Origin of the sequence: Duganella flavida, from assembly GCF_009857445.1 — a bacterium.
GTDB lineage: Bacteria > Pseudomonadota > Gammaproteobacteria > Burkholderiales > Burkholderiaceae_D > Rugamonas > Rugamonas flavida.
The window spans coordinates 170,919-226,315 of record NZ_WWCN01000007.1; the positions used below are offsets into that span (position 1 = coordinate 170,919).

Sequence of the window (55,397 nt, forward strand, 5' to 3'; positions counted from 1 at the left end):
TGGCGCGAGATGCCCCAGTCACGCAGGCGGAAGGTGATCTTCTTCTCGCCCAGGCCTTTGGCAGCCATGTCGGCGGCAACGGCATCCACGGCTTCTGCGTAACGCAGGCCATCGTACTTGCCGGAGTTGGTGACGATCGAAACTTCCTTGTCGCCGTACCACTCTTGCCATGCCTCGGTCGAGAATTCCTGACCTTCAGCTTTGATGACTTGTTTGATCGACAGATTGTATTTTTTGGCGAAGGCGAAATCGCGTTCGTCGTGCGCAGGCACGCCCATCACCGCGCCGTCGCCGTAGGTCATCAGCACGTAATTACCGACCCAGACTTCGACTTGATCGCCGGTGATTGGATGGGTGACGAACAGGCCGGTCGGCATGCCCTTCTTCTCCATCGTTGCCATGTCGGCTTCGATCACCGAGCCCAGTTTGCATTCAGCGTTGAACGCGGCCAATTCCGGATTGGTTTGCGCGGCCAGCACGGCCAGCGGGTGTTCTGCAGCGACGGCGCAGAAGGTCACGCCCATCACGGTGTCCGGGCGGGTGGTGAAGACGTACATTTTGCCGTCGGTGATCAGATTGCCGTCGGCATCCTTGATCTCGTGCGGGAAGGCGAAGCGCACGCCGGTCGATTTGCCGATCCAGTTCGATTGCATGATGCGCACGCGCTCAGGCCAGCCTGGCAGCTTGTCGTCGACATAGCCCAGCAGCTCATCGGCGTAGTCGGTGATGCGCGCGTAGTACATCGGGATTTCGCGCTTCTCGATCACCGCGCCCGAGCGCCAGCCCTTGCCGTCGATAACCTGCTCATTGGCCAGCACGGTCTGATCGATCGGATCCCAGTTCACGGTGCCGGTCTTTTTGTAGATGATGCCTTTTTCCAGCATCTTCAGGAACATCCACTGGTTCCACTTGTAGTATTCCGGCTTGCACGCGGTCATTTCCCGCGACCAGTCGATGGCCAGGCCCATCAGCTCCATCTGCGAGCGCATGTGGGCGATGTTGGAGTAGGTCCACTGTGCTGGCGGCACGTTGTTGGCCATTGCCGCGTTTTCCGCAGGCATGCCGAACGCATCCCAGCCCATCGGCATCAGGACGTTGTAGCCGTTCATGCGCAGGTAGCGGTACATCACGTCATTGATCGTATAGTTGCGCACGTGGCCCATGTGCAGCTTGCCCGATGGGTAAGGCAACATGGAGCAAGCGTAGTATTTACCTTTCGGGAAGCGCGGATCGTGTTCGACGGCTTTGTAGGCGTCGATCGCCTTCCAGTGGGATTGAGCGGCTTTTTCTACGTCGGCGGGACTATATTTATCTTGCATGATGGTGTACGGCCAATTAGTGAATATGAACCGGACATTATACCTTGAGCTACGCCAGTACGGCGCGGCTGGCAGTGTCAACCTGTATAGGAGCGTATCTGATGTTTTATCGGGAGTATCCCCCTCACCCGGCTTTGGCGGCGCATGTGGAATGCGTTTGGGCGGCGCGTGCGCCGGGGTTTGCGCATGCGCATCGGGTGTTACCGGATAATTGTGTGGATATTCTTTGGCAGGATGCAGGTCAGCCGGGGTTTGCGGTCGGCATGATGAGTTCGGCCATCCTGGTTGCCAGCGAGCAGTCGGTGCGGACGCTGGCTGTGCGTTTCAAGCCGGGCATGGCGAGACTGTTTCTCGCCACGCCGCTGCATGCGATTACCGATCAGCGGGCAGATATCGACTTGCTGTGGGGCCGCAGCGATGCCGACCGGCTGGCCGATGCGCTATGGGAAGGCGATGCCTCCGAGCGCCAGCGGCTGGCAATCATCGAGCGGGAGTTGCTGCGGCGGCTACGAGCCGCCATTGCCGCCGCGACGCCACGCGGCGCGGCACTCGTGCAGCAGGCGCTGCGTGCGCTGGAGGGCAGCGGCGGCGCGCTGCGCGTCGAGGAATTGGCGGCGCAACTGAGCGTCTCGCGCCAGCATCTGGCGGCGCAGTTTCGCCAGCATGTCGGGCTTTCACCCAAGATGTTTGCGCGGATTTGCCGCTTCCGTGCGGCCACGGCAGCCATCCGAACCACGCCCACGCCGGAGTGGGCGCAGCTTGCGCTCGACTGCGGCTACTTCGATCAATCCCACCTGATCCACGATTTTCAAGCGCTGACGGCCACCACGCCCGAGCGATTCCATTTTTCCAATCACCGCGTTGCCTGATGTGCCATGATGGTGTTTTGACTATCTGGAGACACACATGATCAAGGGATTGCGCACGGTAGCCTACCCAGTGGCTGATCTGGCCGCGGCCAAGGAGTGGTACAGCAAGGTATTCGATACCGCGCCCTACTTCGACCAGCCATTCTATGTCGGCTTCAATATTGGCGGCTTTGAACTGGGCCTGATCCCGGACGGCACGCCCGGCACCACCGGCAGCGCGGTTTACTGGGGCGTCGATGATATCGAAGCGGAAGTCGCCCGCATCCTCGCTTTGGGCGCTACGGTGCACCACCCAATTCAAGACGTCGGCGAAGGCATCCGCACGGTGGAACTGGCCGATCCTTTCGGCAACACGCTGTGCCTGATCCTCAACCCGCACTTTGATTTGAAAGCGGTGCGCTAGTGATTGTGGGACAATACTGCCTCAGTAAATAACGAGGTAGTCCCCATGTCGTCCAACCGCCGTAACGCCAATCTCATCAAAACGCCCGAGCAGATGGTTCAAGCCCGTGTCGCCGCCCAACTGGCGGCCGATGTGCTGACCATGATCGCTCCCCACGTCAAACCGGGCGTGACGACGGCCTACCTCGACCAGCTGTGCAACGACTACATCGTCAATGTGCAGCAGGCAATCCCGGCCAACGTCGGCTATGGCGGCTTCCCGGCCACCGTGTGCAGCTCGGTCAACCATGTGGTGTGCCACGGCATTCCATCCGCCGAACAGGTGCTGAAGAACGGTGACATCATCAACATCGACGTGGCCGTTATCAAGGATGGCTGGCATGGCGACACCAGCCGCATGTACTACGTCGGCGAGCCAAGCAAGCCGACACGCAAACTGGTTGAAACGACTTACGCCGCCATGTGGGCCGGCATTCGCGCAGTGAAGCCGAAAGCCACCCTCGGTGACGTCGGTTTCGCGATCCAGACCGTGGCCGAGAAGGCCGGTTACAGCGTGGTGCTCGATTACTGCGGCCATGGCATCGGCATGGTCTACCACGAAGATCCGCAGGTGACGCACTACGGCCGTCCGGGCCAGGGCTTGGTACTGAAGCCGGGCATGCTGTTCACCATCGAACCGATGATCAACGCCGGCAAAGCCGCCACCAAAGAATTGAGCGACGGCTGGACCGTCGAGACGCGCGACAAATCCTTGTCGGCACAGTGGGAACACATGGTGCACGTGACCGAAACCGGCTTCGAAGTATTGACGCTGGCGCCGGGTGAAACCGGCGCCAAGGCCAGCATCCCGAACGCGCTGCCGGCCGGCGTCGAGCCGCCAGCCGCGCCTAGCGCAGCGTAAGTTTCAGGGCCGGCTTCTCACCGTAGTCTTCGTAGCGCTCGTTGAGGCCGGCCACGCAGTAAGTAATCTCTTCCAGAATATCAGGCACGGCGGCCTTCATGGCCTCCGTGTCCTTGATGACGATCTCCAGCAGCTCATTCGGCTTGAGCGAGAATTTGCTCATGCTGTCTTCATCGCGCAGATAGCTCAGGCAATCTACCCAGGCATCCATGGTATTGCCGTAAGAATCAGGAAAACCCATTGCGGCTTTGCACTCGGCGTGGAAGCTGTCGAAATCCTTGATTGCTGCGCCGTTCAATTCTGCGGTAGCCATTATTTTTTCTCCTTGGGGTCGGTGACGAAGCCCAATTTTGTTAGTCCATTACTCTGCGCTGCGGCCATCACCTGGGCCACCACTTCGTAGCGGGTGTCCTTGTCGGCGCGCAGTTGCAGTTCCGGTTGCGGGTCCAGCTTGGCCGCGTCAATCAAACGCGATTCCAATGCCTCCCGCTCCACCGGGTCGTTATTCCAGAAGATCTTGCCCTTGCCGTCAATCGACAGCGTGACCGTCGCTGCGGGCGCTGTTTGCGCGGCGGGCGCTTGCGCCTTCGGCAATTCCAGCTGCACCGAGCCGGTGAACATCGGCGCGGCCAGGATGAAAATCACCAGCAGCACCAGCATCACATCCACCATCGGCGTGACATTGATGTCGGCCATCGGGCCGGGATTGCGATGATGGTTGAAAGCGCCGAAAGCCATGATTTACTTCTTGGTCAGGTAGGCGTGCAGGTCGTGGGCAAATGCATCCAGTTCGGCCAGCGTCAGGCGATTGACGCGGTTAAATCCGTTATACGCCAATACGGCAGGAATCGCTACCGTCAGGCCTATGGCGGTCATCACCAGCGCCTCGCCCACCGGGCCGGCCACTTTGTCGATCTGCACCGTGCCATGCGAGGACACATTGGCCAGCGCATGGTAAATGCCCCACACCGTGCCCAGCAGGCCAACGAACGGCGCGGTGGCGCCAATCGAGGCAAGCAGCGTCAGGCCGCTTTCAAGCCGGTTGGTAGAGGTTTGAATCGCCGCGCGCAGTACGCGCGTGGCTTGCGCCGAACGGTCCATTTCGCCGCCCAGCGATGGCCGCGCCGAGGCAGCCAGCTGTGACGCGCCTTGCTGCGCCAACGGCAGGAAGATTTTTTCAGCGTCGGCCAGCGCCAGCGCATTCACGCCATCCTGCATGCTGGGAGCATCCCAGAACGCCTGCACTGCCGGCGCGCTGCGGCGGATGCGCCACGACGAATAGGCCTTGGCCAGGATGAAGAACCAACTTGCCAGCGACATCGCCAGCAGCACAAACGCTACCGCGTGGCTGATGGCGTCACCCTGCTCCCAGAAGCGGGCCAGAGTGAATTGGCTGGCGGCCGGGTTCATTTGTCTTTCAAGCCCAGCACGTCGTACATGTCGAACAGGCCGGTCGGCTTGTCGGCCAGGTAGCGGCAGGCGCGGATGGCGCCGTGCGCGTAGGTCACGCGGCTGCTGGATTTATGGCTGATCTCGATGCGCTCGCCAATGCCGGCAAACAGCACGGTGTGGTCGCCGACGATGTCGCCGCCACGAATGGTGGCAAAGCCGATCGACGATGGATCGCGCTCGCCGGTCACACCTTCGCGTGCGAACACGCCGTGTTCTTTCAGGTCGCGGCCCAGCGCATCGGCAATCACCTCGCCCATTTTCAGCGCGGTGCCCGATGGTGCATCGACCTTGAAGCGGTGGTGGGCTTCGACGATTTCGATATCGTAGCCAGTCGACAGCGCCTTGGCGGCTTGCTCCAGCAGCTTCATGGTCACGTTGACGCCGACCGAGAAGTTGGGCGAGAACACGATGGCGGTTTTCTTGGCTGCTTCAGCGATAGCGGCTTTGCCCGCATCGTCAAAACCGGTGGTGCCGATTACCAGCTTGATGCCGTGCTCAGCGCAGTACTTCAAGTGTTCGAGGGTCGCTTCAGGGCGGGTGAAGTCGATCAGGTACTCGGCAGCGGCCAGGCCCTTGCCGAACTCCGATTCCACTGCCACGCCAGCCGGCTTGCCGAGGAAGGCGGCAGCGTCGGCCTGCTCCGAACCAGCGCGGTCCAGCGCGCCCGACAAACGGGCATCGTCGGCGTTCTGTACGGCTTCGATCAGGATGCGGCCCATGCGGCCACCGGCGCCGGCGATGGCGATGTTCATTTGGGTCATGCTGTCAAATCCTTGTTATTTCTTGTCAGTGCTGATCGACGTGCCCACCGGGTTGTTGGCCGCCGGGTTGTCGGCGCCAGCTGGCAGCGGCGCGGTAGGCGCCGGCTTGGACAGGATGGCCTCAGTCTCGGCTTCCTTCTTCAGGTTCGGCGTAGGACCGGCGATACGGGCGATGTATTCTTTTTCGGTCGGCAGGTTGCCGCCTTCCCAGCGCGCCACCTTGCCGTCCTTGTCGAAGAACACGATCACGCGGCTGGTGGTGATTTCGCCGTTGCCCTTGGCCAGGCGGAAAGCGTAATCCCAGCGGCTACCGTGGAACGGGTCGGTCAGCAGCGCGGTGCCGAAGATGAAGCGGACCTGGTCCTGCGTCATGCCGACCTTCAACTGCGACAACATTTCCTCAGAGACAAAGTTGCCCTGTTGAATGTCTGGACGATATGGCGAGAAGAACCACATGAAGCGCTGCAGCTGGGTGATGGTGGTGGTTTGCGCGCCCTTGCTGGCGTCCAGCGTTGGTGCACTATCTTTCACATCCGTCGATCGCTCGCCCAGCGTGGTTTTGGTCGCGCAGCCGCCCAGCGCCAGCGCCACGCCTACGGCGGCGGCAACAGGAGTAAAACGGTGCAACAAAGACTGCGAAAAAGCCTGGGTGACGCGCATAAATGTCCTCAATCTGGTCGAGCGGATGTGCCGAAAAACGCTATATCATAAAGCACTGCGCACGGGACGGGGCAAATCTTTGTAACCGGATTAGTCGGAGTACGGTAAACTAGCGGCTAGCTATCGCCAACTATACAAAGAGTCTCCACATGGGTCACAATCCTACCGATCTGAAGGCCAGCGGCCTGAAAGCCACGCTGCCACGCATCAAAATCCTGGATATTTTCCAGAACAGTGAAGTGCGTCACCTGACCGCCGAGGATGTCTACAAGATCCTGTTGGCTGAGAATATGGATGTGGGCCTGGCCACCGTCTACCGCGTGCTGACCCAGTTCGAGCAAGCTGGCCTGCTGAACCGCAATCACTTCGAAACTGGCAAAGCCATCTTCGAGCTGAACGCCGGCTCCCACCACGATCACCTGGTGTGCGTGGACTGCGGCCGCGTGGAAGAGTTTTACGACGAGGCGATTGAAGAGCGCCAGCACGCCATCGCCGAAGAGCGCGGCTTCAAGATTGCCGAGCACGCACTGGCGATCTACGGCAATTGCACCAAGACCGCCTGCCCGCACCGCCCGTAAAAAGCCCCACTGGGGCTTTTAACTCTGACTCAAGGCGTTTGAGAGCAACTTCGCGGTGATATCGACGATCGGTATCACCCGCTCATACGCCATCCGCGTCGGGCCGATCACGCCCAAGGTGCCGACGATCTTGCCGTTGGCCGTGTACGGCGCCGTCACCACACTCATCTCATCCATCGGCACCAGGCTCGATTCGCCGCCGATGTAGATCTGCACCCCACTGGCCTTGGACGACACGTCCAGCAGCTGCATCAGGCCGGTCTTCTGCTCGAACATATCAAACATCTGGCGCAGCGACGTCATGTTGGACGACAGGTCGCTCACTGACAGCAGGTTGCGCTCGCCCGCGATCACCATATCGTCCGAGTTATCAGCCATCGCTTCGCTACCCGCCTCCACCGCCGCCTGCATCAGGCGGCCCATGTCGTCGCGCAGCTGGCGCACCTCGTGCTGCAGGCGCGTATGCACTTCGTCGAAGGCCAGCCCGCCGTAATTCTGGTTGATGTAGTTGGCCGACTGCACCAGCTGTACCGGCGTGTAGTCCACCTCGGTCAGCAGCAGGCGGTTCTGCACATCGCCGTTCGGCGCCACGATCACCAGCAGGATGCGCTTCTCGCCGAGACGCAGGAACTCGATCTGCTGGAATACCGACTCGCGGCGCGGGCTCAGCACCACGCCGGCAAACTGCGACAGCGAGGACAGCATTTGCGCCGCATTGGAAATCATCTTTTGCGGCTGCGGCGCTTGCAGGCGCAGCTGCGCGCCGACGGCCTGCTCGTCCAGATGCTGCACCGTCAGCAGGGTATCGACAAAGATGCGGTAGCCGCGCGGCGTCGGCACCCGGCCGGCCGAGGTGTGCGGGCTGGCCACGTAGCCCAGCTCTTCCAGATCGGCCATGATGTTGCGGATGGTGGCCGGCGACAGGTCCAGCCCGGAAATCTTGGACAGCGCACGCGAGCCCACCGGCTGGCCGTCCGCAATGTAGCGTTCGACCAGGGCCTTGAGCAGTGTTTGTGCGCGAGTATCGAGTTGCATGCTAAATATCGGTGTAGGTGTTGCGCCTATTATGCACGGCTATCCTGCATCTGCCCACGTATCCAGGCGAGTAGTTCCTCAAAAGTGACGCAAATGGCATCCGGCGTCACACCGGCTTCCAGATGGGCGGTGCTGCCGTGGCGGTTGATCCAGACTGCGCGCAGGCCAGCCGCTTGCGCGCCCTGCACGTCCAGCCGCAGGTCGTCGCCCACATAGACCGCGTCTTGCGGCGCCACGCCCATCGCGGCGCAGGCGGCGTGAAAAATGCCCGGATCCGGTTTGGCGCGGCCATGCTGCGAGGACGACAGCGCATACTCAAAGTGGTGGTCCATGCCGATCACTTCAAGGTCGGCGTTGCCGTTGGTGATCACGCCCAGCCGCAGCATGCCCTGCAACAGCGGCAGCACCGGCAGCACGTCGGCATATGGCACCACCAGGTTGCGCTGCACGGCAAAGTGCTGCATCGCGCCCTCGATGTGGACCGGGTCCTCGCCCAGCTCGGCAAACACCTCGCCTAGCGCCTCGCGCCGCAGGCGGTACAAGTCGGAGATCAGCTCCGGCCGCCGTTCCAGCAGCGCCATACGGCGCACCCGCAGCTCGGCCACGCTGAACGCCTGCGTCACCCTGGGTGCGTGGACGGCCAGCCAGGCGTGCCAGCTTTCCTCGGCGGCGACGATCACCGGGCCGATCGGCCACAAGGTGTCATCGAGGTCAAACAGCAGGGCGAGAGGGCGGCGAGTGGTCATGATGATGGGTCACAAATAAAACATATTGTAAGGGCATGGTAAATTATATGGATGCTATCCATCCTGAAACGTACCCTTCCCGTCGCGCTGCTGGCCGGCTGCGCTGCCACCAACCCACCGCCACCGCCAGACTTCACCTCCTACGTGGTGCTGGGCGAATACGGCGCCGCCGTGGCGCGCGTGCTGATCGACGCCCCGGCCTGCCCTGAAATCACCATCAACCAGCACAGCCAGGCCATGACGCTGCGCGCGCCAGCCGCCACCATCGCCCTGCGCAGCACGCCGTCCGCGCCGGCCGACTCCAAGCCGGCCGAGTTCCCGCTGCTGACCTGCGAGACCACGCTGCCGGCTGGCGCCACCAGCGCCACCGTGCTGGGCCGCGCCCTGCCGCTGCCGAAAGCCGAGCCGCGACGCATCGTGGTGCTGGGCGACACCGGCTGCCGCCTGCAAAAGAGCAGCAACAGCTACCAGGCCTGCAACGACAGCGCGCAATACCCGTTTGCCGCCGTGGCCGCCCAAGCCGCCGCCTGGAAGCCGGACCTGGTGATCCACGTCGGCGACTACCACTACCGCGAAAACGCCTGCCCCGAAGGCAACGCTGGTTGCGCCGGCAGTCCATGGGGCTACGGCTGGGATGCGTGGGACGATGATTTCTTCGCACCGGGCGCGCGATTGCTGGACGCCGCGCCGTGGATCATGGCGCGCGGCAATCACGAAAACTGCCTGCGCGGCGGCCAGGGCTACTGGCGCTTCCTCGATCCGCGTCCGCTGCTCAAAGGCCGCGACTGCAACGCCGCCGCCGATGATGATGTCGGCAATTACAGCGATCCCTACGCCATCCCGATCGGCCAGTCCACCCAGCTGCTGGTGCTGGACACCGCCAACACCACCTGGAAAGGCCTGAAGCCGGGCGATACTGGCTACGCCAAATACCGCGACCTGTACCGCAAGCTGGAGGCGCTGGCACAGCAAGCGCCGCGCAATATCGGCATCGACCACCACCCGCTGCTGGGCATGGGCGCCGACCGCAAGGCCGATGGCAGCATCGTGCTGCTGCCGGGCGACGCCGGCCTGCAAGCGAGTTTCGGTTCGGTCAACCCGCAGCTGTTCCCGGCATCGATACAAGCCATGCTGTCGGGCCACGTCCACCTGTGGCAGCAGGCCAGCTTCAGCAGCGCCCATCCGAGCCAGTTTATCGCCGGCTTTGCCGGCACGTCGGAAGACATCGTACCGCTGCCGGAGCAGCTGCCGGCGGGGGTGACGCCGGCGCCGGGCGCCGTGGTCGAGCACTTCAGCTCATGGGTAGACGGCTTCGGCTTTATGACCTTGGAACGCCGCAGCGCCGACCAGTGGGACGTGGAAGTACATGATTTACAAGGAAAAATCCGCAACCGCTGCCAGCTGGATGGACGCCATTCGGTATGCGAGGTGGCGCAGGTGAAATAAGCCGGCGACACACGCTGTTACATCCATTTGCAAGGCCGCTATTACCAAATGCACTAAAATACCGCGCACGAGTGTAATATGCTGCCTCCCGTGCGTGCTGCCGGGCCCTATTCGTTTTGGAGAGAGAGTTTCTATGAAAAGTTCGTATCTGCGTGCGGGCCTAGCCCTGCTGTGTGGTGTCATTCTGAGCGCCTGCGGCGGCAACAACGGCAGCCTGGCGCTGTCTGGCTCGATTGTTTTCAAACCAAACACCGTGACCAAGTCCGGCTTGGTGCTGATCAATAACAGCAACGGCGAAAAGCTCACCCCGGAAGCCACCGCCTCCACCTTTGTCTTCACCAAGCTGCTGGCCACCGACGAGAAGTTCAACGTCACCGTCGCCACCGACCCCATCGGCGCCCATTGCACCATTACCAACGGCGAAGGCGCGGCCAGCGTCTATACGGTCTACAGCCTGGTCGTCACCTGTACCGTCAATCCGCGGGTACTGGGCGGCACCGTCAAAAACCTGAAAGGCGCCGGCCTGGTACTGGCCAACGGCTCCGACTTGGTGGCGATACAGCCATCGGCCTCGGCCGGTGCAGACGTCAGCTTCGTCTTCCCGACTCAGGTGGCGGACGGCGCGCCATACGGCGGCACCGTGCTGACCCAGCCTAGCGGCCAGACCTGCGCCTTCGATTCCGCGCTGAACCCGGGCACCATGCCGGCCACGGACCAGAAGAGCCTGATCGTTAACTGCGTCAACAACTAAGCCGCAGCCGTACTCAACTTTGGAGAAATACATGAAATTTTCGTTCGTAAGCGCCGCTGTGGCGCTGGCCGCTGTGGCCGCACTGGCAGGTTGCGGCGGCAAGGCCGAGTTCACGGTACAAGGCAACCTCACCGACTCGTCCGGCAATCTGCTGCCCCTGGCCAATAGCGGCCTGGTGCTGGCCAACGGCAGCGACACGGTCACCGTGCCAGCCGGCGCCACCAGCTTTGCCTTCCCTAAGCAGATCCCCTACGGCACCGACTACAACATCACCATCAAGAACCCACCGGACCACATGAACTGTGCTGTGAGCGGTGCTTCGGGCTCGGCTGGCCACAACGTCGCCATCCGCGCGGCAGTTATCTGCGCCCAGAACGAGTACACGCTGGGCGGCCAGTTCACCGGCCTGACGGCAGCTGCCGACGGCACCGCCCGCACCGTAACCCTGCTGAACGGTTCGACCAGCACGGCGCTGATCAGCAGCGCGGCGGCCACCAACGGCGCTGGCGACTTCACCTTCTCCGCCACCGTCAAGGACGGCACCGCCTACGGCGTGACCGTGCTCGATCCGAACAATGGCCTGAGCTGCTCGATTGCCAACGGCACCGGCGTCATGCACGCAACCGCCGTCACCAACCTGCTGGTGACCTGCGTACCGAAATAAGGGAGGCTGGAGGAGATATTCAATATCGAAATAATTGATATTGGGAAAATAAAGTGGATTAATATGCTGTAACGCAGCATACTGCACTTGTCTCCTCCACTTCTTGCAAAGGAAATGGATTTAGCCCGCTAGCTTAGCGGGCTTTTTTTTTACTTCAACAGATTCGTCAGGGCGACGTACTGGGCCAGGCCGACGGCTTCCGGACGGTCGGTCGGGTTGATGCCGGCGGCAATAATCTGCTCTTCGGTGAACATGCCGGCCAGGCAGTTGCGGATTACCTTGCGGCGCTGGGAGAAGGCTTTCAGCACCACGGCTTCCAGCTTTTCGCCGTCGCATTCCAACGGCTTGGCGACCGGGATCATGCGGATGATGGCTGAATCCACGCGCGGCGGCGGATCGAAGGCTTCCGGCGGCACCACAAACAGCAGCGACATGTCATAGCGCCACTGCAGCATCACCGACAGGCGGCCGTAGACCTTGCTGCCCGGCTCGGCCACCATGCGCTCCACCACCTCTTTTTGCAGCATGAAGTGCTGATCCTGCACCAGCGGCGCAAAGGTCGCCAGGTGGAACAGCAGCGGGCTGGAGATGTTGTACGGCAGGTTGCCGACGATGCGCAGCTTCTGGCCTTCCGCCACCGGAATGGTGCTGAAGTCAAATTTCAGGGCGTCGCCCGAATGCACCGTCAGCTTGTTCGGCGGGTAGGCTTTCTCCAGCCGCGCCACCAGGTCGCGATCCAGTTCGACCACGTGCATGTGCTTGAGCGTGCGCAGCAGCTGGTCGGTCATGGCCGCCAAACCGGGGCCGATTTCAACCATGCTGTCGCCCGGCGCCGGATCGATGGATTCGGTAATGCTGCTCAGTACATTCTGGTCATGCAGGAAGTTTTGGCCGAAGCGTTTGCGGGCTACGTGTTGTTTCATTTTTTATTGTCCAAAGAATTATTTGCCATCGCCAGCGCGGCGCTAATGGCCTGTTCCATGCTGCCGCTGTCGGCCTTGCTGAGACCTGGGCCTCGCGCGGCCAGGTCCAGCGCCGTGCCGTGATCGACCGAGGTGCGGATCAGCGGCAGGCCCAGCGTGATGTTGACGCCATTTCCAAACGTCGCGTATTTCAGTACCGGCAGGCCCTGATCGTGATACATCGCCAACACGCAGTCGGCGTCTTGCAGGTACTTGGGCTGGAACAGCGTATCGGCCGGATACGGGCCGGCAGCAGCTATGCCGCGCGCCTGTGCCGCCTGAATCGCCGGCGTGATGATGTCGATTTCCTCGCGGCCCAGGTAGCCGCCCTCGCCCGCGTGCGGGTTCAGGCCGCACACCAGAATACGTGGCGCAGCGATGCCGAATTTGTTGCGCAGGTCAGCGTCGATGATGTCGAGGATTTGCGCCAGGCCGTCCTGCGTCAGCGCGGCCGAGACGTCCTTCAACGGCAGATGCGTCGTCGCCAGCGCCACGCGCAGCTGCTCGCCGCCCAAGGCTTGTGGTCCGGCGAGCATCATCACCACTTGCGGCGTGCCGGTCTTTTCAGCGTAGTACTCGGTGTGGCCGGAGAACTTCACGCCGGCGTCGTTGATGGTGCTCTTTTGCAGCGGTGCCGTGACCACGGCCTCGAACCAGCCAGCCTGTATGCCCTCGATGGACGCATCCAGCGTGGCCAGCACAGCGCGGCCGTTTTCCTTGTCCAGCTTGCCCGGCACCACATGCGCGTCCAGCGGCACGTCGATCACCGTGATGCGGTCCGGTCCGAAATGCGGCAAGCCGCCATTGCGCACTGCCATCAGCGACAGCGCGGATAATTTAATGTCGGGATCGATATCGCCGGCCGTCATGGCCAGGAACGCAGCGTCGCCCAGCAGCACACAATTGACTTCGTGCCTGCGGGCCCACGCCGCGCGGATGGAGATTTCTGGACCAATGCCGGCTGGTTCACCAACCGTGACGGCAATGGCGGGGCGCACTCCCGGGCGCCGTTTGGATGAAGTGGCGCTCACTCGTGCTCCCCTTTCTTCTTACTTGCTGGCGGCGTTGGCAGCCTTGTCATCGTCGTTGCGGTACTCGACGTAGGCACGGTCGCGCACTTCACGCTGCCAGCTCTCGGTGGCTTCTTCCAGCTTGCGGTCGCGCAGTGCCTGGCGCGCGTTATTGCGCTCGCGCTCTTTCGAGACGTCGTCGCTCTTACGCTCCAGCACCTGGATCAGGTGCAGGCCGAAGCTGGTTTCAACCGGCTCGCTAACCTCGCCGATTTTCAGGTTGTTCATTGCCGCTTCAAATTCCGGCATGGTGTCGCCCGGGTACAGCCAGCCCAGATCGCCGCCTTTGGACGCCGAACCGTCGTTCGACACCAGGCGCGCTAGGTCTTCAAACTTGGCGGCGTTGTTGTCGAGGCGTTCCTTCAGTTCCATCAGCTTGCGCTTGGCGTCGGCCGCGCTCATGGCCGGCGTGACCTTGATCAGGATGTGGCGGGCGTGGGTCTGCTGCACGGCGGCCACGGCTTGCGCCTCGGCCAGGCTGCGGCGATCCACCGCCTTCAGGATGTGGAAGGCGCCGGTGCTCTTGATGATAGGCGTGACCTGGCCGGCTTTCAGCTTGACCAGCGCTTCAGCGAACACCGGTGGCAGGCGCTCAGGCTGGCGCCAGCCGACCGCGCCGCCTTGCAGTGCGTCGCTGGCGTCCGAGTAGGTGGCGGCCATCTTGGCGAAGTCGGCGCCGGTGCGCAGCTGGCGCATCACTTCTTCGGCGCGCGCACGGCGCTGGGCGATTACTTCCGCCGTGGCGTTGTCTGGAATGCGGACCATGATCTGCGCGATATTGATTTCGTACTGCTCGGCGGCAGCGGCTTTTTCAGCGGCCACAAAGCTGTCTACCTCGGCGTCGGAAATCTGGATCTTGGCGTCGACTTCATGCTCGCGCAGGCGCTGCATGATGATCTCTTCGCGGATGTCTTCGCGGAAGGCAGCGTACGGCGTGCCATCTTTTTCCATCTGGTCGCGCAGCTGCTGCACGTTCAGTTTTTGCGCTTCGGCGATCCGCTGGATGGCGCGGTCAAGCTGCAGGTCGTCCACGCGCACGCCCATTTCCTTGGCCATTTGCAGCTGCGAGCGTTCGACAATCATGCGCTCCAGCAGCTGGCGGCGCAGGTCGGCCGGATCCGGCATCTGCACGTTCTGCGCCTTCATGCGCACGGTCACGGTCTTGATGCGGTTGGACAGTTCGCGCTGGGTGATCACGTCGTCATTGACCACCACCACGATGGAGTCGATCGCCACATTGCCCGATTCACCCGGCGGGATGAAGCCGGCATTCGCGTCCTTCTTCGGCGCTGGCTTGGCGTCCGCTGCCGGTGCGGCCGCGGCAGGGGCGGCAGCTGGCGCCGGCACGGCGGCCGGCTCAGGCTTTTTCTTCGAGGAGAACAGGCTACAACCGCTGAGCGCGGCCGTGCACAACAAGACTGCGAGGAGTTTCATCTGGTACTTACTGGCATTACGCATGTTAAGAACGCTCAAGAGGTGTAAGAAAAAATCAAACCGAAGTGTACATGGAGTTAGCGGCCATAACCGTCATTCAGGCGCTGGTAGCCCGGAATACTGCTCTTCATCGCTTCCAGCGGGCTGCCCACGCCCAGGTGCGACAGGCCGTTCAGCTCCAACTGGAAGAAGATCTGGGTCGAGGCTTTGGTCGAGGTGGTCACGAAACGCTGGGCGCCGGTGCGGAACACCCAGCAGTCGGCGTTGTATTCGAGGCCCATCAGGCTCTCAAGAATCTTTTTGTCCTGCACCGAGTAGCTGACCCGGCCCACGCCATACCAGCGCTGGAAGATCGGCCACTGGCTCGACAGCTCGATATTCTTGAAGCTGCCGCGCAGGTAGCGGTAGCCCAAGTTCAGCACCTTCTTCGAACCGGGAATCCACTGCGCGGTATAGCTTTCCGAGACGATGCGGCTCTGGCTTGGGTTGTACTGCACGGCGCTGTCGAAGGTCCAGGTTTCCGAAATGCGGCCGGTCGCGGCCAGCAGGATGTCGGAGTGGGCGTCGACTACCGGCGTCGACGAATCGAGCTGCACCTTCTGGTCGCGGAAGTAGAAACGCTGGCCGAACGCCAGACGCAGCGCCTCGGCGCCGTTGGCGTCCAGGAAGCGCGAGGTCAGCGCGGCGGTCAACTGGTTGGCGTCGCCAATACGGTCCGAACCAACGAAGCGGTTTTCGCTGAAGATCTGGCTGAAGTTAAAGGTGGCGGCGTCGGTGTCGAAGGTCGGGAACTTGCTCTGGTCGCGGTACGGCGTGTTCACGTAGAACAGGCGTGGCTCCAGCGTCTGGGTCATGTCCTTGCCGCCGAGTTTGACGTCGCGCTCAAACACCAGGCCCGAGTCCAGCGAGAAGGTCGGCACCGAGCGCGACAGATTATCGGACTTCTGCCCGTTAAACGAATCCAGCTGGTAGCTGGCCATGTTGACCATCACCTTCGGCGTGATGAAGTAGCTCGGTCCGATGATCGGATAGCTCAGCTGCGGAATCGCCACCAGGCGGGTACCGTTGATCAGGGTCGGATGGTAGAAGCGGGTCAGCTCGGAATCGAAGGCCCAGTCGAAACCACCGGCCACATCGTACTGCGCGGCGTGCAGGTTAATCGCCGGCAGGCGGTCGTAGGGACGGGTTACGGTCAGCGATGGATCGACTGACGATTCCGGATCTTGCAGCACCTGATACTTCTGCACGCGCGCGGTCAGGGTCCAGAAATCGCCGTGGTAGTCGGTGCGCAGTTCGCGTAGCAGCTGACGCTCGGTCGAGCTCGACACCGTCTTGGAGAAATCATTCGGATAGTTGTCATCCGAGGCGCCGCGCAAGTTCCAGCTGTACTCCCAGTCCTTGCTCAGGTCCTGGGTATGAGTGGAGCGTATCATCCAGCGGTCGCTCTTTTTGTCCGGATTGGCTTGCGCGTATTCGCGGTCGTGCGGCAAATACTCGATATAGGTTTCGCCGTGGTAGTAGCCGCTGTCGGTCTCGCCCAGATAGCGGCCCAGCGCGCCGATTTGCAGGCCGCGGTTACCGATGATTTTCGGGTACACCGTCAAATCGCGATTCGGCGCGATGTTGAAGTAGTACGGCACCACCAGCTCGGCGCCGTTCTTGGAACCGAAGCCCGGCGTCGGCGATAGCCAGCCAGAGCGGCGCGCGCCCGACAGCGAGAACGACAAAGCCGGCGTGCCGATAATCGGCACGTCCTTGAAATAAATCAGCGTCTTGCCGGCGGTGCCGACGTCGCGTCCGGAATCAAGATTGAGCGTGTCCGACTTCAGGTACCAGTCCGGGTCCGCGCTCTGGCAGGTGCTGTAGGTGCCGTTGACCACCACCGCTTCATCTTCATTGACGAAGTTGAGGCGTTCGGCCTTGCCCTGCGCGTGGTTGGCTTCCAGCTTATAGGTCGGGTTGAGCATATAGCCCTTGCCCGTGTCCATGTTCAGCTTTAGCTCATCGCCGGTGAAATAGTCGCCGAAGCGCCAGATTTTCACATTGCCCTTGGCCTCGACTTCATCCTCAACCTGGCGGTAGCAGGCGGTGTCGGCCTTGACCTTGGTCTTGTCCTTGATGATTTCTGCGTCGCGATCCAGGTTCAACTCACGCTCGGGACGGCCGCTGATGTCCTCGGCCATGACGGTGGTGACGGCGTTCTTGTCTTCCACGCGCGGTGCGCGCTGCTTGGGCGGCGTTTGGGCGAACGAAGGCAACGCCGTAACGGTGAAGATAGCGGACAGGGCATACGCCAAGCGCTGCGGTTTGGGCATGCGACTCATGAAAAGAAGGAACCAAGCACCATGAAAGGCGATTTTTTGATTTGAATCCCTTATTATATGGGAATCTTCACCTGACGCCGGTTTCCTCGGCATGCTTCGATGTCTTTATTACAGAATTTAACTTCCGATACACGCCTGGCACTGGCGGTAACCTGGCTGCGCGGCCTGAATGTGGTCGACGTGGAAAGCTTGCGCCCTGCTTCGGCCGACGCTAGCTTCCGCCGTTATTTCCGTGTCAACGTTTTACCAGAACAGCAAGCTGCGCTGGGCCAGACTCTGATCGTCATGGACGCACCGCCGGAGCGCGAGAACGTCCTCGGCTTCGTCAAAGTTGACGAAATGCTCACGCATGCGGGCGTCACCGTGCCGCGCATCATCGCCACCGATTACGAAGCCGGCGTGATGCTGCTGTCCGACTTGGGCACCACCACCTTCCTGTCCGCGCTGAACCACGATAACGCTTCGACCATGTACGCCGAAGCGCTGGAGGCGCTGGTGAAATTCCAGCTGACCAGCCGTCCGGACGTGCTGCCGGAATACGACCGCGCCTTCCTGCTGCGCGAGATGAACTTGTTCCCCGAGTGGTACATCGGCCAGCATTTGAAAGCCACGCTGACCAACAAGCAGGCGGCCGAACTGCAAGGCGTGTTCGACGCGATTTTGGCCAACGTCACCGCGCAAGCGCAGGTGTATGTGCACCGTGATTTCCATTCGCGTAACCTGATGGTGGTCGACTCGGGCAATCCGGGCGTGCTGGACTTCCAGGACGCGCTGTACGGCCCGATGACCTACGACCTGGCCTCGCTGCTGCGCGATGCTTATGTGTCGTGGGACGAAGAGCTGGTGCTGGACTGGTCGATTCGCTACTGGCAGCACGCCAAGTCGCTGGGCCTGCCGGTCAACAGCGATATCGACGCCTTCTACAAGGACTTCGAGTACATGGCGCTACAACGCCACCTGAAGATCCTCGGCCTGTTCTGCCGCCTGAACTACCGCGATGGCAAAGCCCAGTATCTGGACGACCTGCCGACCGTGATGGAATACGTGCGCAAGACCGCCGGCCGCTACAAGGATCTGAAGCCGCTGGTGCGCCTGCTGGATCTGCTGGAAGACAGCAAGCCGCAAGTCGGCTACACCTTCTGAGGACCGGCGCATGAAAGCGATGATTTTCGCCGCTGGTCGCGGTGAGCGCATGCGCCCATTGACCGATACCACGCCCAAGCCGTTGCTGAAAGTGCGCGGCCGGCCGCTGATCGTGTGGCACATCCTGAATTTGGTGAAGGCCGGGATCACCGAGATCGTCATCAACCACGCGCATCTGGGCGATCAGATTGAGGCGGCGCTGGGCGACGGCAGCCAGTTTGGCGCCAAGCTGCTGTACTCTCACGAAGAGACGGCACTCGAAACGGCAGGCGGCATCGCCAAGGCGCGTGAGCTGCTGGGCGAGGAGCCGTTCGTGGCGATTTCGGGCGATATCTACACGCCTTACTTCGACTTCGAGCAGGTCAAGGACGTCTTGCATGACAAGGACATGTGGGGCAACCCCTACCCGGCCGACAAGCGCGATATCTGCTGGCTGTACATGGTGCCGAATCCAGACTGGCATCCGGATGGCGACTTCGGCATGAATATGTACACGCTGACCAACGACGGTTCGCCAAAATGGACCTTCGGGAATATCGGCGTGTACCGCATGGAGATGTTTGACCGCATTCCGGCCGGCGAGTACGCCAAGCTTGGCCCGCTGATCCGCGAATATGCGGACAAGAAGCAAGTCGGCGGCGAAGTGTACGAAGGTGAATGGCACAACGTCGGTACCGTCACGCAGCTGGACCTGCTGAACGCCCCACTGGCCGCGCTGGCCCCAGCCGGCAAAGGCGTGCAGTAATGACGCCCGCCGTCAGCACCGCCGCAGCCAGCGACGTGGCCCGCTACGCCGCCCGCCGCGCGCGCCTGCTGGCGCAGATACCGCTCGGCGCGGTGGCTGTGCTGCCGACCGCGCCGGAAGTAGCGCGTAACAGCGACAGCGATTACCTCTATCGCCACGATAGCTACTTCTACTACCTGACCGGCTTCACCGAACCGGAAGCGGTGGTGGTGCTGGTTGCGGCGCAAGGCGAAACGCCCGCCCGCGCCATCCTGTTCTGCCGCCCCAAAAACATCGACCGCGAAATCTGGGACGGCTACCGTTACGGCCCTGAAGGCGCACGCATCGCCTTTGGCTTCGACGAAGCACACGCCATCGAAACGCTGGACGAGCAAATGGCCACACTGCTCTCCAACACTCCATCGCTGTACTACCCGCTGGGCAGCAAGCTTGATCCACGCGTTGCAGGCTGGCTGTCCGCCGTGCGCGCCAAATCCCGCACCGGCGTCACACCGCCCGCAGCGACGGTCGACCTGCTGCCGCTGCTGGACGAAATGCGCCTGCTCAAAGACGACAGCGAACAAGCCACCATGCTGCGCGCCGCCACCATCTCGGCGCAAGCCCACATCCGCGCCATGCGCGCCGCCCGCGCTGGCGTCCACGAATACGAACTGGAAGCGGAACTGCTGTATGAATTCCGCCGCAACGGCGCACAAGCGCCAGCCTACACCTCCATCGTCGCAGCGGGCGCCAACGCCTGCGTGCTGCACTACAGCGCCAACAACGCCCAATCGAAAGACGGCGACCTGGTACTGATCGACGCCGGCTGCGAACTCGATGGCTACGCCTCCGACATCACCCGCACCTTCCCGGTCAACGGTCGTTTCAGCGCACCGCAAAAGCGCCTGTATGAACTGGTGCTGGACGCGCAAGCGGCCGCACTGAAAGCCATCGCTCCCGGCCTGTCCTACTCTGGCGCGCACGAGGCGGCGGTGAAAGTGCTGGCGCAAGGCATGCTGGATATCGGCCTGCTGAAAGGCACGCTGGAAGAAGTCATCGCCAGCAAGAGCTACCTGCAGTTCTACATGCACGGCACCGGCCACTGGCTCGGCATGGACGTGCACGACGTCGGCCAATACCGCGACGTCACGCAAGCCGACAAGCCATCGCGCGCGCTCAAGCCGGGCATGGTGGTGACAGTGGAACCGGGCATCTACGTACGTCCGGCCGAAGGCGTGCCGGAAGAGTACTGGAACATCGGCATCCGCATCGAAGACGACGTGCTGGTGACCGCCGACGGTTACACCATTCTGAGCGCCGCTGCGCCCAAGACCGTGGCCGAGATTGAAGAACTGATGCAGCATGACTGAACTGGATTACGACATCGCCATCTGCGGCGCAGGACCGGCCGGCATGGCGCTGGCGGCGCTGCTGATCAAGCGCGGCCTGCCTGCAGGGCGCATCGCGCTGATTGATGCGAAGACGCTGGAGCAAGCGGCCAAGGATCCGCGCTCGCTGGCGCTATCGTGGGGCAGCCGGCAGATACTGGAACCCATTGGTGGCTGGCCTGCTTCGGCCACCGCTATCGAACAAATCCACGTCTCGCGTCGAGGACAATTCGGCCGCAGCATGATCGACCGCAAGGACTACGACCTGCCAGCGCTGGGCTACGTGAGCCGCTACGGCCACCTGGTGAGCGCCTTGGGCACAGCCTGCTCGCACGCAGGCGTGGCCTCGCTGCGCCCCGCCCGCGTAACGGCATTGGAGGAAGGTGACGACGCCGTCACGCTGACCATCGCCATCGGCGACGAAACGCAAACACTGCGCGCCGCCATCGTGGTGCAAGCCGAGGGTGGGCTATTCAACGAACAGCAAACCCGCGCCACCAACCGCGATTACGAGCAAACCGCCATCATCGCGCAAGTGCGCAGCACCACCCCGCCGCCGCACCGCGCCTACGAACGCTTTACAGAACAAGGCCCGCTGGCACTGCTGCCGCAGGATGATGAATATTCGCTGGTATGGTGCGTGCGTCCCGACACCGCAGCCAAGCTGCAAGCGTTGGACGACAAAGAATTTCTGCAAGCGCTGGGCGCAGCTTTCGGCGACCGCGTTGGCAAATTCACGCATGCCACGCCGCGCCTCAGTTTCCGCCTTGGCCTCAATGCAGCAGGCCACAGCACCGCGCGCACCGTCGCCATCGGCAACGCCGCACAAACGCTGCACCCGGTAGCGGGCCAAGGCCTCAACCTCGGCCTACGCGATGTGACCGTGCTGGCGCGCCTGCTGGCACTAGGCGCGACGCCGACGCAACTGGCGCAATTCACCGAACAACGCCAGCACGACCGCAGCACCACCGTGCAAATCACCGACACCATGGCGCGCATCTTTGCCAACGACTCGCCAGCCCAAGCCCTGCTGGGCCTCTCGCTGGCCGCCATCGACATGGTCGGCCCAGCGCGAGGAATCCTGGCGGAACTGATGATGTACGGTCGCCGCTAATTACGTGCGGGTGATCGACGCGCCGCCATCCACCAGCGAGGCGGTGCCGGTCACGAACGAGGAATCGTCCGAAGCCAGGTACAGCACCGAACGCGCCAACTCTTCCGGCTGCGCCACGCGCTTAAGCGCATGCAGATTGGTGATGAACGAAGTCGACTCCGGCGTGTTATTCATGTCGCGGTACATCTGCGTATCCACAGCCCCCGGCAGCACGGCATTCACGCGCACGCCCTGCGGACCATATTCCGCCGCCAGTGCCTGGGTCAGGCCGATCAAGCCCGCCTTGCTGGCCGCATAAGCCGCCACACCCGGGAAGGCAAAACTATAACCAACAAAGGTCGAAGTGAAAATCACCGAGCCGCCGCCATTTTTGGCCATGGCCGGTACCTGGTGTTTCGCGCCGAGGAAAGCACTGGTCAGGTTAGCCGCCAGCGTGTCGTTCCAGCCCTGCTCGGAAACACCGCTGGTCTCGCCCATTTCGCCCAGCGTACCGGCGTTGTTATAAGCGATATCCAGACGACCATATGCCTCAACAGCGGTAGCAACCAGCTGCGCATTGAACGATTCGGAAGTAACGTCGCCAGCCAGCGCGATGGCTTGACCACCATCGGCCTTGATCTCAGCGACCAGGCTATCGAGTTCAGATTGACGGCGGGCGGCAACGACTACTTTGGCGCCTTCGGCGGCAAACAGTTTGGCAGTCGCGCGGCCGATGCCGGAGGATGCGCCAGTAACGATAGCAACTTTATTTTGCAGACGATTCATTTTAAAACTCCTTGAGGTGGGTTGATGTAGTCATCTTAGACTTCACCAAACCCACCATTAATCGGCTTAAAACGAATATATCATTCACAAAAAGTGAATTTACTCCACTGCCTTAACCATGTCCTCGATGACTTTCTTGGCGTCGCCGAAGACCATCATGGTGTTGGCCTGGTAGAACAGCTCATTGTCCAGGCCTGCGTAGCCGGAAGCCATCGAGCGCTTGTTGACGATGATGCTCTTGGCTTTGTACGCCTCCAGAATCGGCATGCCGGCGATCGGCGATTTCGGATCTTTGGCGGCCGGGTTGACCACGTCGTTCGCGCCCAGAATCAGCACCACGTCAGTCTGCCCGAACTCACCATTGATATCCTCCATCTCGAACACCTGATCGTACGGCACCTCGGCTTCCGCCAGCAGCACGTTCATGTGGCCCGGCATGCGTCCTGCCACCGGGTGAATCGCATACTTCACGGTCACGCCCTTGTGGGTCAGCTTCTCCACCAGCTCTTTCAGCGAGTGCTGCGCGCGCGCCACGGCCAGACCGTAACCCGGCACAATGATCACACTCTCCGCATTCGCCATGATGAACGACGCATCATCTGCCGAACCGGATTTCACCGGACGCTGTTCCTTCGCACCGCCGGCACCTACTTCCGCCGGCGCACCACCAAAGCCGCCCAGGATCACGTTGAAGAACGAACGGTTCATCGCCTTGCACATGATGTAGGACAGGATAGCGCCCGACGAACCCACCAGCGAACCTGCAATGATCAGCATCGAGTTATTCAGCGAGAAGCCGATACCTGCAGCCGCCCAGCCGGAGTAGGAGTTCAGCATCGACACCACCACCGGCATATCCGCACCGCCGATAGGAATGATGATGAGCACACCCAGCACAAACGCAATCGCGGTCATGATCAGGAACGGCACCCATGCAGGCTCCGTACCGCCAGCGACCACAAAGGTCAGGCCCAGGCCAACCATCACAATCGCCAGCACCAGATTCAGCAAATGCTGGCCAGCGAAGCTCACCGGCGCGCCCTGGAACAAACGGAATTTGTACTTGCCCGACAGTTTGCCGAACGCGATCACCGAACCGGAGAAGGTAATCGCGCCAACGAAGGTACCGATAAACAGCTCGATACGATTCCCGGTCGGCAGCGCTTCGCCAATCGCTGCAATGCCAAACGCATGCGGCTCCGATACCGCCGCCACCGCGATACACACCGCCGCCAAACCAATCAGCGAGTGCATTGCCGCCACCAGCTCCGGCATCTTGGTCATCTCGACCTTCTTGGCCAGCACCGCGCCAATGCCGCCGCCGACGATCACGCCCAGCGCCACCAGACCGAGGCCCAAACCGCTGCCCGCGCCGGCCGCCGCTGCCGCAGCAGCTTCCGATTGCAGCTTGAGGATTAGCGCAATCGTCGTCACAAACGCGATTGCCATGCCGGACATGCCGAACGCATTACCCAGGCGTGCCGTCGATGGCGACGACAAACCCTTCAGCGCCTGGATGAAACACACCGATGCAACCAGATACAGCATCGTCACCAGATTCATGGAGATGAAATTCATGCGCCATCTCCTTTCTTGGCTTTCGGTTCCTTCTTCTTGAACATCTCCAGCATGCGCTGCGTGACCAGGAAGCCGCCGAACACATTCACCGCCGCCAGCGCCACCGCCACCGTGCCGGCCACCTGCCCGACGATACCCTCGGTCAGCGAAGCCGCCAGCATGGCGCCGACGATGATGATGGCCGATACCGCATTGGTCACCGCCATCAGCGGCGTATGCAGCGCCGGCGTGACGGTCCAGACCACGTGGTAGCCAACGTAAATGGCGAGAACAAAAATAATCAAATTAATGATGGTATGACTGATTTCCATATTGATTCCCCGTTATTTGCGCAGCAGTTCACCGCCGGTGCACAGCAGCGTGGCCTTGATGATGTCGTCCTCGCGGTCGATCACCAGCTTGTCTTCCTTATCGATAATCAGCTTGAGGAAGTCCAGCACATTGCGCGCGTACAGCGCCGAGGCATCGGCCGCCACGAGGGTGGCCAGATCCGGCTCACCGACGATATGCACGCCATGCTTGACCACCGTCTTGTTCAACTCCGACAGCGGGCAGTTGCCGCCCTGCGATACGGCCAGGTCGACGATCACGGAGCCCGGCTTCATGGCCTTCACGGTTTCTTCGGAAATCAGCACTGGCGCCGGACGGCCTGGAATCAGTGCGGTGGTGATGATGATGTCGGCCAGCTTGGCGCGTTCGTGCACCAGCTCCGATTGACGGCGCATCCAGTCGGCCGGCATCGGACGCGCATAGCCGCCCACACCCTGCGCGATCTCTTTCTCCTCATCGGTCAGATAAGGCACGTCGATGAACTTGGCGCCCAGCGACTCTACCTGCTCCTTCACCGGCGGCCGCACGTCGGACGCTTCGATCACCGCGCCGAGGCGCTTGGCGGTGGCGATGGCCTGCAAACCGGCCACGCCGACGCCCATAATCAAGACCCGCGCCGCCTTCACCGTGCCGGCTGCCGTCATTAGCATCGGCATGAAACGCTGGTAGGTATTGGCTGCCACCATCACTGCCTTGTAGCCGGCGATGTTGGCTTGCGACGACAGTACGTCCATCGACTGCGCGCGCGTGATGCGCGGCACGGCTTCCAGCGCGAACGCTTGCAAGCCCGCCGTTGCCATTGCGGCATTGTTGTCGGCGTCGAAAGGATTGAGCATGCCGATCACCACCGCCCCCGGTTTGATCTGGGCGCGCTCTTCTGCATTGGGGGCACGAACTTTGAGGATCACATCGGCTGCCCATACTTCGCTGGCGGGCACAATTTGTGCACCAGCTGCAACATAGGCTTCATCGGTGACGGAAGCTGCCAAGCCTGCGCCGGCCTGCACCAGTATCTGGTGCTTGGCGGCCAGCTTCTTGACGGTCTCCGGGGTGGCCGCCACCCGGGTCTCACCCGGCCGTGTTTCGGCCGGTACGCTTATTCTCATGGTGCCTCCAAATGATTAATAAACTGACTAGAATCTATCATGGATTTTTGGACCATGATACTTAATACTTAATGTTTTATAGCCACTGGTTTCATCACTTCAAGTGTGACTATTTGTCATGAATTACCCCGCAATTTGGTGCAAGCGCAAACCAAATGGCCGGAACAGGCTAAAATATCGGCTCTTTCAAGGATGACTCATGCCGCGTATCTGGAAACCCTCTGTTACTGTTGCCGCCATCGTCGAAAAAGATGGCAAGTTCTTGCTGATCGAAGAGGAGACCAGCGATGGCATCCGCATCAACCAGCCCGCCGGACATCTCGACCCGTATGAGTCCTTGCAGGAAGCGGTGATCCGCGAAACCCTGGAGGAAACGGCCTACGACTTCACGCCAACCGCACTGGTCGGCATGTATATGGCGCGCTACACCTCCAACCGCACCGGCGAGGAAGTGACGTATCTGCGTTTCACTTTCTGCGGCTATCCGGGCGAGAAACACAACCGTCCACTGGACGAAGGCATTTTGCGCACCATGTGGCTGACGCGCGACGAACTGGCCGCTTGCGCCGACCGTCACCGCAGCCCGACGGTGCTGCAATGCGTCGATGAATATCTGGCGGGCCACCGGGCGCCGCTGGCACTGGTACAAACACACGCTTCCGTCTACAGGGAAGCGGTTAGCACTGCGAATGGATAAGTAATGAGTAAGAAACGGGTCGTTATCGGCATGTCGGGCGGGGTGGATTCCTCGGTCTCGGCGTGGCTGCTGAAAGAACAAGGCTATGAAGTCATTGGCCTGTTCATGAAGAACTGGGAAGACGACGACGACTCCGAGTACTGCTCCACCCGCCAGGACTGGATCGACGCGGCCTCGGTGGCCGACGTGGTGGGTGTGGATATTGAAGCGGTCAACTTCGCCAGCGAATACAAGGACCGCGTGTTTGCGGACTTCCTGCGCGAGTACCAGGCCGGCCGCACGCCGAACCCGGATGTGCTGTGCAACGCCGAGATCAAATTCAAGGCTTTCCTCGATCACGCCATGACGCTGGGCGCGGACTTGATCGCCACCGGCCACTATGCGCGCGTGCGCCAGCACAATGGCAAGAGCGAGCTGCTGAAGGCGGTCGATCACACCAAGGACCAGAGCTACTTCCTGCACCGCCTGAACCAGGCGCAGTTATCGCGCACCTTGTTCCCGCTGGGCGAGATTCCGAAAACCGAAGTGCGCAAGATTGCCGAGAAACTGAAACTGCCGAATGCGGCCAAGAAGGATTCGACCGGCATCTGCTTCATCGGCGAGCGTCCGTTCCGCGAGTTTTTGAACCGCTACCTGTCGTACAAACCGGGCCCGATGATGACGCCGGACGGCAAGGTGGTGGGCGAGCACGTGGGCCTGTCGTTCTACACGCTGGGCCAGCGCAAGGGCATCGGCGTCGGCGGCTTGAAGGCGTACAAGAACGCTGATGGCAGCAATGACGCGTGGTATGTGGCGAAGAAGGATGTGGCCAACAACGTGCTGTACATCGTGCAGGGCCATGACCATCCGTGGCTGCTGTCGTCGACGCTGCGCGCCGACCAGGCCAGCTGGGTCGCTGGCGAAGCGCCGGAAGCGCGCGCGATGTCGGCCAAGACCCGCTATCGCCAGGCCGATGTGGCGTGCGAAATCGCGCCGGAAGGCGAGTCTGACTTTGCGTTGAAATTCATGGATGCCCAGTGGGCTGTGACGCCGGGCCAGTCGGCCGTGCTGTACGACGGTGAAGTGTGCCTCGGCGGCGGCATCATCGACAGCTCGACCTTCGCTGGCTGATTAACCGGCGGCGGGTTCGTCGCCCTCTGCTGCCGGCGCTGCTTCGCTGGCAGCTTTCTCCATCGCGGCGCGCTGGCGTTTGACCATCGCGATCACCACGTTACGAATCGTATTCAACACCGTATCCGCCTTGAACGGCTTGACGATAAAACCGCTCACGCCGATCGCATGCGCGGCCTGGATGGTGCCGGCATCGAGCTCACTGGAGACCATGAAAATCAAGGTCTTCGGCCAGTTTTTGCGAATCTCGTTCAAGGATGCCGGATCGCTCTCAATCTGCTCCTTGGCGATGCAGACAATGTGCGGCTGGTGCTTGATCAGCAGCGTCATCGCTGCGAGCGTGGTGTGGGAGAGGCCCACCACATCGTAACCGCCATCCAGCAGCACGGTGTTGAGCAAGCCGCGAGCAACGGCGCTGGGATCGATAACGACTGCTTTTAACATCTTGCAAACCTTGTTATTAGTGGGACCAAGCCAGCATATTCCAGCTGACGCCAACCCGCACATCTGTTTTTAATGCTACCAGTTGTCGAGAAAGATACAGCATTTCGCGTTCTTTTCGTAGTGTTTCGCCGAGCGTATCCTTCAGAATGCCCGCGCCGGCCATGATGGCGTCCAGAGTGCCGTATGTACGCAACAGTTTGGCCGCCGTCTTCACGCCGACTTTGGACACGCCGGGGATGGAATCGGTGACGTCGCCCATCAGCGCCAGCAGGTCGGGCAGTTGCTCGGGCGGGATGCCCCACTTCTTCTCGACCCAGGCGCGGTCGTGCCATTCGCCCTTGAAGTGATCCCACACGCGGGCGCCATTGGCGATCAGGCCATGCAAGTCCTTATCGGTGGTAGCGATGGTGGCTTCGCCGCGGCCTTCGGCCAGCCAGCGCATTACCACCGTGCCGATCACATCGTCGGCCTCGACTTCGGGCACCGACACCACATGCAGGCCGAAACCTTGCAGCTTCTCGTAGAAAGCCGGCAGCGCATCGCGCAGCGGCGACGGCATCGGCGCGCGGCCTTCGCGGTAGCCAGCGTACAAATCGTGACGCCAGGTGAGGCCGCCGAAATCAAAGGCGGGCAGCACGTGCGTGGGGTCGTGGTCATGCAGCAAAGTGCGGAACGACGACAGCGCATGGCGCAGCGCGATGTCGGCCTTCTCGGGACTATCAGGTTCTTGGCTGGCTTCGTAGACGCGGCGCACAATATTGAGGCCGTCGATGGCAAGGAGTCTACCCATGTTCAACTTCATCCGGGCTTGGTCAAGCCGCCATTTTAACCGACCGATTAACGGCCGGCACCGCCAGGGAACAACTGGTCTACCAGTTCAGTAATTTTTTTGTCCGCGTTGATGAACTTACCGGTATTCAAGCCAGCGCGATTGGCGTCATAGATCGCTTGGCCGGCAGGCTTGCCGGCGTTGTACACCTTGATTTCAGCATAGGTCATATACATCGCCAGGTCCCAGCGCCAGTTGGCCGTGTAGGTCGACGTGATCGCGCATTCGACGATTGAGGCATCGGCTGGCATCTGCTGCGCGACGTAACCCTTGGCTTCGAGCGCATGCTTGTAGGCCGACAGGAAGCCATCTCTCACCGCCGGATTGTTGATGATGCAGACCTTCTTTTCCGCAAAGTGCTCGACCGGCTTGACGGTCTGGTGGATCGCACAGCCCGTAAACAATGGCGCGACAATGGCGAGCACAACGAGACGCTTCAGCATGATGAACTCCTGAGGAAGATAAAATTTAATGGCTAAACGATATCTTACCTCATGGCAATGCCTTCGGTGGTTATTTTAATAACTCGTACGGGCCGCCACGTTCGAGGGCGCGCTGGAAGGCGGGACGGCTGTGGATGCGCTTGAGAAAGGCGCTCAGGTTCGGACGGTTCTCGTCCAGCCCGCCACGCGCGAAGGCCGCTTCCAGCGGGAAGCTCATCTGGATGTCGGCCGCGCTGAATTCGGCGCCGGCAAACCACGGAGTCTTGTTCAGCTCCGCTTCCAGGTAATCAAGGTGGCGCGCGATCTGCGGCAGGATGTAGCTACCCTTGACCTTTTGCGCAATCCCGCGCGCGATCGGTTTGACGAAGAACGGCGCCGGGCCGTTTTCCACCCGGTCGAAGATCAGCTTCATCAGCAGCGGCGCCATCGCCGAGCCTTCGGCGTAATGCAGGAAGTAAGTCCACTGGCGGCGCTCCGCCGTACCGGCTGGCGGCACCAGGCGGCCATTGCCATATGTGTCAATCAGGTACTCGACAATCGCGCCCGATTCGGCCACCACGATCTCGCCATCGCTGATCACCGGCGACTTGCCCAGCGGATGAACGGCCAACAGTTCCGGCGGCGCCAGCATGGTCTTCGGGTCGCGCTGGTAGCGCACGATTTCGTACTCCAGGCCCAGCTCCTCCAGCAACCACAGCACCCGCTGCGAACGTGAGTTATTCAGATGGTGGACTACGATCATGGTGGGTATCCCGAGAAAAAAGAACGGCCGTGCGCCGCAACCTCGCTAGCTTAGCATTGTTGGACGCACAGCGCGTGCCGCCTCTCCTATGGCTATGGATTCCGCAGGGAAACAGCAGTACACTCGGAGGATCGCTAGCCGTCGCCGGAGTGTTCATGAATTTGCTTTCGCCGCGTTACCTTGTCCTCAATGCTGCAATCGTTACCCTGCCAGCCTCGCTGGCGCTGGGTGCGCCGTGGGAGATCCCGGTAGCGGCCGCCGCGCTCGTCGCGGTTGGTGTCAGCGACCTGCTGCAAACCAAACGCGCGCTGCGCCGCAATTACCCGATCATGGCGCACTTCCGCTTCTTCTTCGAATCGATACGGCCCGAGATCCGCCAGTACTTCCTGGAAGACGACACGGTGGCCGAACCGTTCTCGCGCAACCAGCGCAGCATCGTCTACCAGCGCGCCAAGCTCGACACCGACAAGCGTCCGTTCGGCACCCAGCTCGACGTCTACGCGCCTGGCTATGAATGGATCAACCACTCGATCGCCCCGGCAGCCGAGCAGCCGCATGACTTCCGCATCGAGATCGGCAACCATCCGGACTGCCCGCGCGCGCTGCCCTACTCGGCCAGCGTGTTCAACATTTCAGCGATGAGCTTTGGCGCATTGTCGGCCAACGCCATCCTCGCCTTGAACGGCGGCGCCAAGCAGGGCGGCTTCATGCACGACACCGGCGAAGGCAGCATCAGCCCCTACCACCGCCAGAACGGCGGCGACCTGATCTGGGAAATCGGCTCTGGTTACTTCGGCTGCCGCAACGACGATGGCACTTTCTCGGAAGCGAATTTCGTGGCCAACGCCACCGCGCCGCAAGTGAAGATGATCGAGCTGAAAATGTCGCAAGGCGCCAAACCGGGCCATGGCGGCGTGCTGCCGGGCGCCAAGGTCACCATCGAGATTGCGCAGACGCGCGGTGTGCCAGTGGGGCGCGATTGCATTTCGCCGTCGCGCCATTCGGCCTTCAGCACGCCGATTGAAATGCTGGAGTTTATCGACCGCCTGCGCACGCTGTCGGGCGGCAAGCCGACTGGTTTCAAGCTGGCGATTGGTCACCCGTGGGAATTTTTCGGCATCGTCAAAGCCATGCTGGCGACGGGCATCGTGCCGGATTTCATTGTGGTCGATGGTGGCGAAGGCGGCACCGGTGCGGCGCCGGTGGAGTTCACCGACCACATCGGCACGCCGCTGCAGGAAGCGCTGCTGCTGGTGCATAACACGCTGGTGGGCGCCAACCTGCGCGACAAGGTGAAGATTGGCGCTTCGGGCAAAATCATCACCGCCTTCGACATTGCGCGCACTTTGGCGCTGGGCGCGGACTGGTGCAACTCCGCGCGCGGCTTCATGTTCGCGCTGGGTTGCATCCAATCGCAAAGCTGCCACACCGACCGCTGCCCGACCGGCGTCGCCACGCAAGATCCGTCGCGCCAGCGCGCGCTGGTGGTGCCGGACAAAATCCAGCGTGTAGCCAACTTCCATGAGAACACCATGAAGGCGCTGGCGCAGCTGATTGCTGCCGCCGGTTTGACGCACCCATCGCAACTGCGCCCGCGCCACCTGGTGCGGCGCATCTCGACCAATCAGGTGAAACTGGCGTCGGCGCTGCTGCCGTATCTGGAACCGGGCGAACTGCTCGACCCAAGCCAGCTATCGCGCCTGCCGCCGGTGTTCGGCCACTACTGGCCTATGGCACAAGCCGAAACCTTTGATCCCTACTGCGGTTGAAGCTTACGCGGGAAACGGCACGTAGCCACGCTTGATCGCCCACTCGCGCAGCACGGCATTAATGCCCTGCTGCCAGTCATCGCCCTGCCGCTGGAACGCGGCAATCGTCGCCGCATCAAACTCCATCGTCAAAGAGACGGTAGGCGAGCCCGGCGGTGCTAGCAGCCGCGCACGCCAAGGGCGGAACTGCGCCAACTCCTCCTCCGTCAGCGGCTGCGCGTCTGGATCTGACAATGCAGCCACAGTGATGATCGCGTCCTCTTCCGGCGTGCAAAAAACTATCTTACGTTCTTTGTGATACATAACGTGCTTCCTCCGACGTTTTGGCTCTGCGCAAACTGATGATCCGCAAGACATCACTACGCTCAACAAACACCACACAATATAAGTTCGGGCCTATTCGACCTACGCCACACTCTCGAAGTTCCGCTTACGCCGGTTGAGCTTGTCTTTCTTGGGATCGAAGGTGATCACCATTTTTCATCTTATCCGCAGAAATTGAGAAATCAATCGTCTGCGAAGAAGATAAAACTGGCGTAGGTCGCTGGCTTTGCGCCAGCGCAGGGATTAGCGCTGCACGTGCAGCTTGATGACGCGTTTCAGAGAGGCTTCGGATTTAGCTGGTGGCGCGCTGTCGCAGGAGCCGCAGGACGAGCAGCCGGTATCGTCGCCGCAGCCGGATTTGATGTTGAACAGTTTGGACAGGCGCGCTTCATCGTAGCCGCGCTTGCTCAGCGCGCCCACGATCTGGCGGCGCAAGGCCGCTGGCAGGTACTTGGTGCAGAAGTGCGCCAAGGCTGCCACCACAATCAACGCCACAATAATCTGCTGCCACATATCAGCCTCCAAGCAGTGCCGACGAAATACGGAAGGTCAGGAACGACGCCGTGTACGCCAGCGCAAACATATAGCCAGCCATCAGCAGCGCGTAGCGCGTGCCGCCGGTCTCGCGGCGCACCACAGACAAGGTCGACATGCACTGCGGCGCAAACACATACCACGCCAGCAGCGACAAGGCGGTCGGCAAAGTCCACGACGCAGCGATGATAGGTTCCAGAGACTGCGCCAGTTCCTCGCCGCTCTGCGACAGCGCATACACCGTGCCCAGCGCACCTACCGCCACTTCACGCGCGGCCAGGCCCGGCACCAACGCGATGCAGATCTGCCAGTTGAAGCCGATCGGCGCAAAAATGTATTCCAGGCCGCGGCCTAGGATGCCGGCCAGGCTGTAGTAAATCGGCGGATGGGTCGCGCCTTCCGGTGCGCCCGGGAAGGAGCTCAGGAACCACAGCAGCACCATCAGCGTCAAAATAATCGTACCGACGCGCGACAGGAAGATCTTGCAACGCTCCCACAGGCCCAGCGCCAGGTTCTGCATGTGCGGCCAGTGGTAGGCCGGCAGTTCCAGCATCAGCGGCTGCTTCTGGTTGGCGCCCAGCGCGCGCTTGAAGAAGTACGCCACCGCCATCGCCGAGAAGATGCCAGCGAAGTACAGCGCAAACAGCACCAGCCCTTGCAGGCTCAGGAAGCCATACACTTCACGCTCCGGAATGAAGGCCGCAATAATCAGCGCATACACCGGCAGGCGCGCCGAGCACGTCATCAGCGGCGCAATCATGATGGTCACCAGACGGTCGCGCGGATTTTGAATGGTGCGCGCTGCCATCACGCCCGGAATCGCGCAAGCAAAGCTGGACAGCAGCGGAATGAAGGCGCGGCCCGACAAGCCCACGCCACCCATCAAACGATCCAGCAGGAAGGCCGCACGCGGCAGATAGCCGCAATCTTCCAGGATCAAAATGAAGAAGAACAAAATCAGAATCTGCGGCAGGAACACCAGCACGCTGCCGGCGCCGCCAAGGATACCTTCCACCAGCAGGCTGCGCAGGATGCCGTCTGCCATCGTCTCCTTGATCATGACGCCAACGCCGTCCACGCCAGCCTTGATCATATCCATCGGCACATTGGCCCAGCTGAACACGGCCTGGAATACCAGGAACATCAGCACCGCCAGAATGATCGGGCCCAGCACCGGATGCAGCACGACATCATCAACCTTCTCGCTCAGGCTATCTTCATTTGCACTTGGATTGCTGACCACCAGGTCGAGGATGCGGCGCACTTCGCGCTGCGTCTCTTCCACACCGACCGCGTCAATGGCCGACAGCGGATTCGGCTGGCTCACCGGCAGCGGCCACATCATGTCCAGCGCGCGCAGCAGCGATTTCTCACCGCCGGCCTGCACCGCCACGGTTTCCACCACCGGCATGCCCAGCTCTTGCGAAAGACGGTCAGCGTCGATGCTGATGCCGCGCTTCTTGGCGACGTCGACCATATTCAGCGCCAGCAGCATCGGCAGGCCGAGACGTTTAATTTCGAGTACCAGGCGCAGATTCAGGCGCAGGTTGGTGGCGTTGACCACGCACACCACCACGTCCGGCGCCGGCTCGCCCTTGCGCAGACCGGCCACCACGTCGCGCGTGATTTCCTCGTCCGGCGTGTGGGCCGACAAACTATAAGCACCCGGCAAATCCAGCACACGGAAGCCGTTGCCACCACCGGTGGTGAAGGCACCTTCCTTGCGCTCGATGGTCACACCAGCGTAGTTGGCGACCTTCTGGCGCGCGCCGGTCAGGCGATTGAACAGCGCGGTCTTGCCGCAATTCGGATTGCCCAGCAGCGCCACCATCGGCGTCCGGGTCACGGCCGGCGCCTGCGACGCCTGTTTTTCTACTGCACCCATTATTTATTCCGGTTGTATCGATACCAGCGCAGCTTCAAAGCGACGCAATGCAAAAGTGGAGCTGCCGACCTTGATCGCCAACGGTTCGCCGCCCGGCATGCCGCGTTTCAGCAGGCGGATTTTCTCGCCCGGCACAAAGCCCAGCTCCATCAGGCGACGCGCCAGTCCCAGCCCGGCGTCGGCAGCGTCGCCGGGCGAAACATGGACCACGGTGGCGGTGGCGCCAACCTTGAGCGTATCGAGCGTAATGAGGGGAGCAACGTGTGTCATGACTAATTTCCGGCCGGAATTTGATACTAGCATTATAAACGGTAATGCGAATGACTTCTATTTAGCTTGCATACTGCTGAACTTTAGGGCAGTATACGATTAATGATAATGATTCGCATTAAGTTACTAGCAATCATGTCAGGAAGAACTTAATCCAGACTTATTCAGCCTAGCCAGAAGGTGCATCAATGATTGTTTGTGTTTGCAACAACATCTCAGATCGCGAAATCCGTCAAGCCATGGACTTGGGTATCACGTCGATGGACGAATTGCGTGACGCGCTGGGTGTAGCCACCTGCTGCGGCCAATGCTTCTCCTGCGCCGAAGAGATCCTCACCGAACACCTGGCCGTGCAAGCCGCTGCCGAACTCAAAGAAACCGTGCTGAAACGCCCGGCCTTCGCCAACTAAATGAATACCATGACCTACAACCGGACGGCGTCGCTGTCCGGCGACGATACCGGCTTGGCGCTGGAACTCAAGCGCCGCAGCCGCAAGCTGGCGCCAATGGCAGCCATCGTTGTAGGTCACGTGGTAGTGTTTTATCTCGCCTATTCCGGCATGCTGCGCAATGTGACGCATGCCATCCTGCCGCAAGTAGTGAATGTCACCTTCGTCGCCGCGCCCGAGCCGCTGAAAGCGCCGCCGCCGCCGAAAACCGTGCCGCTGGTGCAGCCGAAGCAAAGCTTCGTGCCGCCGCTGCCGGTGGTGAATATCGTGCAGACTGAACCGACCATCACCCTGCCGCCGCCGCAACCGCGCCCGAGTGAGCCGACCACGGCCACGGCCGCGCCAGTGGCGCACGCCGCACCGCCGGCGCCGGCACAACCGGCCGCACCGAAAACTGTCTCGGGGGTGGAATACATCCGCGCGCCGAAGCCAGTCTATCCGAGCATTTCGCGCCGCATGGGCGAAACCGGCGTGGTCATGCTGCAGGTGCTGATCAATGAAAAGGGCTTGCCGGAGCAAGTCACCGTGCATACCTCATCCGGCTCCACCAATCTCGATGAATCCGGCCGCCAGTCCGTGCTGCGCGCGCTGTTCAAGCCGCACATGGAAGATGGCAAGGCCATCCCCGTGTACACGCTGGTACCGATCAACTTCCAGCTCGGCTAACAATCCACTACAGATCGAGCCTGCCTTCGATGGAGTCATCCATCGTCTTGCCGATGACGGCGCCGATCAGCATCTTCACGCTGGCCACGGCCTTGCCGTGTTTGGTATCCCAATAGTAGCCATAGGTCGGCGCAAACTTGATCAGCGTGATGCGCGGATCCTCTTCGCCTTCGTTAAACCAGGTCTTCATCGTAAAGCTCCACAGCTCCTTGAGCTTGAGCGGATCGCGCGTCACCGTCGCGATGCCTTCGAGGTGCATGAAGTCGGCATGCGACGAGCCCTGGAAGTACAGCGTGGCTGACGGATCGGCCGCCAACTCGATATTTTTCTGACTGTCGCTGGCGGAGATAAACCAGACATTACCCAACTCATCGACCTGCAGTGCCGTCATCGGCCGAGAGTCGCCGGGGCCACCACTGGCGTCACTGGTACAAAAAAAGCAGCCGGGGGTGCTTTCGACGAAATCGTGAATTTTGCGCACGGCGTCTTCGCCGATTAAATCCTGATGGTGTATGGCATCCATGTAGTCCTCCTGAGTGAAGCCTCATAGTAGCGACGCGGACGCTAACGCACAGTGGGTTGCCACACATTGCGAATGCTAATAATTTTCATTTGTTCCAATGTTTTCAGGCCGGGGATATTGGTACACTTTGGCGGCCATTCCTTGGCAATCGCTACACGTTGGCAGTCTGTTCATGGCAAAATAACGGCATTCCCGCAACCATTTTAGAAAGCCTCCCATGAAGGGCGACCAAGAAGTCATCCGCTTGCTGAACGCACAGCTGACCAACGAACTTACCGCGATCAACCAGTACTTCCTGCATGCACGCATGTACAAGCACTGGGGCCTGGAGAAAATCGCCAAGAAAGAATACGAAGAATCGATCGGCGAAATGAAGCACGCCGACAAACTGATCGACCGCATCCTGATGCTGGACGGCCTGCCTAACCTGCAAGCCATGCACAAGATCATGATCGGCGAGAACACCGAAGAGATGATCAACTGCGACCTGAAGCTGGAAAAGGGCGCACAGATCACTGTCAAGGAAGGCATCGCTGCCGCCGAGAAGGCCGCCGACTACGTGTCGCGCGACCTGCTGCTGATGATTTTGGAAGACACCGAAGAACACATCGACTGGCTGGAAACGCAGCTGGACCTGATCAGCAAGATCGGCATCCAGAACTACCTGCAAAGCCAGATCAACGAAGAGTAATAAACGAAGACGCCAGCCAATTTACGCTGGCGTTTTTTTTATCCTTACTTTAAACACGGCCACTGCGCCGCACAGCATCAACACGCCGGCCAGGCGGATCACATTCTCCGGATTGCCACCCAGCAGGCTGCGGTAGTACAGCGGCAGCGTGAAAATCTGGATGATCATCGGGATCACGATGAACATATTGAAGATGCCCATGTAGACGCCGGTGCGCTCCGGCGGAATACAGCCCGCCAGCATCACATACGGATTGCCCATGATGCTGGCCCACGCCAGCCCGATGCCCACCATCGGCACAAACAACAGCGCCGGTGTATGAATCTGCGGGATGCTCAGCATCGCCACACCAGCCAGCGCAAGGCAAACGCTGTGCATGATCTTCGGCCCATAGCGCCGCGTGAACGGTACCAGCGCCAGCGCGCCAACAAACGCGATGAAGTTGTAAAACGCGCCCACCTGCCCGGCCAGCAAACCGGCATCGCGGAAACCCTCTGAGGCCTGGTCGGTAGTGCCATAAATCGTGGTCGACAAGGACAGCATGATGTACTGCCAATAGCAGAACATCGCATACCACTGGAACAGCTTGACCCACGCCAGCTGGCGCATGGTGTGCGGCATCTCGCGCACCGCGCTCACAATGTCGCCGATTGCATGACGCCAGCCGGCCGGTTTGGCGCGCATGGCTTGCAGCTCGCTCTCGCTTAGCGGATTTTCCTTGGTCGTCTTCAACGTCCACAGCACGGAGCTAATCGAAAACACTGCACCGATCATGAACGCAACGATGACGATGTGCGGAATGTGGCTGCTGTTGACGGCATCCTTGTTCATGCCCAGCCAGACCAACAGCGACGGCGTTAAATAAGCCAGCGTTTGTCCGAGTCCGGTGAAAGCGCTTTGCGTCAGGAAGCCAATCGAATGCTGCTCCGGTTGCAGCTTGTCGCTGACGAAGGCGCGGTACGGCTCCATCGTCACGTTGTTGGCTGCGTCCAGTATCCACAGCAGGCTGGCCGCCATCCACAGCGTGGGGCTGAACGGCATCGCCAGCAAACCAAGGCTGCACAGGATGGCGCCGATCAGGAAGTAAGGCGTGCGCCGCCCCCAGCGTGTGACAGTGCGGTCGCTCATGGCGCCGATCAGCGGCTGCACCAGCAGGCCTGTCATCGGGCCGGCCAGCCAGAGATACGGCAGGCTGGCTTCATCGGCACCGAGGTATTTGTAGATGGGGCTCATGCTGCTTTGCTGCAGGCCGAAACTGAACTGGATGCCGAAGAATCCAATGTTCATGTTCACGATCTGCCAGAACGACAGGCGCGCCTTCATGACACGGCTCCCCAGCTTTTTATCCAAGGCGTGTAGAAGCTGATATCGGCCGGCACCGCGCCGGAGATACCGCAGATAGCACCGGCAAACGCATTCGCACGCGCCATCGTCAGCGGCAGCGGCCAACCTTGCGATTGCCCGAACAGAAACACCGCAGAGAAGGCATCGCCCGCACCGACGGTATCGACGATGTGCTCAGGCGCGTGGCTATCGTGGTTGGCAATCACCTCGCCCTCCGCACTGAAATACATCGCCCCGCGCTCGCCCAGCGTGACGATCAGGCCTTGCAGGCCGAAGGTGCGCATCAGCGTTTGGCAAGCGTCCTGCATGTCGGCTGGCTCGGTATGGGTGTACCAGCGGAACAGGTCTTTCAGCTCATCCTCATTGACCTTGACGATGTCGGCCAGCTTGAGCGACTCGTGTGCGATGCGCTCGGTGACCTGGCCTTCGCGCACATTCAGGTCGAGATAGCGCTGGGCGTTGCTGGCTTCCAGCATGGTCCGCAGCGTGCCGCGCGATTGCTCATGGCGTTGCGCCATCGTACCGAAGTAGATGACCTGTGGCTGCGCTGCCGCCAACGCCGCCAGTGCCGGCGCGGTCTCCACGTAGTCGTAGGCCTGGTCCGGCAGGATGATGAAGCGGTGGCCGTCCGCATTACGTTCGACCACCACGCAGCCGGTGGCTTCGCGCTCATCGACCTGCAACGCCGCTTCGCTCATGCCGAAGCGCGTGAACTCGTCGCAAATGCGCGCGCCGTTCTTGTCCGCACCGATGCGTGTGACCATCAGCGTGGCGACGCCGAACGCCGCCAGGTTGCGCGCCACATTGAACGGCGCACCGCCCACCACCTGCTCGGTGATGAAATCGTCCACCAGTGCCTCGCCGAAGACGGCGATGGTTTGTTTGCTCATTCTGCCGCTCCACGTTCCAGCCAGTGCATCGCATACGGCGCCAGCGTCACCGCGCCTGCCAGTATGTTCCCATCCATGCAGTCGATCCAGCGGCCTTGCAGCGCATAGCTTTGCGGCTGGCCAGAGAAGTTCATCAAGGCGAGGAAACGCTCGCCGCGCGCCAGCGCCAGCATGCCGTCCGGCGCATCGGCCAACAGCGTGCGTGGTGCGTTGGCGGCCAATTCATCATGCAGGCGGCGTGCGCGCACCATGCGGATCAGCGACTGATACATCTTGCCCGCGCTAGTGCCAGCGTAGTCCCGGCCCTTCCAGCGCGAACGATCGAATACGGGCCGCTGCAGCCAGCGGCTATCCATTGCGTGCTGTGGACGATGCAGGTAGCTCTCGTCGTTTTCCATCGCCAGTTCATCACCCATGTACAGCACCGGCAGCGCGCCAAAGCTCAAGGCCAGGCCATGCAGCAGTTGCAGGCGGCGCATGGCCAGTTCGCGTTCTTCATCGTTGTGCGCGGTTTGCAGGCCGACCAGCGATGCAGCCATGCCGTTACTGCCATGCGCTGCATTTGGATCGGTACTCTGGAACGATGCGCCGGCGGCGTAGCTGTTTTCTGCGCCGGTGTAGAAGCGGGCCGCGCGCGCGAGGCGTGCGTTGGCGTCATGCCCTCCGGCTGCGGCTTCGGCACGCAACACGTTCCAGCCGATGTCGTCGTGGCAGCGCACGTAACTGAGCCACGTGGCGGCTTGCGGCAGTTCGGGTGTGTTGCGGATCACTTCACGCAATGCGCTCGTGCCCTCCTCGGACAAGGCCAGCCAGCCAGCGGCCATCAGGCTGCTGTGATAGGCGATGTGGCATTCGCGCGCATCCGCGCTGCCAAGGTAGGCCGGCAGCTCGCGTGTCGGCACGATGGCTTCAGCTTTTAGCAGTACGCCCGGCGCCACGATATCGACAATCGCGCGCAAGGCTTGCAGGATCTGGTGCGCCTCCGGCTGGTTCATGCTGTTGGTGCCTTCGCGCTTCCACAGGAAGGCTGTGGAATCCAGGCGGAATACTTCGATGCCGCGATTCGCCAGTCGCAGCAAGGCTGCCGCCATTTCGGCGAACACCGCCGGGTTGGCGTAGTTCAGATCCCACTGGTACGGATAGAAGGTGCTCCACACCCAGCCGCCCATCGCTTGCACGTGCGTGAAATTGCCCGGTGCGACTTGCGGGAACACCTGCCCCAGCGTGGCCTCGTAGCGGTCCGGCATGGTGCGGTCGGGGAAGGTGAGGAACATGGCACGCGCAGCAGCGTCGCCATTCTTCGCGGCGACGGCCCACGCATGATCGTCCGCCACGTGATTCAAAATGAAGTCCGAGCACAAACTGATGCGGGCTGCGCGCAGCTGCGTGGTCAGCGCATCCAGATCAGCGTTGGTGCCCAGCGCCGGTTCAACGTCGTCAAAACTGGAGACGGCAAAACCGCCATCGTTCTCGCCTGCGCGCGCGCGCAAGAACGGCAGCAGGTGCAGGTAGCTGACGCCCATCTCCTGCAAATACGAGATGCGCTCCGCTACGCCATTCAGATCGCCGCCGAAGTTTTGCACATACGCGCAGTAACCCAGCATACGCTGGCTGAGGAACCAGTCCGGCTGCGCGGCGCGCTGCTCATCCAGCGCCCGCAATTCCGCCGGACGCGCCGAGTACAGCGCGCCCAGTGATGCCATCAACTCGCCCAGCCAAGCGTCGAAGTCCGCGTGCTCGCCATACAGGCCGGCCAGCAGCCGGCGCAGCACCGGCTCGTAGACGGCCAGGCGCTGCGCGGCTTGCGGCCGCAAGGCATTGGGCAGGACCGCAAGCATGCGGTCCGACATTTCTTTAGAAGGCATAGGACAGACTGACTTTCGCGGCGCGACCGGAGATGGAACGGGCGGCGTGACCGTCGCCTTCCACTTCAGTGTAGCCGATCTTGTTGAACAGGTTATTCACGCTCAGCGACAGTGTGGCTTTCGGCGTAACGCTGTAGTTGACGAAAGCATTTACCACTTCATACGCTGGCAGCTCGATGGTGTGTGCATCATCGCCCCACGACTTGCCGGTGCCGATCAAGCTGGCGCCGAAGGTCGCATCACCCAGGCTGTAGGAAGGCGCCAGTTGGTAGATATACTTGGCCTGACGACGTGGCGTATTGCCGATGTTGGCCACATCCGCTGCTGCGGTGCCGGTGATCTTGGCGTCGGTGTAAGTCATGCCGCCGGTGACGCGGAATGCGCCGTTGCTATACGCGCCTTCCAGCTCCACACCTTTCGCGTCGTACTTGTTGGACGTGCTGCGCTGCGTGGTGGCTTCGAAATTACTCTCATCAGTCTTGGCCTGGAACAGCGTGACGAAGGTGCTGATGCCGCCACTGCGCCATTTCACACCGCCCTCGATCTGCTTGACGGTGTTGATGTTGATCGGCGCGCTGCCATCCAACGGCGTGCCAAACAGGATGCGGTCGGCATTGAAGGCCACGCCGTCGCTGACGCGGGCAAACGCCGACAGGTTCTTCGAGAACGCATAGTTGCCGCCCACCGAGTACGAATTGTGATTCAGCTTGTAATCGACAAACTGCTCGGTGGCTGCGTCGTAGCGCAGCGCGCCGTTGTTCAGAGTCGCGATGTTGGCGGTGCCGCTGGCTTGCTGGCGGTCCTGACGGACGCTCGCATCGAGATTCAAAGGACCAGCCTCATAGCCAACGTTCAGATACGGCGACGTCAGTTTGTATTCCATGTCCACGGCGCGCGAGCAGCAGCCGCCGAAGGCCGGGCCGACCAGTCCTGGTGTGGTGCTGGTGGTTTGCAGCAGCGCCGGTTTGTCGCCGGTAGCCTGCATCAGGTACTCGTTGAAGTTCCAGGTCAGCGCCAGCTTTTGCGTCGACAGGTACAGGCCCGCCGTGGTGGTCAGCTTGGAACCATCGGCCAGCTTGAAGGTCTTGGCCAGCTTGGTGTCGTTCAGCGTATTGCCCGCATCATCGATCGAGGTGTTGAACACCACGGCGGAGAATGCACGGCCGTTGTAAGCCTTGCCCTTGTTCGGTCCCGTGGCAAAAGTGTAGCTGCCCACCGTGCCATTGTTCCCTGCAAAGACACCGGCAAAGCGGCCGCTGTTGCTGGAGGTGCGGAACTTGTCGCTCAGGTTCCAGCCGTCACCCAGATCGAACGAGCCTTCGAGGCCGAACGAATCGCTCTTCACTTTCAAGCCGTCGTTGACGTTGGTCGATACCGGCGTGTTGTTCTTGCTAAGGACCACGTCGCGCACCCAGTACGGCGAATAGAAGCTCACCGTACGCGGATCGATGCCCGGGATTTCCTGGATCTGCTTATTCACCACCTGCACCGGAACCGGCAGCGCGGTCGGCGATTTATCGTCCAGATGTTTGAACGACAGGCGGATAAAACCGTTATCCAGATCATGCGTGATATTGCCGCGAATTTGGCCGCCATCTTCGGTGCTCATGCCGGTATTGCGCACGCCTTCACCGGTGCGGTAGTTCCCACCGATGAAGAAGCGGGTCTTGTCCGAGATCGGCGCGCCGTAATCGAAGTCGTAGCGGGTTTCGTCGTAGCCCAGGCCGCGGCTGATGGCGATGTGGCCGCCCTTCTCTTCGCCGGTCTTGGTGATAAAGTTGATGATACCGCCCGGCGCATTGGTCGCCAGCGTGGAAGCCGAACCGCCGCGCACCACTTCCAGGTGATCCAGCGTGCCGTCGATTTTGACGTAGCTGTCCGGCGTGATGAAGTTGAAGTCGCCCGATTGCAGCACCGGCAGACCATCTTCCTGAATTTGCACGTAGCGCGCGCCGCCGGCAGAAATCGGCACGCCGCGCACAGTGATGTTGGCGTTGCCCTCGCCGCCCGACGATTCCGAACGCACGCCCGGCACCGAGCGCAGCACCTCGGCCGCGCTCAACGGCGCAGCGTTCTTGATGGCGTCGCCTTCGATGGTCGAGATCGACACACTGGTTTTCATTTTGGACGACGCGCCGCTGGTGCCGGTGACGACCACGCGCTCCATGTTCAGGCCGTCTGCGGCCGGGGCTTCTTGCGCGGCGGCGCCGCTCATGTGCAGGACTGCGGTTGCGACAGCGGCAGCAATGCCGCCCAGTTTAAGGGTGCGATGGTGCATGAATCGTCTCCAGTATTGTCGTTGCTGCTACTTTATTGAGCAGATGAACACATTATGCAATCGATTGCATGAAATTGCAAAACACTTTTTGTTACGGCTATTAAAGCCGTGTGCAATCGGTTGCACAAATCAGACGGAGCTGGAGCGGACGATCAGCTGGGTAGGCAGTTTTAGCGAGGGCGCTGGACGGCCCTCGGTCAATTCCAGCAGCGAGGCAACCAGCGCGCGGCCAGCCTCCCGCACCGGTTGCTGGACGGTGGTCAGCGGCGGATGGAAGTAGCTGGACAACTCGATATCGTCGTAGCCGATGACGGCCACGCGGCCCGGCACGTCGACGCCCAACTGGCGGAAGGTATTAATCGCGGTCATGGCCATCAGGTCGCTGCCGGCGAACACGGCGTCGAACACCACGCCACGGCGCTGCAGTTCCTCGACTGCGAGGCGGCCGCCGTCCGGCACAAACGAGGCCGGCACCAGCAGCGCAGGATCAGGCGTAATGCCAGCCTTCGCCAGCGCATTGCACAAGCCTTCGTAGCGCTGGCCGATTTCCGGCAAGTTGATGTCGCCAAAGAAGGCGATACGCTTGCGGCCCTGCGCCAGCAAGTGCGCACCAGCCAGCTCGCCGCCGGCCAGGTTGTCGCCGCCGACGGTGCAGTACAGCTGCTGCGGCAACTGCGCGCCCCACACCACGATCGGCACGTGGCGTGCCGCCAGTTGGTTCAGTTGATCGTGATGGCGCCACTGGCCGATCAGCACGATGCCGATCACGCGGCCAGTATCGAACGGCGCAGCGGCGGCATCGAGCTCACTGGCGTCCACGCGCGACACCAGCATATCGAAGCCCTGCTCGGTCAGCGCATCGGCCAGGCTGCCCAGCATGGACAGGAAGAAGGGATCGGACAAATGCTGGCGCGTGTCCGGGTCATACGGCACCACCACGCCCACGGTGCGATTCTGCTTCATGCGCAAATTCTGTGCACCGATGTTGATGTTGTACTTGAGCGAGCGCGCCAGTTCCATGACGCGGGTGCGCGTCTCTTCGCTGATCAGCTTGCTGCCGGCCAGCGCGCGCGAGACGGTGGAAGTCGATACGCCTGCCAGCCGCGCAATGTCGGCCATTTGCAGGCGCCGGCTATCCGCTTCTGGCGGCGTGGACTTGGGCATGGGCTTAGGCAGGAACCGTGTCCTTGAACGACTGGCGCTCGGACAGCTTGTCGTACAGCTTGGCCAGGTTGGCGTAGTCATCGCGCCAGGTGATTTCCGGGAAGCGGAACGACAGCCAGCCCAGCGCGCAACCCACCGCCACATCGGCCAGCGAGTAGTGGATGCCGGCGCAGTAAGCCTTGTCACCCAGTTGCTCCGACATTACCTTCAAGCCGAGCGTGACCTTGCCCATTTGGCGCGCCATCCACGCTTCGCTTTGCAGTTCTTTCGGACGCATGGTGCGCTCCAGGCGCACGCTCACGGCCGCATCCAGCATACCGTCGGCCAGCGCTTCCCAGCACTTGATGTCGGCGCGCTCGCGGCCGTTTGGCGGCAATAGCTTGCAGACCGGGGTCAGCGTGTCGAGGTATTCCGCCATCACGCGCGAATCGTACATCACCGAGCCATCTTCCATGACCAGGCTAGGCACTTTGCCGAGCGGGTTCAACTGGCTGATGGTGGTATCTGCGGCCCACACATTTTCCAGTTCAAACTGGTAATCGAGCTTTTTTTCCGCCAGCACGACACGTACTTTGCGGACATAAGGACTGGCGAGGGAACCGATAAGTTTCATAGACGCTCATAGAGGGAGAACAGGCCTCAGTATAACATCGGCGGGTTGGGGCCCGGCCAATGGTAAAATCTCGGTCTGCTCTTTCAACTTTCGCCCATTCCATCATGACCACTACTCCTTACTCCACGCTGTCGGCCCTGTCGCCGCTGGACGGCCGCTACGCCAGTAAAACTGATCTGCTGCGTCCTATCCTGTCCGAATCCGGCTTCATGCACCACCGCGTCAAAGTAGAAATCTCCTGGCTGCAAGCGCTGTCGCTGGCCGGTTTCGCGGAAATCAAGCCGTTCTCGGCCGCAGGCACCGCCCTGCTGGACAAGATCGCCTCTGACTTCACCGAAAAAGATGCGGCCCGCATCAAGGAAATCGAAGCCGTTACCAACCACGACGTCAAGGCCGTGGAATACTGGCTGAAAGAGCAAGTCAAAGATGTGCCGGAACTGGTGGCTGCGTCGGAGTTCATCCACTTCGCCTGCACCTCGGAAGACATCAACAACACCTCGCACGGCATGATGCTGAAGGCTGCGCGCGACAACGTCATGCTGCCATCGCTGCGCAACGTGATCGCCAAGCTGACCGACATCGCCCACGTCAACGCCGAACTGCCGATGCTGTCGCGCACCCACGGCCAGACCGCCAGCCCGACCACCCTGGGCAAGGAAATGGCTAACGTGGTTGCTCGCCTGCAGCGCGCCATCAAGCGTATTGAACAAGTTGAAATCCTGGGCAAGATGAACGGCGCCGTGGGTAACTACAATGCCCACCTGTCGGCTTACCCATCGTTCGACTGGCCTGCATTCTCGAAAGCCGTGATCGAGCAGCGCCTGGGCCTGGTGTTCAATCCGTACACCATCCAGATCGAACCGCACGACTACATGGCTGAACTGTTCGACGCCTTCGCCCGCGCCAACACCATCCTGCTGGACCTGAACCGCGATATCTGGAGCTACGTCTCGCTGGGCTACTTCAAGCAGAAGCTGAAAGCCGGCGAAATCGGTTCGTCCACCATGCCGCACAAGGTCAACCCGATCGACTTCGAAAACTCGGAAGGCAATCTGGGCCTGGCCAACGCCGTGCTGAAGCACCTGTCGGAAAAACTGCCAGTCTCGCGCCTGCAGCGCGACCTGACCGATTCGACCGTGCTGCGCAACATCGGCGTCGGCTTCGGCTACACCCTGCTGGCTTACGACAGCTGCCTGCGCGGCCTGAACAAGCTGGAAGTGAATCCAGCCCGCCTGGAAGCCGACCTGGACGCGAACTGGGAAGTGCTGGCCGAGCCAGTGCAGACCGTGATGCGCCGCTATGGCATCGAGAATCCGTACGAACAGCTGAAAGAACTGACCCGCGGCAAAGGCATCTCGAAAGTGGCACTGCAAGAGTTCATCAATGGCTTGGCCGTACCACAGGAAGCCAAGGACCTGATGCTGGCCATGACGCCTGCCAACTACACCGGCATCGCCGCAGCTCTGGCAAAAGCCATCTGATGTAGAAAAGCAATCTGCTTTACACTAGCCCCGACGACGCTTCGCGTCCTCGGGGCTTTTTTTCGCCTTTTTGAGGGTGGCAAGCGCGCTTCAACATTCTTTGGTATATTTAGTCCTAATACGTACTATATTCTCGGAGCCGCATATGCCACGCTATACCAAAATCGCCATGTTGCTGCATTGGCTAGTCGCCTTGCTCATCATTGCTACTTTCTTCCTCGGCCTGTCGATGGTCGCCATCCCCGGCTTCTCGCCGACCAAGCTCAAATACTTCTCCTGGCACAAATGGATGGGCGTGACGGTGCTGTTGCTGGCCGTGATCCGCATCCTGTGGCGCAAGGCCAACCGTCCGCCGCCGCCGCTGGCGTCGATCCCGGCGTGGCAGCACAAAATCGCTGACGGCATGCACGTGCTGCTGTACCTGCTGATCTTCGCGGTGCCGATCTCCGGCTATTTCTACACCTACGCGGCCGGCGTGCCGGTGGTCTACCTCGGTCTGTGGCAAATGCCAGCCGTGATCGCACCAGATCCTGAACTTAAGGCAGCTTTAAAAACTGTTCATTATGTTTTGACCATGACGATGGCAGCAGCAGTAGTCGCCCACGCCCTGGCCGCATTGAAGCACCACTTTATCGACCGCGACGTCACGCTGAAACGCATGCTGCCGCTGTAACCAACAACTCACTGGAGCCCACTACATGAACACCTTCAAAAAAATCGCCCTCGTTTCCATGCTTGGCGTGGCCTTTGCCGCCAGCGCTGCTGCACTGAAAACCGATCCAGCCAAGAGCACCGTCACCGCCACCTTCAAGCAAATGAACGTGCCGATCGACGCCAAGTTCAAGAAATTCACCGCCAACATCGACTACGATGCGGCCAAGCCGGACGCAGCCAAAGCCACGGTGGAAGTGGAAACCGGCAGCATGGACCTGGGCGATGCCGACTACAACAAGGAAGTCGCCAAGAAAGAATGGTTCAACGCCGCGCAATTCCCGAAAGCCACCTTCGTCTCGTCCTCGATCAAGCCAGCCGGCGCCGGCAAGCTGACCGTGACCGGCAAGCTGACCATCAAAGGCAAAGCCACTGATGTGACCTTCCCGCTGACCGTCAAGGCCGACGGCAAGAACCAAGTGTTTGAAGGCGTGCTGCCGATCAAACGTCTGGCCTACAGCATCGGCGAAGGCGAATGGAAAGACACCAGCATGGTGGCTGACGACGTCACCATCAAATTCCACGTAGTAGCGCAATAAACCACCAAGGGAGATACGAAACGATGAAAGCACAGATCCTGATCGCCACGCTGCTGGCCGCCTCGGCCACGTCCGCCATTGCCGCCACCTACAACATCGACCCGACGCATACCTATCCAAGCTTCGAGGCTGACCACATGGGCCTGTCGGTATGGCGCGGCAAGTTCGATAAAACCAGCGGCACGGTGAATCTGGATCGCGCGGCCAAGACCGGTGCGCTGGATGTGAAAATCGAATCCTCCTCGATCGACTTTGGCTTCGACAAAATGAACACCCACGCCAAGGGCGCGGACATGTTCAACGCGGAGAAATTCCCGACCATCACCTACACCAGCAAAGCGTTCAAGTTTGAAGGCGACCAGCTGGTGGCGGTGGACGGCGAGCTGACCCTGCTGGGCGTGACCAAGCCGGTAGCGCTGAAGGTGAACAAGTTCAAGTGCATCATCCACCCACGCCTGAAGCGTGAAGTATGCGGCGCCGACGCCACTGCCGAGTTCAAGCGCAGCGACTTCGGTCTGAACTACGGCCTGCCAAACTTCTCGCCAGAAGTGAAGCTGGCCATCCAGATCGAAGCCATCAAAGCTGACTAAACCACTCCGGGGTCAGGTCCCCCATTTCTACATGAGCCCTGCCGTAGCCAGCGCTACAGCAGGGCTCGTGTAGAAATGGGGGACCTGACCCCGGATTAAAGTTGTACTGCGAGGGGGCCTTTGAAGGCCTCCATGATCAGCGACGCGGGCTGGCCGTGGCTGATCAGCTTGCCCATTGCATTCATGTATTGGGTGATGTGCTTGAAGTATTTCTTGTAGCTCGGGCACAGATAGTTCACGCCAGCCGATCCATCCGGCGCATGCGCGAAGCGGTTCTTCGGGCACTCGCCGTGGCAGGCGAACAAATACGGGCATTCCTTGCAGTAGTCCGGCAGCGTGCTGGACTTGGCCTCGCCAAACGCCTGCTGCTGCGCCGACGACGCCAGCGCCCCCACCTCGGTTTGATTCAAATTCCCCAGCAAGTATTCCGGATACATGAAGTGATCGCAGGAGTACACATCGCCATTGTGTTCAACGATCAGCGCCTTGCCGCAATTTTCCGAGAACAGGCACACCGTCGACGGCAAGCGCAGAAACGATGCCAGCGCCCACTCAAAGTTCATCACGTAGACCTTGCCGACATCGTGCCGCACCCACTCGTTGAAGATGGCGATCAAAAAATCGCCATACTCTTCGCGGCCCACGCTCTGCGGCGCCATCGCCAGTATCGGCCTTGACTGGCTGACCTGCCCCGGCTTGGCAAACGTCAGGCGAATCGCATGCTCGGAGCGATCCGGCAAACGCTCCACCACTGGATTGAACTGCACATGGGTCACGCCCTCGCGTTTGAGGAAGTGGTACAGCTCCAGCGGCTGCCTGGCGACGCGGCTGGTCACCGTCACCAGCACGTTGAAGTCGATGCGGTACTGCCGCAACAAGGCTATGCCGCGCATCACCGCATCAAACGTCGGCCGGCCCTGCTTATCGACCCGGTCAACATCATGCAGCTCGCGCGGCCCATCCAGACTAATCCCCACCATGAAGCCAGCACCAGCCAGAAAAGCGCACCATTCATCGTCCAGCAGCGTGCCATTGGTCTGCAGCGCATTGTTGATGCGCTTGCCATTGGCCAGTTCCTGCTGGATTTCTACTGCGCGCTGGTAGAACGCCAGACCGCGCAACATCGGTTCACCGCCCTGCCACGTGAACAGCACCTCCGGTCCCGCCTCACTCGCGATGCTCTGCGCGATGTAAGCACGCAGTGTTTCCTCTTCCATCAGGAAGCGGTTACGCGCCGGGTACAGCTGTTCCTTTTCCAGATAGAAGCAGTAGCTGCAATCCAGGTTGCACAAGGGCCCGGCCGGTTTGGCCATCAGGTGGAGACCACTCATTTTTTAAACGCCACCAGCGTGCTCACCACTTGCTTGTTGATGCTGCTGACCACGCGGCTACCTAGCGGCGCCCGGTAGTCGATGGTGATCTTGTCCAGCTTGCCGGTGAAGTTGAACGGCACTTTGTACTTCTCGCTGACCGGCGTTTGCTGGTCGCGGCCGATGTCGAAGCCTTCATCGTAGGCAAAGTAAGCGATGCCGAATTTTACCGGCGCCGTGCCCTTGCCGATGCGCTTGCCGTCCTGGTACAGCGTGATGTCTGCACCGCTCCACAGGTTGGGGCTGAACTCCACGGTCAGCTTGGTCTTGCCCGGCTTGACCGCTTCATCCGACGTCACCAGCGCCGATTCGAAGCCGTTGGTTTGCGCGTAGTACAGCTTGCCATCCTGGACGAACAGGCTGGAACCGCCGAAGCGTCCACCATTCGCCACCAGCACGCCTTCCGCGCCATTGGCCGGGATCTCCACGTTCGCCGTCAAACGGAAGTAAGTGCTGTTGATGGTTGGCGCGGTCAGCGGGAACAGGTGGCCCACGTCCGGCTTCAGCTCCACCACTTCCTGCCCTTTGTAGACGCTGTGGCTGCTGGCGAAGTCTTTGAACAAGGTGTCCTTCAACGGGAACACGTTGTACTTCTTGCCTTCGCTGTCGAACAGCGCTTTCAGCTCCTTCAGTTTTTCCGGGTTCTTGGCGGCCAGGTCGTTGACTTCGGTTGGATCGACGTTCAAGTTGTACAGCTCCCACACGTCTTTCTCAAACGGCGTGCCCGGCTTGTGCAGCGTGCCTGCCTTCCAGCCGTTGCTGTAGATCGAACGCGTGCCGTTGATTTCGTAGTACTGCGTCACGTGGCGCGACGGCGCAGCGGCGTTGGCGACCGTGTAGGCCAAACTGGTGCCTTCGATCTTGTCCTGCTTGACGCCGTTTACTTGCGCCGGCGTTTCCACCTTCGCCAGTTCCAGCGTGGTCGGCAGCAGGTCGATCACGTGGCCGTACTGGTTGCGCAAGCCGCCCTTTTCCTGAATACCGCGCGGATAGGACAGGATCAGTGGATTGCGCGTACCGCCTTCCGAATTGGCATCCTGCTTCCACTGTTTGAACGGCACGTTGGTCGCCTGTGCCCAGCCCAGCGGATAGTTCGGCGACGAGTAGTCGGTGCCGATCTTGTCGATGTTTTTCAGCTGCTGCGAGATATCCGCGTTCGGGTACAGCACGGCAGCGAGGCCATTGGTGGTGCCGTTGTCCGTGCCTTCCTTGCTGGCGCCGTTATCGCCGATCACTACCGCGATGATGGTGTTGTCGAACTGGCCGCTCTGCTTGAGCTGGTTGATCAGGCGGCCGATTTCCGCATCGGTGTAGCTGAGGAAGCCGGCATAGGTTTCGAAGTAGCGCGCGTACAAACGCTTCTCGTCCGCACTCAGCGAGGCCCACGCTTTCACGCCCGGATTGCGCGCTGGTAGCACGGTGTCCTTTGGAATCAGGCCCAGCTTCTTCTGGTTGGCGAACGCGGTTTCGCGATACGCGTCCCAGCCCGCATCGAACTTGCCTTTGTACTTGTCGATCCATTCCTTGGCAACCTGGTGCGGCGCGTGCGTTGCGCCCGGCGCGAAGTACAGGAAGAACGGCTGCGATGGATGCTCCACCTTCTGCCGCGTGACGTACTGGATCGCCTTGTCGGTCAGCAGCTCGTTGAGGTGACGGCCTTTCGGATCGTCATCCAGTGGACGGGTGTTTTCCACCAACTGCGGGTGCCACTGGTCGGTCTCGCCGTACAGGAAGCCGTAGTACTGCTCGAAGCCCTTGCCGGTCGGCCAGCGGTTGAACGGACCAGCAGGACCAGCCTCTTCCACCGGTGCCAGATGCCACTTGCCGACGGCGAAGGTGTTGTAGCCCTTGTCCTTGAGGATCTCGGCCACGGTCGCCTTGCTGGCCGGGATGCGCGCGTTGTAGCCCGGCGCATCGGTCGCGGTTTCCGGGAACAGGCCCACGCCTACGCTGTGGTGGTTGCGGCCGGTCAGCAGCGCCGCGCGCGTTGGCGAGCTGATCGCGGTGGTGTGGAAGTTGGTATAGCGCAGGCCTTGCGCCGCCAGCGCTTCGAGGTTGGGCGTATCGACCAGGCCACCGAACACGGAGCTGGCGCCGTAGCCGACGTCATCCAGCAAAATCCACAGTACATTCGGCGCGCCCTGCTCGGCCTTGTTGCTGGCCGGTTTGGCCGGTGCAGCCTGATTAACCGCATCGGCGGCAGGGGCGATGGCAACCGCCAGCGCACCGGTCAGCAGCGCACTATTGCGCGGCACTTTGTTCATGGTGAATCTCCCTATCGTTCAAGTTGATTTGTGCCGGCTGCTTGCCCCGGCTGGTGCGGAAAATTGGATACAGCCATTGCACGTACCACTTCTCGGTGCCGTGTTGATAGTCCTCCTCCAGCCCGAAGGCCGGCGGATAGCGCCGCGTAATCACGGCGGTGCCAAACAACACATCCCACACAAACAGCAGGTTGCTGAAGTTGCCCTTGTAGTGGCCGATGCCATCGTTATCGTGCAGCGCGTGATGCGCGAAGTGCGTGGCCGGCGTCGAAATGGTGCGTTCCACCACCCATGCCACCGGATGCAGCCACGCGTGCTTGTAGAGGAAACTGTCCCAGCGCAGCTCGCTATGCGCAGCCGCAGTGACCACCATCTTCAGCAGCTGGAACACCAGGTACACTTTGCCGAATCCGACGAAGATCAGCGCGCCGCTCAGCCACAGGTTGGGCATGAACAGGTAGTAGAAAAAGCCGTTGCGCAACCAGATTTTGATGCCCATGTACGGCGCCGCATGGTGCACGCGATGCAGCGGCCACAGCACCTTGAAGGTGTGCGCGGAGCGGTGCCACCAGTACTGCACCATGTCGTCCAGCAGCAGGAAGGCGATGAATTGCAGCCACAGCGGCGTCGCCGCCAGGCTGTCGCGTCCGGCCGGATACAGCCATCCCGCCAACGCCGCGCTGCCGATCGAAACAATAGGCCCGATGATGGCGATCGATTGCAGCAGCGCTAGTCCATCCAGCAGATGGTTTTGCCAACCCAGTCCCTTGAACCTGGTGCGGCCCAGCGCCACTTCTACTAGCAGGAAGCCGGCGAAGAGAGCGAGGAAGTAGCTCATTTAAAACTCCAGCCGCGCGGTGGCGCCCACGGTGCGCGGCGTGCCGACTGCGGCGGTGTACGCACCGCCACCGGTCAGCTGCGACGCTTGCGCGGTCAGGAAGTAGCGCTTGTCGAGCGCGTTCTTGGCCCACAGCGATACATCCCACTGGCGGCTGCCGCTGCCAAACTGCCAGCCGGTTGCCAGGTTCAGCAGGCCGTAGGCCGGTATGCGGGCGTATTTCGAGTCATCGATATAGCCTTGCGCATCCGAACGCCAGGCGTAGTTGGTGACCACGTACTGGCGCACGTCGTCGTTCAGGTGGAAGTCGTAGCGCGCGCCCGGATTGGCGATCCACTTCGGCGCGCCGACCACCGGTTGGCCGCTCAGGTCGGCCTTCGTGATGCCCGCTGCCGCCAGCTCCGCCGCTACCGGCGCGTTGTTGAACTTGGTGTAGTGCGCGTCGTTGTAGGAGCCGGTCAGGTTCAGGCTCAGGCCGCGTGCAGGACGGGCCTTGATGTCCAGTTCCACGCCGGAGCTCTTCACGTCGCCGGCGTTGGTCAGGATCAGCACCGGTGTGATCGGGCCTTGCACGAAAGCGTTGGTCTGGTAATCCTTGATGCGGGTCTGGAAGTAGTTGGCGTTAATCAGCAGGCGGCTGTTCAGCCATTTGCTCTTGAAGCCAAGCTCGAAGTTGTCCGCCTTCTCAGGACGAATCTTCAGCGAATCCGCGCCCAGCGTTGGCGCCGAGCCGACGCCGCTGATATTCACGCCGCCCGACTTTTCGCCGTGCGACAGCGTGGTGTAGGTCAGCAGATCCGGCGTGACTTTGTAGCTCAGCGTCGCCAGTCCGGACGGCGCGCGGCCAGATACGTGCAGGTCGCCGGAGTCGTAGGCGCCGCCGATGGCGTTGCGAGTCGCTGCCACGATCGGGCGTATTGTCGCTGGGTAGGCGGTCAGCGGAATGCCGCCCACCAAAGCGTCGCGATAGGTACGGGCGTCCTTGCTTTCGGAGGTGCCGCGCAGGCCGCCGGTGAATTCCAGCTGCTCGCTGATGTGCCAGTTGCCTTGGCCGAACAGCGCGTAGCTGTCGGTGGTGCTCTTGCCGTGCGACAGGCCGGTGGTGTTGTCGACCAGACCGAGACCGGCTGTACTGTTCAGCAGCAGGATGTCTGCCTTCGGTCCCAGCTGGATCAGGAAATCATCCTTGATGTTCTGGTGGTAGTAATAAGCGCCAACCACGTAATCAAAATTGGTGCCGACCGGCGAGGCGAAACGCAGCTCTTGCGAAAACTGCTTGTGCTTGACGATGAAGCCGCCATCCACCAGCGCCGAAGCGGCGGTCTGGTCGTTATCGTTATGCGGATGGAAGTTCCAGTAGCGCCATCCGGTAATCGAGGTCAGGCTGTAGCCGGAAGGCAGGCGCCAGTTGGCTTCCGCCGACACGCCGCCTTGATACACCACGGCACGCTGGTTGCCGTCGAAGTTGACTTCGTACTTGGTTGGATCGGTATTGATCGGCTGGCTGCCAGCGGGCAGGCCCAGCGCGGCTGCCGTCGCCTGTTGCAGGTTCAGCTTGCCCGGCGCCGATGGGCCGAAACCGTAGGAGATCAGCGTGCCTTGGGTATCGTTTTCCTGGTTGTAGTCGGCGATCAGGCGCAGGTCAAAATTGTCGTCCGGCTGGTAGAGCAACTGGCCGCGTAGGCCTTCGCGGCCGACGCTGTTGTAGGACTTGCCGTCGTACTTGTTGTCGAGCCAGCCGCGATCATGGGTTTTCGAAACCGACAGGCGGCCCGCCCAGTGCTCGCTGAGCGGACCGGAGGCCGAAGCCAGCGTCTGAAAGTAGCCGCGCTCGCCAGCTGACAGTTCGAGACTGTATTCCGGCTTGAAGGTCGGACGCTTGGTGGTCAGGTTAAGCACACCGGCAGTGGTGTTCTTGCCGAACAGCGTACCTTGCGGGCCGCGCAGCAAATCAACCTGCTCCAGATCCACCAGATCGATCGCCAGCATGCCAGGACGGCCTTGGTAGATATTGTCCACGTACAGGCCGACGCTGCCTTCCAAGCCTTCGTTGGCCGGATTGCTGCCGATGCCGCGAATCGCCACGCTCGACACGCGGGCGTGCATGAAGGCGGCGTTCACGCTTGGCAGCGCTTGCTGTAGATCCTGCACCTGGCTGATCAGCGCAGCTTTCAGGTCATCGCCTTTGACGACGCTGATCGGCGTTGGCACGTCCTGCTGTTTCTCGGTGCGGCGGCGCGCGGTGACGGTGACTTCAGACACCGTGGTTTCTTCAATCGCTTGCGGTGCGGCCAGTGCGGCAACGGCGGTGCTTGGTACATCGCTGTCTGCCGCGAATGCCGGGCCCAGCGCAGACAGCAGCGCGAGGGTCATGGTGCTACGGGTAAAAACCTTATTGCGATCCATACGTTTCCCTAATTGTTGGTGTTAGGCGGGTTCGAGTTTGTATTTGCCCACCTTGGCCAGGTCGGCCAGGTAATAGCGGCGCGCCAGCAGCAGCGCGCTCACCGATAAAGCGGTACTGATGAACACCGTGGCCAACAGCGCATTGG

57 protein-coding genes (2 of these 57 cut by a window edge) are annotated in these 55,397 nt (G+C 61.1%); 21 read left to right on the forward strand and 36 right to left on the reverse strand.

Features of this window, described 5'->3' with window-relative positions:
* Positions 1-1,319, reverse strand: the 5' portion of a protein-coding gene (leuS, locus tag GTP46_RS13055; protein WP_161007067.1) for a leucine--tRNA ligase. 1,309 nt of this gene lie to the left of the window's left edge; only the first 1,319 of its 2,628 coding nucleotides appear in the window; its start codon is at positions 1,317-1,319; its stop codon lies beyond the left edge, outside the window.
* Positions 1,320-1,420: 101 nt separating this feature from the next.
* Between leuS and GTP46_RS13060 the strand changes: the two genes are divergently transcribed.
* From GTP46_RS13060 to map, 3 genes are read left to right on the forward strand one after another with little or no spacing between them, the layout of a single operon-like run.
* Entirely contained in the window at positions 1,421-2,188 is a 768-nt protein-coding gene (locus tag GTP46_RS13060; RefSeq protein WP_161007068.1) for a helix-turn-helix transcriptional regulator, read from the forward strand.
* Positions 2,189-2,225: 37 nt separating this feature from the next.
* Positions 2,226-2,591, forward strand: coding sequence for a VOC family protein (locus GTP46_RS13065; RefSeq protein ID WP_161007069.1), 366 nt, complete (start codon positions 2,226-2,228; stop codon positions 2,589-2,591).
* Positions 2,592-2,636: 45 nt separating this feature from the next.
* Entirely contained in the window at positions 2,637-3,491 is an 855-nt protein-coding gene (map, locus tag GTP46_RS13070; RefSeq protein ID WP_161007070.1) for a type I methionyl aminopeptidase, read from the forward strand.
* Here the strand turns inward: map and GTP46_RS13075 are convergent.
* From GTP46_RS13075 to GTP46_RS13095, 5 genes are read right to left on the reverse strand one after another with little or no spacing between them, the layout of a single operon-like run.
* Positions 3,478-3,804 carry a barstar family protein gene (locus tag GTP46_RS13075; protein ID WP_161007071.1) on the reverse strand — a complete coding sequence of 109 codons (327 nt, stop codon included), beginning with the start codon at positions 3,802-3,804 and terminating at the stop codon, positions 3,478-3,480. The two genes, map and GTP46_RS13075, sit on opposite strands and share 14 nt — an antisense overlap.
* The gene (locus tag GTP46_RS13080; RefSeq protein ID WP_161007072.1) at positions 3,804-4,229 is read right to left on the reverse strand and encodes an ExbD/TolR family protein; all 426 of its coding nucleotides are present in this window, start codon (positions 4,227-4,229) and stop codon (positions 3,804-3,806) included. Before GTP46_RS13080 ends, GTP46_RS13075 begins: the two co-directional genes overlap by 1 nt.
* 3 nt (positions 4,230-4,232) lie before the next feature.
* A complete protein-coding gene (locus GTP46_RS13085) occupies positions 4,233-4,901 on the reverse strand; it encodes a MotA/TolQ/ExbB proton channel family protein (protein ID WP_161007073.1) in 669 nt (222 codons plus the stop codon).
* Positions 4,898-5,704 carry a 4-hydroxy-tetrahydrodipicolinate reductase gene (gene dapB / locus GTP46_RS13090; protein ID WP_161007074.1) on the reverse strand — a complete coding sequence of 269 codons (807 nt, stop codon included), beginning with the start codon at positions 5,702-5,704 and terminating at the stop codon, positions 4,898-4,900. The genes GTP46_RS13085 and dapB overlap by 4 nt, the downstream gene beginning before the upstream one ends.
* A 15-nt stretch (positions 5,705-5,719) precedes the next feature.
* Positions 5,720-6,364, reverse strand: a complete 645-nt coding sequence (locus GTP46_RS13095; RefSeq protein ID WP_161007075.1) for an outer membrane protein assembly factor BamE — start codon at positions 6,362-6,364, stop codon at positions 5,720-5,722.
* A gap of 149 nt (positions 6,365-6,513) precedes the next feature.
* Here GTP46_RS13095 and fur point away from each other — a divergent pair, with 149 nt between their 5' ends.
* Positions 6,514-6,942 (forward strand): ferric iron uptake transcriptional regulator, encoded by a 429-nt coding sequence (gene fur / locus GTP46_RS13100; protein WP_161007076.1) that lies wholly within the window; start codon positions 6,514-6,516, stop codon positions 6,940-6,942.
* A gap of 18 nt (positions 6,943-6,960) precedes the next feature.
* Here the strand turns inward: fur and hrcA are convergent, their stop codons facing one another.
* Together hrcA and GTP46_RS13110 are read right to left on the reverse strand one after the other, a co-directional pair.
* Positions 6,961-7,977: a heat-inducible transcriptional repressor HrcA gene (gene hrcA / locus GTP46_RS13105; protein ID WP_161007077.1), complete on the reverse strand. Its 1,017-nt coding sequence runs from the start codon at positions 7,975-7,977 to the stop codon at positions 6,961-6,963.
* A gap of 29 nt (positions 7,978-8,006) precedes the next feature.
* The gene (locus GTP46_RS13110) at positions 8,007-8,723 is read right to left on the reverse strand and encodes an HAD family hydrolase (RefSeq protein ID WP_161007078.1); all 717 of its coding nucleotides are present in this window, start codon (positions 8,721-8,723) and stop codon (positions 8,007-8,009) included.
* A 51-nt stretch (positions 8,724-8,774) separates the two neighbouring features.
* On the opposite strand from GTP46_RS13110, the gene GTP46_RS13115 reads away from it, so the two are divergent.
* From GTP46_RS13115 to GTP46_RS13125, 3 genes are all read left to right on the forward strand, one after another.
* The gene (locus tag GTP46_RS13115) at positions 8,775-10,169 is read left to right on the forward strand and encodes a metallophosphoesterase (protein ID WP_161007079.1); all 1,395 of its coding nucleotides are present in this window, start codon (positions 8,775-8,777) and stop codon (positions 10,167-10,169) included.
* Positions 10,170-10,302: 133 nt separating this feature from the next.
* Complete coding sequence (locus GTP46_RS13120; RefSeq protein WP_161007080.1) at positions 10,303-10,920, forward strand: hypothetical protein; 618 nt, start codon at positions 10,303-10,305, stop codon at positions 10,918-10,920.
* A 31-nt stretch (positions 10,921-10,951) separates the two neighbouring features.
* Positions 10,952-11,584 (forward strand): DUF4369 domain-containing protein, encoded by a 633-nt coding sequence (locus tag GTP46_RS13125; RefSeq protein WP_161007081.1) that lies wholly within the window; start codon positions 10,952-10,954, stop codon positions 11,582-11,584.
* A gap of 149 nt (positions 11,585-11,733) precedes the next feature.
* Here the strand turns inward: GTP46_RS13125 and rsmA are convergent, their stop codons facing one another.
* The 4 genes from rsmA to GTP46_RS13145 all read right to left on the reverse strand — a co-directional run bounded on the left by rsmA (position 11,734) and on the right by GTP46_RS13145 (position 17,365).
* A complete protein-coding gene (gene rsmA / locus GTP46_RS13130; RefSeq protein WP_161007082.1) occupies positions 11,734-12,507 on the reverse strand; it encodes a 16S rRNA (adenine(1518)-N(6)/adenine(1519)-N(6))-dimethyltransferase RsmA in 774 nt (257 codons plus the stop codon).
* Positions 12,504-13,577 (reverse strand): 4-hydroxythreonine-4-phosphate dehydrogenase PdxA, encoded by a 1,074-nt coding sequence (pdxA, locus tag GTP46_RS13135; protein WP_161007083.1) that lies wholly within the window; start codon positions 13,575-13,577, stop codon positions 12,504-12,506. Before pdxA ends, rsmA begins: the two co-directional genes overlap by 4 nt.
* 18 nt (positions 13,578-13,595) lie before the next feature.
* Positions 13,596-15,050 carry a peptidylprolyl isomerase gene (locus tag GTP46_RS13140; protein ID WP_161007084.1) on the reverse strand — a complete coding sequence of 485 codons (1,455 nt, stop codon included), beginning with the start codon at positions 15,048-15,050 and terminating at the stop codon, positions 13,596-13,598.
* A 77-nt stretch (positions 15,051-15,127) separates the two neighbouring features.
* Positions 15,128-17,365 carry an LPS-assembly protein LptD gene (locus GTP46_RS13145; RefSeq protein WP_371869656.1) on the reverse strand — a complete coding sequence of 746 codons (2,238 nt, stop codon included), beginning with the start codon at positions 17,363-17,365 and terminating at the stop codon, positions 15,128-15,130.
* A 108-nt stretch (positions 17,366-17,473) separates the two neighbouring features.
* Between GTP46_RS13145 and GTP46_RS13150 the strand changes: the two genes are divergently transcribed.
* From GTP46_RS13150 to GTP46_RS13165, 4 genes are read left to right on the forward strand one after another with little or no spacing between them, the layout of a single operon-like run.
* Entirely contained in the window at positions 17,474-18,517 is a 1,044-nt protein-coding gene (locus GTP46_RS13150) for an aminoglycoside phosphotransferase family protein (protein ID WP_161007086.1), read from the forward strand.
* A gap of 10 nt (positions 18,518-18,527) precedes the next feature.
* Positions 18,528-19,262, forward strand: a complete 735-nt coding sequence (gene murU / locus GTP46_RS13155) for an N-acetylmuramate alpha-1-phosphate uridylyltransferase MurU (RefSeq protein WP_161007087.1) — start codon at positions 18,528-18,530, stop codon at positions 19,260-19,262.
* On the forward strand, positions 19,262-20,611 hold the full coding sequence (locus GTP46_RS13160) for an aminopeptidase P N-terminal domain-containing protein (protein ID WP_161007088.1): 1,350 nt from the start codon (positions 19,262-19,264) through the stop codon (positions 20,609-20,611). The genes murU and GTP46_RS13160 overlap by 1 nt, the downstream gene beginning before the upstream one ends.
* A complete protein-coding gene (locus tag GTP46_RS13165) occupies positions 20,604-21,743 on the forward strand; it encodes a UbiH/UbiF/VisC/COQ6 family ubiquinone biosynthesis hydroxylase (RefSeq protein WP_161007089.1) in 1,140 nt (379 codons plus the stop codon). Before GTP46_RS13160 ends, GTP46_RS13165 begins: the two co-directional genes overlap by 8 nt.
* Here the strand turns inward: GTP46_RS13165 and GTP46_RS13170 are convergent, their stop codons facing one another.
* The 4 genes from GTP46_RS13170 to GTP46_RS13185 all read right to left on the reverse strand — a co-directional run bounded on the left by GTP46_RS13170 (position 21,744) and on the right by GTP46_RS13185 (position 25,522).
* Positions 21,744-22,508: an SDR family oxidoreductase gene (locus GTP46_RS13170; RefSeq protein WP_161007090.1), complete on the reverse strand. Its 765-nt coding sequence runs from the start codon at positions 22,506-22,508 to the stop codon at positions 21,744-21,746.
* Positions 22,509-22,607: 99 nt separating this feature from the next.
* On the reverse strand, positions 22,608-24,086 hold the full coding sequence (locus GTP46_RS13175) for an NAD(P)(+) transhydrogenase (Re/Si-specific) subunit beta (RefSeq protein WP_161007091.1): 1,479 nt from the start codon (positions 24,084-24,086) through the stop codon (positions 22,608-22,610).
* The gene (locus tag GTP46_RS13180) at positions 24,083-24,397 is read right to left on the reverse strand and encodes a proton-translocating transhydrogenase family protein (protein ID WP_161007092.1); all 315 of its coding nucleotides are present in this window, start codon (positions 24,395-24,397) and stop codon (positions 24,083-24,085) included. Before GTP46_RS13180 ends, GTP46_RS13175 begins: the two co-directional genes overlap by 4 nt.
* A gap of 12 nt (positions 24,398-24,409) precedes the next feature.
* Positions 24,410-25,522, reverse strand: a complete 1,113-nt coding sequence (locus tag GTP46_RS13185; RefSeq protein ID WP_161007093.1) for a Re/Si-specific NAD(P)(+) transhydrogenase subunit alpha — start codon at positions 25,520-25,522, stop codon at positions 24,410-24,412.
* 199 nt (positions 25,523-25,721) lie between these two features.
* Here GTP46_RS13185 and GTP46_RS13190 point away from each other — a divergent pair, with 199 nt between their 5' ends.
* Positions 25,722-26,219, forward strand: coding sequence for an NUDIX hydrolase (locus GTP46_RS13190; RefSeq protein WP_161007094.1), 498 nt, complete (start codon positions 25,722-25,724; stop codon positions 26,217-26,219).
* 3 nt (positions 26,220-26,222) lie between these two features.
* Positions 26,223-27,329 (forward strand): tRNA 2-thiouridine(34) synthase MnmA, encoded by a 1,107-nt coding sequence (gene mnmA / locus GTP46_RS13195; protein WP_161007095.1) that lies wholly within the window; start codon positions 26,223-26,225, stop codon positions 27,327-27,329.
* Here the strand turns inward: mnmA and GTP46_RS13200 are convergent, their stop codons facing one another.
* The 4 genes from GTP46_RS13200 to GTP46_RS13215 all read right to left on the reverse strand — a co-directional run bounded on the left by GTP46_RS13200 (position 27,330) and on the right by GTP46_RS13215 (position 29,787).
* Positions 27,330-27,773: a response regulator gene (locus GTP46_RS13200; RefSeq protein WP_161007096.1), complete on the reverse strand. Its 444-nt coding sequence runs from the start codon at positions 27,771-27,773 to the stop codon at positions 27,330-27,332. It abuts the gene before it with no gap.
* Positions 27,774-27,789: 16 nt separating this feature from the next.
* The gene (locus GTP46_RS13205; protein WP_161007097.1) at positions 27,790-28,563 is read right to left on the reverse strand and encodes a 5'-3' exonuclease; all 774 of its coding nucleotides are present in this window, start codon (positions 28,561-28,563) and stop codon (positions 27,790-27,792) included.
* A 47-nt stretch (positions 28,564-28,610) separates the two neighbouring features.
* The gene (locus GTP46_RS13210; RefSeq protein ID WP_202414255.1) at positions 28,611-29,045 is read right to left on the reverse strand and encodes an Sbal_3080 family lipoprotein; all 435 of its coding nucleotides are present in this window, start codon (positions 29,043-29,045) and stop codon (positions 28,611-28,613) included.
* 70 nt (positions 29,046-29,115) lie between these two features.
* Positions 29,116-29,787 carry a glutathione S-transferase gene (locus tag GTP46_RS13215; RefSeq protein WP_161007098.1) on the reverse strand — a complete coding sequence of 224 codons (672 nt, stop codon included), beginning with the start codon at positions 29,785-29,787 and terminating at the stop codon, positions 29,116-29,118.
* Positions 29,788-29,942: 155 nt separating this feature from the next.
* On the opposite strand from GTP46_RS13215, the gene GTP46_RS13220 reads away from it, so the two are divergent.
* A complete protein-coding gene (locus GTP46_RS13220) occupies positions 29,943-31,556 on the forward strand; it encodes an FMN-binding glutamate synthase family protein (protein WP_161007099.1) in 1,614 nt (537 codons plus the stop codon).
* 3 nt (positions 31,557-31,559) lie between these two features.
* Here GTP46_RS13220 and GTP46_RS13225 read toward each other — a convergent pair whose 3' ends face one another.
* From GTP46_RS13225 to GTP46_RS13245, 4 genes are all read right to left on the reverse strand, one after another.
* On the reverse strand, positions 31,560-31,859 hold the full coding sequence (locus tag GTP46_RS13225) for a BrnA antitoxin family protein (RefSeq protein WP_161007100.1): 300 nt from the start codon (positions 31,857-31,859) through the stop codon (positions 31,560-31,562).
* Positions 31,860-32,123: 264 nt separating this feature from the next.
* Positions 32,124-32,393 (reverse strand): DUF6587 family protein, encoded by a 270-nt coding sequence (locus tag GTP46_RS13235; protein WP_161007101.1) that lies wholly within the window; start codon positions 32,391-32,393, stop codon positions 32,124-32,126.
* A gap of 1 nt (position 32,394) precedes the next feature.
* A complete protein-coding gene (gene feoB / locus GTP46_RS13240; RefSeq protein ID WP_161007102.1) occupies positions 32,395-34,299 on the reverse strand; it encodes a ferrous iron transporter B in 1,905 nt (634 codons plus the stop codon).
* A 3-nt stretch (positions 34,300-34,302) separates the two neighbouring features.
* On the reverse strand, positions 34,303-34,569 hold the full coding sequence (locus tag GTP46_RS13245) for a FeoA family protein (protein WP_161007103.1): 267 nt from the start codon (positions 34,567-34,569) through the stop codon (positions 34,303-34,305).
* Between the two features lie 188 nt (positions 34,570-34,757).
* On the opposite strand from GTP46_RS13245, the gene GTP46_RS13250 reads away from it, so the two are divergent.
* Complete coding sequence (locus GTP46_RS13250) at positions 34,758-34,979, forward strand: (2Fe-2S)-binding protein (RefSeq protein ID WP_161007104.1); 222 nt, start codon at positions 34,758-34,760, stop codon at positions 34,977-34,979.
* On the forward strand, positions 34,980-35,684 hold the full coding sequence (locus tag GTP46_RS13255; protein ID WP_161007105.1) for an energy transducer TonB: 705 nt from the start codon (positions 34,980-34,982) through the stop codon (positions 35,682-35,684).
* Positions 35,685-35,691: 7 nt separating this feature from the next.
* On the opposite strand, the gene GTP46_RS13260 is transcribed toward GTP46_RS13255, so the two are convergent.
* Positions 35,692-36,207: a pyridoxamine 5'-phosphate oxidase family protein gene (locus GTP46_RS13260; protein ID WP_161007106.1), complete on the reverse strand. Its 516-nt coding sequence runs from the start codon at positions 36,205-36,207 to the stop codon at positions 35,692-35,694.
* Between the two features lie 217 nt (positions 36,208-36,424).
* Here GTP46_RS13260 and bfr point away from each other — a divergent pair, with 217 nt between their 5' ends.
* The gene (gene bfr, locus GTP46_RS13265; protein WP_092277121.1) at positions 36,425-36,898 is read left to right on the forward strand and encodes a bacterioferritin; all 474 of its coding nucleotides are present in this window, start codon (positions 36,425-36,427) and stop codon (positions 36,896-36,898) included.
* A 21-nt stretch (positions 36,899-36,919) separates the two neighbouring features.
* On the opposite strand, the gene GTP46_RS13270 is transcribed toward bfr, so the two are convergent.
* The 6 genes from GTP46_RS13270 to GTP46_RS13295 all read right to left on the reverse strand — a co-directional run bounded on the left by GTP46_RS13270 (position 36,920) and on the right by GTP46_RS13295 (position 45,052).
* Positions 36,920-38,221, reverse strand: a complete 1,302-nt coding sequence (locus tag GTP46_RS13270) for an MFS transporter (protein WP_161007107.1) — start codon at positions 38,219-38,221, stop codon at positions 36,920-36,922.
* Complete coding sequence (locus GTP46_RS13275) at positions 38,218-39,132, reverse strand: PfkB family carbohydrate kinase (RefSeq protein ID WP_161007108.1); 915 nt, start codon at positions 39,130-39,132, stop codon at positions 38,218-38,220. Before GTP46_RS13275 ends, GTP46_RS13270 begins: the two co-directional genes overlap by 4 nt.
* Positions 39,129-40,997 (reverse strand): alpha-amylase family glycosyl hydrolase, encoded by a 1,869-nt coding sequence (locus GTP46_RS13280; RefSeq protein ID WP_161007109.1) that lies wholly within the window; start codon positions 40,995-40,997, stop codon positions 39,129-39,131. Before GTP46_RS13280 ends, GTP46_RS13275 begins: the two co-directional genes overlap by 4 nt.
* Positions 40,987-43,275, reverse strand: coding sequence for a TonB-dependent receptor (locus tag GTP46_RS13285; RefSeq protein ID WP_161007110.1), 2,289 nt, complete (start codon positions 43,273-43,275; stop codon positions 40,987-40,989). The genes GTP46_RS13280 and GTP46_RS13285 overlap by 11 nt, the downstream gene beginning before the upstream one ends.
* Positions 43,276-43,404: 129 nt before the next feature.
* Positions 43,405-44,439, reverse strand: coding sequence for a LacI family DNA-binding transcriptional regulator (locus GTP46_RS13290; protein WP_161007111.1), 1,035 nt, complete (start codon positions 44,437-44,439; stop codon positions 43,405-43,407).
* 4 nt (positions 44,440-44,443) lie between these two features.
* Positions 44,444-45,052: a glutathione S-transferase N-terminal domain-containing protein gene (locus GTP46_RS13295; protein WP_161007112.1), complete on the reverse strand. Its 609-nt coding sequence runs from the start codon at positions 45,050-45,052 to the stop codon at positions 44,444-44,446.
* Positions 45,053-45,156: 104 nt separating this feature from the next.
* Between GTP46_RS13295 and purB the strand changes: the two genes are divergently transcribed.
* From purB to GTP46_RS13315, 4 genes are all read left to right on the forward strand, one after another.
* Complete coding sequence (gene purB, locus GTP46_RS13300) at positions 45,157-46,533, forward strand: adenylosuccinate lyase (RefSeq protein ID WP_161007113.1); 1,377 nt, start codon at positions 45,157-45,159, stop codon at positions 46,531-46,533.
* Positions 46,534-46,678: 145 nt separating this feature from the next.
* Complete coding sequence (locus tag GTP46_RS13305; RefSeq protein ID WP_161007114.1) at positions 46,679-47,206, forward strand: cytochrome b; 528 nt, start codon at positions 46,679-46,681, stop codon at positions 47,204-47,206.
* Positions 47,207-47,231: 25 nt separating this feature from the next.
* Positions 47,232-47,783, forward strand: coding sequence for a YceI family protein (locus tag GTP46_RS13310; protein ID WP_161007115.1), 552 nt, complete (start codon positions 47,232-47,234; stop codon positions 47,781-47,783).
* 23 nt (positions 47,784-47,806) lie between these two features.
* Entirely contained in the window at positions 47,807-48,373 is a 567-nt protein-coding gene (locus GTP46_RS13315) for a YceI family protein (protein WP_161007116.1), read from the forward strand.
* A 95-nt stretch (positions 48,374-48,468) separates the two neighbouring features.
* Here the strand turns inward: GTP46_RS13315 and GTP46_RS13320 are convergent, their stop codons facing one another.
* The 5 genes in view from GTP46_RS13320 to GTP46_RS13340 are tightly spaced (at most 21 nt apart) and all read right to left on the reverse strand, a layout consistent with a single transcriptional unit that may run on beyond the window.
* Entirely contained in the window at positions 48,469-49,704 is a 1,236-nt protein-coding gene (locus GTP46_RS13320; RefSeq protein ID WP_161007117.1) for an anaerobic sulfatase maturase, read from the reverse strand.
* Complete coding sequence (locus GTP46_RS13325) at positions 49,701-52,007, reverse strand: arylsulfatase (protein ID WP_161007118.1); 2,307 nt, start codon at positions 52,005-52,007, stop codon at positions 49,701-49,703. The genes GTP46_RS13320 and GTP46_RS13325 overlap by 4 nt, the downstream gene beginning before the upstream one ends.
* On the reverse strand, positions 51,985-52,845 hold the full coding sequence (locus GTP46_RS13330) for a sterol desaturase family protein (protein WP_161007119.1): 861 nt from the start codon (positions 52,843-52,845) through the stop codon (positions 51,985-51,987). The genes GTP46_RS13325 and GTP46_RS13330 overlap by 23 nt, the downstream gene beginning before the upstream one ends.
* Positions 52,846-55,251, reverse strand: a complete 2,406-nt coding sequence (locus tag GTP46_RS13335; protein WP_161007120.1) for a TonB-dependent receptor — start codon at positions 55,249-55,251, stop codon at positions 52,846-52,848.
* Between the two features lie 21 nt (positions 55,252-55,272).
* Positions 55,273-55,397 carry the 3' end of an MFS transporter gene (locus GTP46_RS13340; RefSeq protein WP_161007121.1) on the reverse strand. The gene runs 1,183 nt beyond the window's last position, so only the last 125 of its 1,308 coding nucleotides appear in the window; its start codon lies off the right edge, out of view; its stop codon occupies positions 55,273-55,275.

Coding starts and splice junctions, on each gene's coding strand:
- GTP46_RS13060 (WP_161007068.1), top strand. CDS start 1,421: ATGTTTTATCGGGAGTATCCCCCTCACCCGGCTTTGGCGGCGCATGTG.
- GTP46_RS13065 (WP_161007069.1), top strand. CDS start 2,226: ATGATCAAGGGATTGCGCACGGTAGCCTACCCAGTGGCTGATCTGGCC.
- map (WP_161007070.1), top strand. CDS start 2,637: ATGTCGTCCAACCGCCGTAACGCCAATCTCATCAAAACGCCCGAGCAG.
- GTP46_RS13075 (WP_161007071.1), bottom strand. CDS start 3,804: ATGGCTACCGCAGAATTGAACGGCGCAGCAATCAAGGATTTCGACAGC.
- GTP46_RS13080 (WP_161007072.1), bottom strand. CDS start 4,229: ATGGCTTTCGGCGCTTTCAACCATCATCGCAATCCCGGCCCGATGGCC.
- GTP46_RS13085 (WP_161007073.1), bottom strand. CDS start 4,901: ATGAACCCGGCCGCCAGCCAATTCACTCTGGCCCGCTTCTGGGAGCAG.
- dapB (WP_161007074.1), bottom strand. CDS start 5,704: ATGACCCAAATGAACATCGCCATCGCCGGCGCCGGTGGCCGCATGGGC.
- GTP46_RS13095 (WP_161007075.1), bottom strand. CDS start 6,364: ATGCGCGTCACCCAGGCTTTTTCGCAGTCTTTGTTGCACCGTTTTACT.
- fur (WP_161007076.1), top strand. CDS start 6,514: ATGGGTCACAATCCTACCGATCTGAAGGCCAGCGGCCTGAAAGCCACG.
- hrcA (WP_161007077.1), bottom strand. CDS start 7,977: ATGCAACTCGATACTCGCGCACAAACACTGCTCAAGGCCCTGGTCGAA.
- GTP46_RS13110 (WP_161007078.1), bottom strand. CDS start 8,723: ATGACCACTCGCCGCCCTCTCGCCCTGCTGTTTGACCTCGATGACACC.
- GTP46_RS13115 (WP_161007079.1), top strand. CDS start 8,775: ATGCTATCCATCCTGAAACGTACCCTTCCCGTCGCGCTGCTGGCCGGC.
- GTP46_RS13120 (WP_161007080.1), top strand. CDS start 10,303: ATGAAAAGTTCGTATCTGCGTGCGGGCCTAGCCCTGCTGTGTGGTGTC.
- GTP46_RS13125 (WP_161007081.1), top strand. CDS start 10,952: ATGAAATTTTCGTTCGTAAGCGCCGCTGTGGCGCTGGCCGCTGTGGCC.
- rsmA (WP_161007082.1), bottom strand. CDS start 12,507: ATGAAACAACACGTAGCCCGCAAACGCTTCGGCCAAAACTTCCTGCAT.
- GTP46_RS13140 (WP_161007084.1), bottom strand. CDS start 15,050: ATGAAACTCCTCGCAGTCTTGTTGTGCACGGCCGCGCTCAGCGGTTGT.
- GTP46_RS13145 (WP_371869656.1), bottom strand. CDS start 17,365: ATGCCCAAACCGCAGCGCTTGGCGTATGCCCTGTCCGCTATCTTCACC.
- GTP46_RS13150 (WP_161007086.1), top strand. CDS start 17,474: ATGTCTTTATTACAGAATTTAACTTCCGATACACGCCTGGCACTGGCG.
- murU (WP_161007087.1), top strand. CDS start 18,528: ATGAAAGCGATGATTTTCGCCGCTGGTCGCGGTGAGCGCATGCGCCCA.
- GTP46_RS13160 (WP_161007088.1), top strand. CDS start 19,262: ATGACGCCCGCCGTCAGCACCGCCGCAGCCAGCGACGTGGCCCGCTAC.
- GTP46_RS13165 (WP_161007089.1), top strand. CDS start 20,604: ATGACTGAACTGGATTACGACATCGCCATCTGCGGCGCAGGACCGGCC.
- GTP46_RS13170 (WP_161007090.1), bottom strand. CDS start 22,508: ATGAATCGTCTGCAAAATAAAGTTGCTATCGTTACTGGCGCATCCTCC.
- GTP46_RS13175 (WP_161007091.1), bottom strand. CDS start 24,086: ATGAATTTCATCTCCATGAATCTGGTGACGATGCTGTATCTGGTTGCA.
- GTP46_RS13180 (WP_161007092.1), bottom strand. CDS start 24,397: ATGGAAATCAGTCATACCATCATTAATTTGATTATTTTTGTTCTCGCC.
- GTP46_RS13185 (WP_161007093.1), bottom strand. CDS start 25,522: ATGAGAATAAGCGTACCGGCCGAAACACGGCCGGGTGAGACCCGGGTG.
- GTP46_RS13190 (WP_161007094.1), top strand. CDS start 25,722: ATGCCGCGTATCTGGAAACCCTCTGTTACTGTTGCCGCCATCGTCGAA.
- mnmA (WP_161007095.1), top strand. CDS start 26,223: ATGAGTAAGAAACGGGTCGTTATCGGCATGTCGGGCGGGGTGGATTCC.
- GTP46_RS13200 (WP_161007096.1), bottom strand. CDS start 27,773: ATGTTAAAAGCAGTCGTTATCGATCCCAGCGCCGTTGCTCGCGGCTTG.
- GTP46_RS13205 (WP_161007097.1), bottom strand. CDS start 28,563: ATGGGTAGACTCCTTGCCATCGACGGCCTCAATATTGTGCGCCGCGTC.
- GTP46_RS13210 (WP_202414255.1), bottom strand. CDS start 29,045: ATGCTGAAGCGTCTCGTTGTGCTCGCCATTGTCGCGCCATTGTTTACG.
- GTP46_RS13215 (WP_161007098.1), bottom strand. CDS start 29,787: ATGATCGTAGTCCACCATCTGAATAACTCACGTTCGCAGCGGGTGCTG.
- GTP46_RS13220 (WP_161007099.1), top strand. CDS start 29,943: ATGAATTTGCTTTCGCCGCGTTACCTTGTCCTCAATGCTGCAATCGTT.
- GTP46_RS13225 (WP_161007100.1), bottom strand. CDS start 31,859: ATGTATCACAAAGAACGTAAGATAGTTTTTTGCACGCCGGAAGAGGAC.
- GTP46_RS13235 (WP_161007101.1), bottom strand. CDS start 32,393: ATGTGGCAGCAGATTATTGTGGCGTTGATTGTGGTGGCAGCCTTGGCG.
- feoB (WP_161007102.1), bottom strand. CDS start 34,299: ATGGGTGCAGTAGAAAAACAGGCGTCGCAGGCGCCGGCCGTGACCCGG.
- GTP46_RS13245 (WP_161007103.1), bottom strand. CDS start 34,569: ATGACACACGTTGCTCCCCTCATTACGCTCGATACGCTCAAGGTTGGC.
- GTP46_RS13250 (WP_161007104.1), top strand. CDS start 34,758: ATGATTGTTTGTGTTTGCAACAACATCTCAGATCGCGAAATCCGTCAA.
- GTP46_RS13255 (WP_161007105.1), top strand. CDS start 34,980: ATGAATACCATGACCTACAACCGGACGGCGTCGCTGTCCGGCGACGAT.
- GTP46_RS13260 (WP_161007106.1), bottom strand. CDS start 36,207: ATGGATGCCATACACCATCAGGATTTAATCGGCGAAGACGCCGTGCGC.
- bfr (WP_092277121.1), top strand. CDS start 36,425: ATGAAGGGCGACCAAGAAGTCATCCGCTTGCTGAACGCACAGCTGACC.
- GTP46_RS13270 (WP_161007107.1), bottom strand. CDS start 38,221: ATGAAGGCGCGCCTGTCGTTCTGGCAGATCGTGAACATGAACATTGGA.
- GTP46_RS13275 (WP_161007108.1), bottom strand. CDS start 39,132: ATGAGCAAACAAACCATCGCCGTCTTCGGCGAGGCACTGGTGGACGAT.
- GTP46_RS13280 (WP_161007109.1), bottom strand. CDS start 40,997: ATGCCTTCTAAAGAAATGTCGGACCGCATGCTTGCGGTCCTGCCCAAT.
- GTP46_RS13285 (WP_161007110.1), bottom strand. CDS start 43,275: ATGCACCATCGCACCCTTAAACTGGGCGGCATTGCTGCCGCTGTCGCA.
- GTP46_RS13290 (WP_161007111.1), bottom strand. CDS start 44,439: ATGCCCAAGTCCACGCCGCCAGAAGCGGATAGCCGGCGCCTGCAAATG.
- GTP46_RS13295 (WP_161007112.1), bottom strand. CDS start 45,052: ATGAAACTTATCGGTTCCCTCGCCAGTCCTTATGTCCGCAAAGTACGT.
- purB (WP_161007113.1), top strand. CDS start 45,157: ATGACCACTACTCCTTACTCCACGCTGTCGGCCCTGTCGCCGCTGGAC.
- GTP46_RS13305 (WP_161007114.1), top strand. CDS start 46,679: ATGCCACGCTATACCAAAATCGCCATGTTGCTGCATTGGCTAGTCGCC.
- GTP46_RS13310 (WP_161007115.1), top strand. CDS start 47,232: ATGAACACCTTCAAAAAAATCGCCCTCGTTTCCATGCTTGGCGTGGCC.
- GTP46_RS13315 (WP_161007116.1), top strand. CDS start 47,807: ATGAAAGCACAGATCCTGATCGCCACGCTGCTGGCCGCCTCGGCCACG.
- GTP46_RS13320 (WP_161007117.1), bottom strand. CDS start 49,704: ATGAGTGGTCTCCACCTGATGGCCAAACCGGCCGGGCCCTTGTGCAAC.
- GTP46_RS13325 (WP_161007118.1), bottom strand. CDS start 52,007: ATGAACAAAGTGCCGCGCAATAGTGCGCTGCTGACCGGTGCGCTGGCG.
- GTP46_RS13330 (WP_161007119.1), bottom strand. CDS start 52,845: ATGAGCTACTTCCTCGCTCTCTTCGCCGGCTTCCTGCTAGTAGAAGTG.
- GTP46_RS13335 (WP_161007120.1), bottom strand. CDS start 55,251: ATGGATCGCAATAAGGTTTTTACCCGTAGCACCATGACCCTCGCGCTG.